The following is a 41,218-nucleotide window of genomic DNA, read 5'->3' as shown; positions in this document are numbered from 1 at the left end:
GGACGCCAAGAGCGCCCTGATCACACTGGTGGAACACGCCCTCATGGCCCGCCTGCGCTAGAGCCCCGCGCCCCGCGACCGGACCCGGCCCCCGCCTCTCCCGCCAGAGGTACGGGGGCCGTCCGCGTATCCGAGGGAGCGAAAGACGGCACGGCGCCGGGGGGCATGGGTGACAATGCCCAGATCGCAGCGCGTTCACGGAGGGGGTGGGCGATGAGCGGCGCCGAGGTGGCGGCGTTACGGCTGGGGACGACCGTGGCGAAGGCCGCGGCCCAGATGTGGCTCGGGGGCAAGCGGCGGGAGCAGGAACGCCGGCTGGACATGGCCGAGCTGATCCGGCTGCGGGTGTCGGGGCTGCGGTTCCAGCGGGGCGTCCAACGGCAGTTCGAGGAGATCGCGGACGCGGTGTACGACCGGCTGGCGCCCTTCCTGGACCGGGAGTTCCCCGGCCTGGAGAACAGCAGCCGGCAGGCCGTGATCGACGGGGTGTGCGACACGTTCGCGGCGGCGGACCTGTCGGACGGGGCGGTCCTGGCGGCGGACGTGAGCCCGGCGGAGATCGTGCGCCGGGTGACGGCAACGGCAGGGCCGCCGGCCGGTCTCGGCGAGGCGGAGGGCCGGCTGTTCGAGATGCTCCTCGGCGAGTGCGTCGAGTACTACGTACGCGTCGTGCAGGGGCTGCCGGTCTTCGAGGAACGGGCGCTGACCGAGCTGCTGGGCCGCACGACCTCCTTGGGCGCCGAGATCGCCCGGGTGCTTCGACGGCTGCCCGACCGCTCCCTGTTCGCGCCCGAGGGCACGGACCGGGACGGTGACTTCCGGCGCCGCTATCTGGAACTGGTCAGCACGAGCCTGGACGAGGTGGAACTGTTCCGGCGCACGTCCGACCGGGCGGGGGCGCAGGTGCGGCTCTCGGTGGCGTACGTGAGCCTGCGGGCGACGGGGGACGACGGAAGCCGGCGACGTCCGGCCCGCTCCCTGCCCGTGCTGCGCCCTGACATGAGCGACTGGGAGGACCCCGGGGGCGAGAGCGCCGGGATGCGGGTGGAAACGGCCCTGGGCGGAGCCACCCGGGTGCTGCTGCGCGGCGAGGCGGGCTCCGGCAAGACGACGCTGCTGCGCTGGCTGGCGATCACGGCGGCGCGAGGTGCCTTCACCGGCGAACTGGCGGGCTGGAACGGCCTGACGCCGGTGTTCGTGAAGCTGCGGGAGTACAGCGGCCGGGAGCTGCCGAGGCCCGAGGCGATGCTGGACTCGGTGGCCGGGCAGATCACCGGCGTCATGCCGAAGGCGTGGGTGGAGCGCCAACTCGTGGGCGGCAAGGCCCTGCTGCTCGTCGACGGCGTGGACGAGCTGCTGGACGGCGAGCGGCGGGGCGTACGGGAGTGGCTGCGCAGGCTGCTCACCGCCTACGGGGACGTGCGGGTGGTCGTCACCTCCCGGCCCGCGGCGGCACGCGCCGACTGGCTGCGCCGCGAGGAGTTCACGGCCCTGCACCTGGACCGCATGGCCCCGCCCGACCTCGCGGCCTTCGTACGGCAGTGGCACCGGGCGGTACGGGAGCTGGACGACGACCTGCCGTGCCCGGTGGAGGAACTTCCGCGCTGCGAACAGTCGTTGCTGACGAGCCTGAAGGACCGGCCGCACCTTCAGTCCCTGGCGGGTACTCCGCTGCTGGCGGCGATGCTGTGCGCGATGCACCTGAACCGGGGCAGCCAACTCCCCCGGGACCGGATGGAGCTGTACCGCAACGCCCTGCACGCCCTGGTCCACGAGCGGGACGCGGACCGGAACGTGCCCAGCGCGGTGGACAGCGCGCTGAGCCTGAACGACAAGCTGGTGCTGCTCCGGGACCTGGCGTGGCGGCTGTCGGACAACAACCGCAGCGAGATCGGGCTGGAGCAGGCGGCCGTGCACGTCGGCAGGAAGCTCACCGGGATGCGGCACGTGGAGGAGCAGGACGGCGGCCGGGTCCTGGAGCAGCTCCGGGACCGCTCGGGGATCCTCCGCTCCCCCGCCGAGGGCCGTCTGGACTTCGTGCACCGGACGTTCCAGGAGTACCTGGCCGCCGCGGAGGCGACGGAGGAGGACCGCGTCGGCAACCTGGTCGAGCGGGCCCATCTGGACCTGTGGCGCGAGACGGTCATCATGGCGGCGGGCCATGCGAACCGCCCGCAGCGGGAGGAACTGCTCGGCGGCATCCTGGACCGGGCTCGGGAGGAACCCCGGTACGGCAGGAAGCTGCGGCTGCTGGCGGCGGCCTGCCAGGAGACCGTGCCGGAGGTCTCCGACGGGCTCGCCGGGAGGCTGGAGGAGGCGGTGTCCGCTCTTCTCCCGGCGCGACGGCAGACCGACCCGCCCGCGTTGGCGGCGGTCGGGCCGAGTCTGCTGCGGAGGCTGCCGCGCTCGCTGGGGGAACTGACGACCAAGGCGGCGGTGCAGACGGTGCGGACCGTGGCGCTGATCGGCGGGGAGCAGGCACTGACGGTCCTGGAGGGCTACGCGCGGGACGGGCGTCGTGACGTGATCGCCGCGCTCATCGACGCCTGGGGGTACTTCGACGCGGATGCTTACGCCGATCGGGTGATGAGCGGGCTTCCGTTGGACAGCCACCGAGTGGAGGTGAAGCACGCGGCCCAGGTGCGAGCCACGGTACGGCTGCGATCGCTGACCTCGCTGTGGATCAGGTTCGGCCTGCCGGACCTGTCCCTGCTCGGCGAACTCGCTCCGCTTCGGGAACTGACGTGCACCGTGCGGGGCACGGCTGACCTGTCCCTGCTCAAGGGGCACGGCGAGCTCAGTGGCTTCCAGCTCCTCGGTGCCGCGGCGGTGCGCAATCCGCAGGACCTGGCGGACCTGCCCGCGCTGCGCCTCTTGCAGTTGCCGCTGGCCGGCGGTGCCGGCATCGCGGGCCTCCCGGTACTGCCGAAACTCGACACGCTGGTCTGTTCGCGTGTGACAGCGGCGACCGGGCTGGACTTCCTGAGCCCGCTCGGCGGCGTCGAGAATCTGTACCTCGTCAGTGATCACCGCAACGGGCTACCCGAACTGGCCGCCTTGTCCGTGCTGGACCGTCTGCGCAGCCTGAGGCTCTACTACTTCGACGCCCGGGATCTGCCGGGGCGACTCGCGCCGGTCCGCGACAGGCTCACCGGTCTCGGCCTGCACGGCTGTCTCCTGCCCGACGGACCGGACGGCCTGCGCCCGTGGGCACGGCTGAGGTGGCTGGAGCTGAGCGACTGCGAGACCGGCGCGGGACCCGTCACCGAACTGCGCGTCCCCGGGGTCCACGTCACTGTCGACTGAACACACCGCAGCCCCGCCGCCCAGGAGGGCGAGCGGGGCTGCGGTCACGCACTGAACCTCGGTCAGTGCCAGCTGTGCGGCGCGCGGAAACCGCCCTCGCGCTCCAGGCGGCGCCAGCCTGCCTTGGCGCGGCCTCGGTGGGTCTGGGCCGAGGGCTCGGGACGGGCGGCGGCGCGGGCCATGAGGACGGCCGTGATGGCGGCGACCTCCTCGGGGTCGGCGTGGCCCTTCTCGACGCGGATGTCAGGAGTGCTCATGGGTGTCAGTCTCCGTGGATGAGAGGTCCGCGGGGTTGCCGCGGAGGGTCCGCCGGGTTACTGCGGGGGGTTGCCGTGCTTGCGCGAGGGCAGGTCGGCGTGCTTGGTGTGCAGCATCGCCAGGGACTTGGCCAGCACCTCGCGGGTCTCCGCGGGGTCGATGACGTCGTCGACCAGGCCGCGTTCGGCCGCGTAGTAGGGGTGCATCAGCTCGGCCTTGTACTCCTTGACCATCTTCTGGCGCATGGCCTCGGGGTCCTCGGCGCCCGCGATCTGCCGGCGGAAGATGACGTTGGCGGCGCCTTCCGCGCCCATCACGGCGATCTCGTTCGTCGGCCACGCGTAGGTGAGGTCGGCGCCGATCGACTGGGAGTCCATGACGATGTAGGCACCTCCGTACGCCTTGCGCAGGATGAGCGAGATCCTCGGCACGGTCGCGTTGCAGTAGGCGTACAGCAGCTTCGCGCCGTGGCGGATGATTCCGCCGTGTTCCTGGTCGACACCGGGGAGGAACCCGGGCACGTCCAGGAAGGTGACGATCGGGATGTTGAAAGCGTCACACATCTGCACGAAGCGCGCAGCTTTTTCGCTCGCCTCGATGTCCAGGACGCCGGCGAGGACCTGGGGCTGGTTGGCGATGATGCCGACCACCTGGCCGTCCAGGCGGCCCAGCGCGCAGATGATGTTGCGCGCCCAGCGCTCGTGGACCTCCAGGTAGTCGCCGTCGTCGACGATCTCCTCGATGACCTTGGTCATGTCGTAGGGCCGGTTGCCGTCGGCCGGGACGAGGTCGAGGAGGACGTCGGAGCGGCGGTCCACCGGGTCCGTGGAGTCCACCCGGGGCGGGTTCTCGCGGTTGTTCTGCGGGAGCAGCGACAGGAGGTAGCGCACCTCGGCGATGCAGGTCTCCTCGTCGTCGTACGCGAAGTGGCAGACGCCGGAGGTCTCGGCGTGCACGTCGGCGCCGCCCAGGCCGTTCTGGGTGATCTCCTCGCCCGTCACCGCCTTGACCACGTCCGGGCCGGTGATGAACATCTGCGAGGTCTCGCGGACCATGAAGACGAAGTCCGTCAGGGCGGGGCTGTAGGCCGCGCCGCCCGCGCACGGACCGAGCATCACGGAGATCTGCGGGATGACACCGCTCGCCTTGGTGTTGCGCTGGAAGATGCCGCCGTAGCCGGCGAGCGCCGAGACGCCCTCCTGGATACGGGCACCGGCACCGTCGTTCAGGGAGACCAGCGGCGCACCGGCCGCGATGGCCATGTCCATGATCTTGTGGATCTTCGTGGCGTGGGCCTCGCCGAGCGCGCCGCCGAAGATCCGGAAGTCGTGCGCGTAGACGAAGACCGTACGGCCCTCCACCGTGCCCCAGCCGGTGATGACACCGTCGGTGTACGGCTTCTTCGCCTCCAGGCCGAAGCCGGTCGCGCGGTGCCGGCGCAGCTGCTCGACCTCCTGGAAGGACCCGGGGTCGAGGAGCAGCTCGATCCGCTCCCGTGCCGTCAGCTTGCCCTTGGCGTGCTGCGCCTCGGTCGCCTTCTCGCTCGGGCCCGCCACGGCCTGGGCACGGATCTCGTGCAGTTCGGCGACCCGTCCGCGCGCGTCCGTCGGCTCGCCGGTCGGCTCACCCGTCGTCTCTTCCAAAACGGTCATGTAGCGACCTTACGAAGGACACGAAGAAAAGCGAGCCGTCGACTCTGTACAGTCTCCGGCCCGTTTTCCTGGTACCAGTGAACAGAACCATCCCGGGATGCAGCCGTTCCGACTGCTCAGAAGGGCCCCGGCTTGTAGGGAGGCCACAAGTCCGTCAGCCGAGACCCACCTCACATTCGTGTGTGGAGCATGCCATCCCTGGAGTGACACGGAGCCTCAGACGGCGGTCCGCCGAGAGGACCTCGACGCTGTCGTCGGCCCGGGTGACCGCGCGCACCGGGTGGTCCCAGACCAGTTCCAGCGGGGCTCCGGTGCGGGGTGGCTCACTCACCAGGAGGGTGGCCGTGCGGCCCCGGCGCACGAGGAGCACGCTCGCGCCCGCCGAGAGGGTCAGGTCCCCCACCGTACCGGCTCGCCAGAAGTTCCCGGCCGTCAGACCCAGCCGGGGGACGGCCACGGCCTGGCAGGCCGGGTCGTTGGCGAGGACGGTCAGCCAGTGCCGGTCGGCGGCCCGGGCGGCCGTTTCCGCGCGGGTGGCGCCGGGGAGCAGGACATAGACGTAGCGGGCGTCCACCGGGTCGGTGCCGTGGTCGAGCCAGAGGGTCTGCCAGCGCCGGGTGCGCCGCTCGGTCTCGCTGGTGGTGTTGATGTCGGACCAGGCGCCGGTGCGGTCCTCGCGCAGGGCGCGCAGTGCGCCGCCGTACGGCAGGATCCAGCCGCCGTGTTCCGCGAGGTGGGCCCAGTGCGGGCCGCGGACGAAACGCTGGCCGCCGTTCTCGCCCAGGTTGCGGTTGTCCACGACCGTCTCGACCGGGACGCCGTCGGCACAGGTGATCCCGGCGCCGAGGCAGACCACGGCGTCGGCGAGGAAGAACCAGGACTTGCGGGCCTCCAGGGTGGAGCCGAGGCCCTTGAGGTGCTGGCCGACGGCCGCGTACGTGCCGTCGGTGGTGCCGCCGACCCAGCGCACGTCCGGTTTGGGGGCGCCCCACTCACCGCCGGCCCGGTCGGCGAGCCGTTTGGCCGACACCGTGGTGCCGGGCAGCCGGTACCAGTCGACGGTGGGCCAGTACCAGTCGGTGTACTGGTCGCTCCGGCCACGCGGCCACCAGGAGAGCAGACCGGAGCCGGTGTGCCAGCCGCGCGGGTTCTCGCCGTTGCCGCACTCGTAGTGGGCGATGCGGTCGCTGGCCATGGCGAGGGCGGCGGTGAACCGGGAAGTGCGGTGGACGGCGCGGTCCATGGCCGGGAAGAGGCGGTGGCCGAGCGGTTCGGGGGCCGCGGGTCCGGGCGAGCCGGCGATGGCGTGCAGCCGCGCCAGATCGGCCACGCCGAACTGACGTGACGTCAGCATCGGTACCACGGTGTCCCGTTCGATCCAGCCCTTGACACGACCGTGCCAGCGCTGTCGCTCCGCCTCGCCCGCGCCGGCCGCGAGCAGGGCGATGGCGGCGATCAGCGCCTGGCCGTGGTAGTGGTCGCTGCGCATGACGTGCAGGTCGTCGCCGCGCAGGTAACCCCGGCTGATGGCCCGGCCGTTGACGCAGTCCATCACCAGTCCGTCGTGGACGAGGGGCGCGTAGGCGCGCTCGACGCCGTCCAGGATGTTCTGCCGGGCGGGGTCGGTCACCTCCCACGCGGATCCCGCGAGCAGCGCGAACAGCCGCCCGAGGCCGTCGAGCAGGACCTGGCCGTAGGTACCCGAGTAGGCGACCCAGGTGTGCTGGACGAAAGAGCCGTCGGCATAGAGGCCGTCGCCCCGGGTGACGTGGGGGAAGACCGGTGAGAGGGCGTCCCGGGCCAGGGAGATCCGGCCGGGGTCCCGGCCGAGGATGCCGCGCAGCACCACCGAGCGGCACAGGTCGACACGGTTGGCGCCGGTGGAGGTGCCGGAGTAGTCGGTGAGCATCGCGTCCGGGATGAAGTGGTCGACGGCCGCGCAGGCCGCCGCGATCCGCTCCGGGCCGAGCTGCGCGTGCAGGACGGCCGTGATGTCCATGAGCAGACGGGGGCTGCCGATCTGCCACTCCCACCAGTTGCCGTAGCGGGTGATGGAGGGGTTGTAGACGGTGGCGGACAGGTGGTCGACACCGCGCAGGACGTCGGCGAGCAGCCCGGGGTCGCCGGTCACGCCGGTGCCGTCCTGCGCGTACGCCTGGGCCATGGTCCACAGGCGGCCGTAGCTGAAGGTGATGCCGGACGGCGGGTCGAAGGGGTGGCCCGGCCACAGGGAGGCCGGTCCGGGGGCCATGGCGGCCCGGAACTCCTGCGCCAGCTGCCCGAGTTGGGCGAGCCGGGAGGCGTACGGTTCGGCGCCCGGGTCGTAGCCGGTGCCGAGCGCGATGCCGAGCCAGCGCCGGCGCAGTGCGTCGTAGGGGTCGTCGCCGGCCGCCCGCGCGTTCCACCCGGGGGCGGCGGCGAGGGCGGTGGCCAGCAGGAGTGCGCGTCGGGTCATGCCCATGGGGCCGGTCACCGCCCTCTCCCGCCGGCTCAGCAGCCGCCGCAGTTGTAGTAGAGGACGTCCCAGTGGCTGCCCTCGTCGGCGTAGATGTTGCCGGAGCCCGACTGCCACTGCGGGTAGCCGTCGCCGCGCAGGCCGATGTAGGTGAAGGTGTTCTTGACGTACGACGTCAGGCACGTGTTCTTGCCGAAGTCGAGCTTGTAGCCGTTCCAGTGGGAGTAGGTGCCGGAGGCGTGTCCGGTCTCGGTGCCCCCGGTGATGTTGAGCGCGCAGCCACTGGCCCCCTTGAGGGTCTGGGCGCCCTGCGCGGTGGCCAGGTTCAGCTGCTCGAAGGACGTGCACGTCGGGTTGTTGCGGTCGGAGCAGTTGCCCGAGGACGACCAGGTGATGCCGGCCTGGCGGAACATCTGGGTGGCGGTCGCCTGGCTGATCTTGGTGGCGGCGGAGGCGTCGGTGGCGGTGCCGAGGACGGCGACGCCGGGCGCGGCGACGAGGGCCAGCGTGGTCAGCAGGGCGCGCATCTTGAGCGGCTTCATGGAGGGACCTTCCTGCGGTGGGCCGTGCTTCCGGTGGGATCGGCTGTGCAGGTGGTGCAGGCAGATGGTGCCCGAGCGTTCGGCGCGTGCGCCAGGGGGTGTGCGTGGTGACTGTGTGAAATCACGAGAACACGTACCGGATGATGTTGAAAACTGAACAGAATGGGTCTACCGTCGGAGACGCCAGATTCGTTTAACGTTCAACCAGGAGCATGTGATGGGTATCTTCGGCCGCAAGGACACCACCGTCGCCCCCGCCGCCCAGACCGCCGCGGGCCCCGACCTCACCGCGCTGACCGGCGACTACACGATCGACCCCGCCCACAGCACGATCGGCTTCGTGGCCCGGCACGCCATGGTCACCAACGTCAAGGGCGGCTTCCACGACTTCACCGGCACGCTCCACCTGGACGGCGCCGACCCCACCCGCTCCACCGCCACGCTCGACATCCAGATGGCGAGCATCGACACCGGCAACGCCGACCGCGACGGTCACCTGAAGTCGGCCGACTTCTTCAAGATCGACGAGTTCCCGGCCATGACGTTCCGCTCCACCAAGGCCGAGTCGCTGGGCGGCGACGACTACCGCGTCACCGGCGACCTCTCCCTGCTCGGCGTCACCAAGCCGATCTCCATCGACCTGGAGTTCAACGGCTCCGCCACGGACCCCTTCGGCAACGCCCGCGTCGGCTTCGAGGGCAAGGCCGAGATCCTGCGCTCCGAGTGGGGCCTGACCTGGAACGCGGCCCTGGAGACCGGCGGTGTCCTGATCTCCGACAAGATCAAGCTGGTCTTCGACATCTCGGCCATCCGCAACGCGTGAGGCGTCGGCGGGGGGCGGACATCCGAGGGGCGGGGTCCGTGTCCGCCGGCTTCAGGTGAACGCCGGTACGGCCGCCCCGCCACCCCGCACGGCGAACTCGCACCACACGATCTTGCCGGGGTTCCGCTCCCCCACGCCCCACTTGTCCGCGAGGGCCGCGACGAGGAGCAGACCCCGGCCGCGCTCCGACTCCGAGGACGTCTCCCGGGTGCGGACCTCACCCGGACCGCTGTCGTGCACCTCCACCCGGAGCACGCCGCCCCGGTACAGCACCAGACGGACCAGGTACCCCCTGCCGGGCGGCACCCCGTGCAGCAGCGCGTTGGTCGCCAGTTCGCTCACACACAGGAGCACGTCGTCGCGCCGCTCGGCCAGCGACCAGTCGTCCAGGGTCACGCCCGCGAACATGCGGGCCAGCTGCACCGACCTGCGCTCCCGGTGACAGAAGGTCGCACGCACCGCAAAGGGTCGAAGTTCCGCGTTCATGGAACGAGTGTCACTGTGCGTCACTACGCTGGGCCAACGAGTGAGGTCGTAGTTCCGTTCACTACGACCTCGGTACGACCGGTTCGTCCATGCACGGGGGTAGGCAACGCCCATGAACCCAACACCCAGGAGCCGGAAGGTCGGTACGTGGCAGGCGGTGGGATCGCTGGTCGCCCACTACCGCAAGCAGGCACGGCTGACCCAGGAGCAGTTCTCCGAACTGGCCCACATCCACGTCGACACGGTGCGCTCCATCGAACAGGGCCGGCTGGCCCTCCAGCCGGACCGCGCCGAGCAGTTCGACGAACTACTGGGTACGGGCGGGGCGTTGGCCGTCTTCGTGACCCGCTTACCGGTGCGGGAACGGATCGTGCAGTTCGCGCAGGGGCTGGTCGATCACGAGCAGGAGGCGGTGGGGATCCTGTCGTACGAGAGCCTGCTGGTACCGGGGCTGCTCCAGACCAAGGACTACTGCCGGGCCGTCTTCGACTACCGCTATCCGGCCATCGGCGACGAGACGGCCGAACAGTGGGTGAACGCCCGCATGGAGCGGCAGCTGATCTGGCGGCGCCGGCGACCGCCCGTCGGGCACTTCGTCCTCGAAGAGAGCATCCTGCGACGGCAAGTGGGCGGCCAGGAAGTGATGCGCGAGCAGTTCCGGCAGATCCTGGAGCTCACCGAACCGACCAACGTGAGCTTCCAGATCATGCCGGTGGAAAGCGTTCCGCACGCCTGCCTGGACGGCCCCCTGGTACTGCTGGAGACCCCCGAGCACGAACGCCTGGCCTACCTGGAGGTACAGCGGGCGAGTTTCCTCGTCGACGACCCGGAAGAGGTCAGCGACTATCACCACAAGTATGCGATGCTGCGGTCACAGGCGCTCTCGCCCGACAAGAGTGTGCGCCTCTTGCACGGACTGCTAGGAGAGTCATGACGACCGCGTGGTTCAAGTCCAGCTACAGCGGCAGCGAGGGCGGCAACTGCCTCGAAGTCACCTACGACTGGCGCAAGTCCAGCTACAGCAGCAACGAAGGCGGCGACTGCGTAGAGGTCGCCGCGCACCCCGCCGCCGTCCACGTACGGGACTCCAAGGCGGCCACGACCGGCCCCGTCCTCACCGTCTCCCCCGCCACCTGGAGCGGGTTCCTCGACGGCATCGCCCGCTGACCGCTCGGGCGACCGGGGATCAGAACCCCCCGCCGAAGTCCCCGCCCCCACCGCCGCCCCCGTCACCGAAGCCGCCCCCGTCGCCGAACCCGCCCCCGAAGTCCCCGGAGTCGAAGTCCGTGCCGGAGACGTCGCCGCCCTGGTAGCCGCCGGCGCCGTAGTCGCCGAAGTCGCCGTACCCGGTGCCGTAGTCGGCGGCGTAGGACGGGGTGGCCATCACGCTGCCCAGTACCGTGCCGAACAGCAGGCCCGGGAGCAGGCCGCCGCCGAAGTAGCCGCCCGCCCAGGGGCCGTAGGCCGGGCCGGCGTCCCAGTAGGGGCGGCGGCCGTAGTCGGTGTCGACCTCGCGGATCACGGGGTCGCGGCCGTCGGCCAGGCGGGTGGCGTCGGCCGCGCAGACCGGGACCTCGCGCGGGGCGCCGCCGGGCGGGGTCCAGGTGGCGTCGGTGACCGAGGGGCCGTGCCGGGGGTCGAAGAAGCAGGGCGGGCGGCGCTCGGGGAGCGCGCGGTGTTCGCGCCTCGCGGACAGCTGGGCGAGGGAGAAGCGGCCGTCCTCCAGGGCCTCGGTGACCGTGCGGACGTCCTCCGGCTTCGCCGCCGCGGCCATGCGTTGTTTCGCGGTCTCGTAGGCGTCGAGGGCGCGCTCGTAGTCGGCGCGCATGGCGTCGTCGGCGCCCGGTTCCGAGGGGTGGAAGTCGAGGCGGTCCAGTTCCTCGCCGAACGCGGTGATGTCCTCGTCCACGACCACCCGCAGCCGGTCCAGGGCGGCCCGCTGCTCCTGCTCGCGGCGCCGGCGGGTGCGGCGGGTCAGGGCGTACGCGCCCGCGCCGCCGGCCACCAGCACCGCGCCCACCGTGATCAGCGCGGTGGTCGAGGCGCCGCCGCCGTCGCCGGACGAGCCGCCCCAGCTCTTCGGGGCGTGGCCGCCCATGTTGGCCAGGGCCCGGTCGGTGAAGTCGGTCAGCTGGGCCTTGGCGTCCTCGCCCCGGACGCTGGAGACCAGGTTCTGCCGGGCCGTGGCCGACATGACGGAGGAGTCGGCGCGGGCGTCGAAGCGGTCGCCGAGGCGGATGCCGTAGAGGCCGGTGATCCCGGTGGCCGCGCGCAGGTCGGTGAAGAGGTTCGTGGTGCGGTAGCCGGCCGGGAGGACCGCGATGAACAGCGGTTTGTCCGCGTCCTTGATCCGGCCGGCGAGGGTGTCGGCGTCCGCCGCCGAGAGCTGGTCGCGGGCCGCCGGGTCGACGTAGACCGGGCTCGCTCGCAGGGCCCTGGCGATCGTGGAGACGCTGGTGTCCGCGCTCGCGGCGGGCGCCGCCAGGGTCGCCAGCATCAGCGCCAGGACGGCCAGCAGCAGGGCGGGGAGGCTTCGGGTCCGCAGCACGGCCTTCATACTTCGAAACTACCCGAAGCCTCCCCAATTCGGTCATCCACCTCGGCTGACGGAGGTCAGGCGGCGCGGTAGGCGTCCGTGAGCTTCTGCACCGCCTTCCCGTACCGGCCGGTCAGCAGCAGGTGGTCGGCGTCGGCGAAGGGCTTCGCCACCGCCGCCGTGAGACGGCCGCCCGTGTGCCGCTGGACCAGCAGCCGGGCCTTGGTGACCAGCGCCCGTCCGGTCCGGTCGTCCCCGTGGCGTTCGGCCGCCGCCGCCCGGGCCCCGAGGTCGCGCAGGGCGGCCGTACCGCCCCGCGGGACGTGAGTGAGGGTGGTCAGGCCCCAGCCGTAGGGGAACTGCGGGTCGTAGGCCGTGTCGCCGACGTTGATGGGCAGCTGTGCCTGCGACTTCGGCCAGGTGACGGGGAGCTGGCCGGTGAAGGGGCGCCTGCCGTAGAGGACGTCGGCGACGCCGTCGCCCTCGGTGCCGGGCAGCCAGGAGGCGACCAGGGCGTCGATCTCGCCGAGCCGGTCGCCGAGGAGCTGGGGACGGCCGGAGACGGTCAGCACCACGCACTTCATCGCGGCGCAGACCTTGTCCACGGCTGCCTGGTCGGCCGCGGACAGGGACAGGGAGTGACCGTTGCCGACGTCTCCGACGCCCTCGGCGTAGGGGGTCTCGCCGACGACGACCACACCGACGTCGTAGCCGCCGGCCGGGGCCGAGGCGTCCTTGGAGTAGGTGACGTCCCCGCCCGCCCTGCGCAGACCCTGGAGGATGGTCGTGCCGGGAACGGTGTCGCCGGAGGCGCCCTGCCAGGTGAGGGTCCAGCCGCCGGTCTGGTTGCCGATGTCGTCGGCGTTGGACCCGGCGACGTACACCTTCTGCCTCTTCTTCAGCGGCAGCAGTCCGCCCGTGTTCTTCAGCAGGACCTGGGACTCGGCTGCCGCCTGGCGGGCCACGGCCCGGTGCGCCGCGGAGCCGATGGCGGCGGCGCCCCTGGTGTCGGCGTACGGGTGCTCGAAGAGCCCCAGCTGGAACTTCTCGGTGAGGATGCGGGAGACGGCGTCGTCCACGCGGGCCTCGCTGATCCGGCCCGCCTTCACCTCGTCGACGAGCGTGGCGGTGAAGTCCTTGTAGCCGTACGGCACCATCATCATGTCCAGGCCCGCGTTGACGGACGTGCGGACGTGGGCGGCGTAGTCGCCGGGGAGCTGGTCGATGGCGTTCCAGTCGCTGATGACGAAGCCGTCGAAGCCCAGGCGGTCCTTGAGCACGCCGTTGATCATGTCGTCGCGGGCGTGCATCTTCACCGCGCCCTTGCCGTCGCCCACGATGTCCAGGGACGAGTACGACGGCATGACCGTGCCGATGCCCCGGTCGACGGCCTCCCGGAACGGCGCGAGGTGGATGTCCTCCAGCTGTTGGCGGGTGACCTTGGTGACGCCCTGGTCGAGGGTGTACGTCCCCGTGGTCGAGGAGCCGTACGCGGTGCCGCCGTCGCCGAGGAAGTGCTTGGCGGTGGCGAGCACTTTGTCGGCGCGGTCCAGGTCCTTGCCGTTCGCGCGGCCCTGGAGGCCCTGGATCACCGTCTCCATGGAGTCGACCAGGGCGGGGTCCTCGCCGAAGGACTCGTAGGCGCGGCCCCAGCGTTCGTCGCGGCTCACGCACAGGCAGGGCGCGAAGTCCCAGGGGACGCCGGTCGCGCGGACCTCGGCGGCGGTCACCGCGCCGGTCCGCTCGGCCAGCCGTGGGTCCCGGGTCGCGCCGATGCCGATGTTGTGCGGCATGACGGTGGCGCCGGAGAGGTTGTTGTGGCCGTGGACCGCGTCGACGCCGTAGATCAGCGGGATCTGGAAGCGGGTCGCCTGGGTGCGCAGCTGGAAGGCGTCGATCATCTTCGCCCACGCCCCGGGGGTGTTGGGCGTGGGTGTGGAGCCGCCGCCGGAGAGCAGGGAGCCGAGGTCGTAGGCGGCGATGTCGCCGGGCCGGGTCATCGCGCCGCGCTCGGCCTGGGTCATCTGGCCGGCCTTCTCCGCCAGGGACATGCGGCCGAGCAGGTCCGCGACCCGCTTGCGGATCGGCAACCTCTTGTCCAGGTAGGGCAGCCCGTTCGCGTCGACGACGATCTGCGGGGTCTCGGCGGGGGCCTTGGCGCCGGTGACGTCGAGCTTCAGCGGGATGGTCTCGGCGGGTTCGGCCGCGCGGTCCCGGCGGGTGGGCACGGCGATGGTCCGGGTGGCGCCGGACGCGGTGCCGGCGGGGAAGGTGAGGGTGCCGGAGACGGGGGTGTAGTCCTGGCCGGAGGTCGCGGTGCCGTCCGCCGTGGCGTAGGTGACGGTCACCGGGGCGGTGAGGGGCTGTGCGCCGGTCGTGGCCACGGTGACCTCGACCTTGGCGGTCGCGCCCTCCTTGACCGGGTGGACGGGGGCGTCGGTGGTGACGGAGGCGGTCAGCGCCTGGTCCGGCGTCCCGTACAGCTCGACGTCGTCCAGGGCGAAGTCGCCCTTGGTGCCGGCCGGGAGGGTGAGGGCGTAGCCCCACATCTCCTTGAGGCCGAGGACGTGGTCGATGCCGCCGACGGGCTGGTAGTCCGTGCGGTAGGTGAAGTCGGTGAAGGGGAGCTCGATCCGCTTCCAGCCGGTGAAGTCGTCGGTGAAGGAGGTGGTCCAGAGTTCGGACGCCTCGCCGTTCGCGCCGCCGTCCTTGATCTCGAAGGGGATCTTCCTGCCGTTGTTCCGGCCGTCCCACCAGAAGCGGATGCCCCGGTGGGCGGACCAGTCGTGGGCGGGCGCGGTGGCGGCGAAGTCGTGGGTGAAGCCGCCGTAGCCGCTGATGTCGTAGCTGCCGGCGAGCACCTTGCCGCCCTCGGGGGCGTCGGCGCGGTCGGCGAGGCGGAGGGTGGGCGGGTCGTCGGTGTCGCCGCCCCAGGTGAAGATGCCCTCGGCGGGCTGGGCGGCGAAGGGCACCTCGCCCTCGAAGCGGTCGACGGGTGCTGGCGCCGGGTCGTCCGCGGCTTGCGCGGTCGCCCAGGGGAGCAGACCGGCCAGCAGTGCGGCGGAGGCGAGCAGGGCGGTTCTTCGCATGGACCTTCCCTCGGCTCTCGTGGTTCACTCAGGGCTTAGCTCACGGCGTGAGTTAACTAAGGGCGCTTCAGCACGTCAAGACGCCCCGTCAGCCCTGTCGACCCGAGAGGAAGGGCGACGCACCATGAGGAGAACCCCCCGCACAGTCCGGCTGCTGCTCGCCGGGCTGCTCTCCGCCGCCGGTGTCAGCGTGGCCGTACCCCCCGCGCACGCGGCCGGTGAGCAGGTCACGGCCTATCTCACCACCACCGACGACTCCGCCGGCCGGCACGTCGTACGCGGCCTGCAGGCACAGACGCCGTTCGCCTTCCAGTCCGGGACGGGTGGCGGCGGCGAGAACATCACCGTGGACGAGAACACCCGCTACCAGACCTTCACCGGCGGCGGCGCGTCCTTCACGGACACCGCGGCCTGGCTGATGAACAGCAGCGGAGCGCTGTCGCAGAGCACCCGGGACGCGACCATGCGCAAGCTGTTCTCACCCACGGACGGCATCGGACTGTCCTTCCTGCGCAACCCGATGGGCGCCTCCGACCTGGCGCGCTACGGCTACACGTACGACGACGTGCCGGCCGGCCAGACCGACGCGTCGCTGTCGAAGTTCTCCATCGCGCACGACCTGGCGGACGTGGTGCCGCTGACGAAGCAGGCACTCCAGCTCGATCCCGCGCTCACGGTGATGGCCTCGCCGTGGACGGCGCCGGCCTGGATGAAGGACAGCGGCTCGCTCAACGGGGGCTGGCTGAAGTCCGAGGACTACGGGGCCTACGCCTCCTACTTCGTGAAGTACCTCCAGGCGTACCGGGACCAGGGCGTCAACGTCTCGTACGTGACCGCGCAGAACGAGCCGACCTGCTGTTCCGGCTACCCGTCGATGAGCTGGAACGCGAGCGGCCTCGCGTACTTCACCAAGAGCGAGCTGCTGCCCAGGCTCGCGTCCGCCGGCCTGACCACGAAGGTGCTGGCGCACGACTGGAACTGGGACGTCTACGACTCCTACGCCGCCCAGACGGTGGACGATCCGGCGGTGCGCAACCACCCGAACTTCGGCGGCATCGCCTGGCACGGCTACGGCGGTGACATCGCCAAGCAGACGAGCGTGCACAACCAGTACCCGGCGCTGGACGCCTTCGGCACCGAGCACTCCGGCGGCACCTGGATCGCCAACCAGCAGCGCGAGGACATGTCCAACATCATCGACTACACCCGCAACTGGGCGAAGTCGGTGACCAAGTGGTCGCTGGCCGTGGACCAGAACATGGGCCCGCACAACGGCGGCTGCGGCACCTGCACCGGCCTGATCACCGTGCACAACGGGGACGGCGCGAGCGGGACGGTCGACTACACGGTCGAGTACTACACCATGGGCCACCTGACGAAGTTCGTCCGGCCCGGCGCCCAGCGCATAGCCTCCACGGCGTCCGCCGCGGTGCCGAACGTGGCCTGGCGCAACCCGGACGGCAGCAAGGCGCTGATCGCGTACAACGACGGCTCCTCGGCGAAGACGGTCACCATCAACTGGGGCGGCCAGCACGCCACTTACTCGCTGCCCGGGAAGACCTCGGCGACCTTCACCTGGTCCGGCACGCAGTCCGGCGGTGGCGGCACGTCCGGCGCCTTCGTGGGGCTGGCCGGCAAGTGCCTCGACGTGGCGGGCGGTTCGAGCGCCAACGGTACGGCGGTGCAGCTCTACGACTGCAACGGCTCCGCCGCGCAGACGTGGACCGTCCAGGCCGACGGCTCGGTCCGGGCGCTCGGCAAGTGCCTGGACGTCACCTCCGCCTCCACGGCGGACGGGGCCAAGGTGCAGTTGTACGACTGCAACGGGAGCGGTGCCCAACGGTGGTCGTACAACGCGGCCACGGGCGATGTCGTGAACGCGACGGCGGACAAGTGCCTCGACGTCACGGACAACTCCTCGGCCAACGGGGCCCGGGCGCAGATCTGGACGTGCACGGGCGCCGCCAACCAGAAGTGGACCCTGCGCTAGGACGGACCGGCCCCCGGCCGCGGCACACGGAAGGAGGGGGTGCACGGCGCCGCCGGGTTCCCCCTCTTCTCCCCGCGCGTCCCCGCGCGTCCTCGAGCGGCTCGCCGGGGCCGCTGAGCGGCGGCCGCCCGGCGGCTGGGGGACGATGAGGGGGACCGGCCCCCGGCCGGACCCACCCACGCGCCGAGGAGCGGACGATGCGCGAGTTCCTGGTCGAGATCACCACCTCGGTGCCCGCGGGCACCACCGAGGAAGAGGTCGCCCGGCGCCGGGCCGCCGAGGCCGTCCGGGCCCGGGAACTGGCCGCCACCGGCCATCTGGCCCGCCTGTGGCGCCCGGTCGGCGAGCTGCGCAGCATCGGCGTCTGGCGCGCCGACGACGAGGCGCAGCTGCACGAGGAGGTGCTCGGTACGCTGCCGCTGCGGCCATGGATGAGTCTCACCGTCACCCCGCTGGAGTCCCACCCGAACGATCCGGGCCGTTCCTGACCCCTGGCGAGATCTGGAGCCCCCATGACCACACCGCAGGACCTGTTCCTCGTCAGCCTGGACATCCCCCGCGAGGAGCCCGTCGAGCAGGGGGACCTGTCCCTGGCGCTGGCCGGGGCCGAGCTGATCGACCTCCTCGGCGCCCGGGCGCTCACCCTGGCGGACGGGCGGATCGTGCCGGGGCCGGTGCTGACGACGGGTGACCGGCTGCTGGACGAGGCGGGGGCCGCGCTGGTCCGCACGGAGCCGTACGAGACGGTCGAGGACTGGCTGTGGCGGCGCGGGCAGGGGCTGGCCACGGCCTACCGGGACGTCCTGGAGGCCGAGGGGCAGCTCACCGGCAAGCGCCGGCACTGGCTGGCGTTGCGCGACCGGGACGACCCCAAGGCCGACACCCCCGCCCGCCGGCACGCCGCCGACCGCTGGTGGTCGCACGAGCCCGTGCTGGCGGCCCTCGCCTCCACCCTGGGCATCCCGGACGACCGGCCGGCCGCGCCCGAGCCGGGCGACGAAGAGGTCGTCACCGTGCTGGTGGCGGTCGGCGACGCCGTCACGGAGCTGGAGGCGGTACGCGAGCGGCGCCGCATCGAGAACATCGCCTTCGACAACATCTGGCGGGCGCCCTGAGCCTCACAGGATCAGCTCGCCGATCCCCAGCAGGTTCCCCTCGCTGTCCCGGAACCACGCGCCGTACTCGCCGCGCGCGCCCTTGCTCGGATAGTTGCCATCGATCTCGGCGATGCCGTCCCGGGTGCGGAAGCCGGGCGCGTCGACCTCCTCGAAGACCACGCCCCGGCGGCGCAGCTCGGTGACGGCCGCCTGGATGTCGTCCACCTCGAAGGCCATCTGGGTGAAGGTGCCGGGCGAGGCCCCCGTCGAGCGGAACACGACGAAGTCCACGCCCGCGCACCGGTACAGCAGCCCGCCGGGCCGCTCGTCCACCGGGTGCAGGCCGAGCTTCTCGGCGTAGAAGCGCCGGGCCCGGTCCAGGTCCCGCGCGGGCAGCCGGGTCGCCACGCGGGCCCTGGCCAGCACGTCACTCGCGTGTGAGGTCATGCCTCCACTGTGGCCTACTCGGCCGGCTGCACGCCCGCGCGGAGGAGGCCGTACGTGTACGCGTCCTCCAGGGCCTGCCAGGAGGCGGCGATGACGTTCTCCGCGACGCCGACCGTGGCCCACTCGCCCGAGCCGTCGGAGGTGGAGATCAGCACGCGGGTGGTGGACGACGTGCCGTGCTTGCCCTCCAGGATGCGGACCTTGTAGTCCACCAGCTCCAGCTTGGCGAGCTGCGGGTAGATCTTCTCCAGCGCCACGCGCAGGGCGCGGTCCAGCGCGTTGACCGGGCCGTTGCCCTCCGCGGTGGCCACGATCCGCTCACTCTTGGCCCACAGCTTCACCGTGGCCTCGTTGGCGTGGGTGCCGTCGGGCCGGTCCTCCACGATGGCCCGCCAGGACTCGACCTCGAAGTACTTCAGCGGCCTGCCCTCGACCTCGGCGCGCAGGAGCAGTTCGAAGGAGGCGTCGGCGGCCTCGTAGGTGTACCCCCGCAGTTCCCGCTCCTTCACGCGCTCGACCACCCGGCCGACCACCTCGCGGTCGCCGCCCAGGTCGATGCCCAGCTCCTTGCCCTTCAGCTCGACCGAGGCGCGGCCGGCCATGTCGGAGACGAGCATGCGCATGGTGTTGCCGACCAGCTCGGGGTCGATGTGCTGGTACAGGTCCGGGTCGACCTTGATGGCGGAGGCGTGCAGACCGGCCTTGTGCGCGAAGGCCGAGACGCCCACGTACGGCTGGTGCGTGGACGGCGTCAGGTTGACGACCTCGGCGATGGCGTGGGAGATGCGGGTGGTCTCGCGGAGCCTGCCCTCGGGCAGCACCTTCTTGCCGTACTTCAGCTCCAGGGCCGCGACCACCGGGAACAGGTTGGCGTTGCCGACGCGCTCGCCGTAGCCGTTGGCCGTGCACTGCACGTGGGTGGCGCCCGCGTCCACGGCGGCCAGGGTGTTGGCGACCGCGCAGCCGGTGTCGTCCTGGGCGTGGATGCCCAGCCGGGCGCCGGTGTCGGCGAGGACGGTCGAGACGACCGCGTGCACCTGGGCGGGGAGCATGCCGCCGTTGGTGTCGCAGAGGACGACGACGTCGGCGCCGGCCTCGGCGGCGGTACGGACGACCGCCTTGGCGTACTCGGGGTTGGCGCGGTAGCCGTCGAAGAAGTGCTCGCAGTCCATGAAGACCCGGCGGCCCTGGTCCTTCAGGTACGACACGGTGTCGCGGACCATCTCCAGGTTCTCGTCCAGGGTCGTGCGCAGCGCCAGCTCCACGTGCCGGTCGTGCGACTTGGCGACCAGGGTGATCACCGGTGCGCCGGACTCCAGCAGCGCTTTGACCTGGGGGTCCTCGGCGGCTTTGGCGCCGGGCCGGCGGGTGGCGCCGAAGGCGACCAGCTGGGCGTGCCGGAACTCGATCTCCGCCTGGGCGCGGGCGAAGAACTCGGTGTCGCGGGGGTTCGCTCCGGGCCAGCCGCCCTCGATGAAGCCGACGCCGAAGTCGTCCAGGTGCCGGGCGATGGCGAGCTTGTCCGCGACGGTGAGGTTGATGCCCTCGCGCTGCGCGCCGTCGCGCAGCGTGGTGTCGAAGACGTGGAACGAGTCGTCGAGCTCGCTGGTTGCCGTCTCGGTCATGGTCTCAAGGCTCCTGTTGTGAATCTTCGGTCTTACCGGAATGACCGGCTCCACCGTCCCCCCAATACTCCCTCGCGCTCCGCTCCCGGCTGAAGGTGGGCCGGAAAACGAAAAAACCCCTCGCGGGTGCGAGAGGTCTGCGCGCGGGTCGAGGACGACGGTGGCCACCCGCACCTGGTCGTACGAGGTGGTCACTGCGGACCGGCGCGCCTGCTGCCAATAATCATGGCGAACGAGAACACGGGGGCAGTCTGGCACAGTGCCGCCCCCGGCTCACCGCCCGTCTCAGGATGCGGTCGTCAGACTGGACTCCCCGTCCTCCTCGGTGGCCCGCACCCGGGCCAGATCCAGGTCCTTCGTCTCGCGCATGGTGACGTACACCACCAGGGACACGGCGGCGCAGGCGGCCACGTACCAGTAGAAGCCGGACTCGATGCCGCCCTTCTTGAACCACAGGGCGACGTACTCCGCGGTGCCGCCGAAGAGCGCGTTGGCGACGGCGTACGGCAGGGCCACACCGAGCGCGCGCACGCCGGTCGGGAACAGCTCGGCCTTCACACAGGCGTTGATGGAGGTGTAGCCGGTGACCACGACGAGCGCGAGCAGCGCGAGGCCGAGGGCGGGCCAGTAGCCGTCGACGTGCCGGAGCAGGGTCATGACCGGGACGGTGAGGACGGTGCAGCCGACCGCGAAGGTGATGAGCAGCGGGCGCCGGCCGATCCGGTCGGACAGGGCGCCCGCGAGCGGCTGGAGCGCGGCGAAGACGATCAGCGCGGTGAAGGAGACGAGGGTGGCGGTCTCCTTGGACAGTCCCGCGGAGTTGGAGAGGTACTTGGTCAGGTAGGTGGTGTACGTGTAGTAGGCCACCGTGCCGCCCATGGTGAGGGCGACGACCAGGAACGCCTCCCGCCTGTGCCGCCACAGGGCGCGCAGTGTGCCCCGCTCCTCGGCGTGCGAGGTGTCCTCCGCGTACACCTCGGTCTCCAGCATGCTGCGGCGCAGGTAGAAGACGACCGCCGCGCCGAGGGCTCCGACGACGAAGGGGATGCGCCAGCCGTAGCTGTGCAGGGCGTCGTCGGACATGGTGCGCTGCAGGACGATCTGGAGGCCCAGGCCGACGATCTGGCCGGCCGTCATCGACACGTACTGGAAGCTGGAGGCGAAGCCGCGCCGGGCCGGGTCCGACGCCTCGGTCAGATAGGTGGCGCTGGCCGCGTACTCGCCGCCCACCGACAGTCCCTGGAGCAGGCGTGCGACGAGCAGGACGAGCGCGCCGCCGTAGCCGGCCACCGCGTAGGTCGGGGCCACGGCGATCAGGACCGCCGACGCCGACATCAGCGAGACGGTCAGGGTCAGCGCCGCCTTGCGGCCCTTGCGGTCACCGACCCTGCCCAGCAGCCAGCCGCCCACGGGCCGCATGAAGAAGCCCACGGCGAAGATGCCGGCGGTGTTCATCAGCTGGGCGGTGGGGTTGCCGCTCGGGAAGAACGCTCCCGCGAAGTAGGTGGCGAAGCTGGCGTACACGAACCAGTCGAACCACTCCACCATGTTGCCGGCGGAGCCGACCCAGATCTTCTTCCAGTGTTGTCGTCCCATGGGCCGTTACCTGCCCGGAGGCGGAGTGAACGATTCCTTCACCGGGTGACAGGTGCTCCTACGGCGACGGGGCGTCGGACGTCAGAAGGCCGTCGGTGATGAACTCCCGTACATGCGCCAGGATTCGCTCCCGGTCGGTACCGCGCAGCCCGATGGCGACGTGGATGGAGAACCCGTCCAGCAGCGCACGCAGCTTCGTCGCGAAGCGGTCCGCGTCCACCGCCCGGAACTCCCCCCGCGAGACGCCCTCGGCGACCAGGGCGACCAGGTCGCGGTGCCAGGCGCCCTCGATGGCCGCCTGCCGGGCCCGCGCGTCGTCGTCGGCGTTCTGCGAGCGGTTCCAGACCTCCAGCCAGAGCGTCCAGTGCGGGTCGCGGTGGCCGTCGGGCACGTACAGGTCGACGTAGGCGGCGAGGCGCTCGCGGGCGGTTCCGGGCGCGGTGAGCAGGCGGCCCCGTTCGGCGCCGAGCCGGCCCTCGCTCCACTCCAGGGTCCGCAGCAGCAGTTCGTCCTTGGAGTGGAAGTAGTACAGCAGGTGCCCGCTGCTCATCCCGACCTCGCGGCCCAGCCCCGCCATGGTGAGCTTCTCCAGACCGCGCTCGGCGATCATGTCCATGGCGGTTGCGAGGACGTCCTCGCGGGGCGGGGCGGGGGTGCGGCGGCGCGGCGGCGGAGCGTCGGTCATGCCGGCACCACCCGTACGGCGCGGGTGTCCCGCGGCCCGGCGGACAGCGCGTGCCGCGACCCGTCGGCGTTCGCCGTCCCGTGACAGGCGGGGCGTTCGGGCAGCTCGGGGGGCAGCGGGCGCGGCGGCTCGCTGAGACGGCGGCCGGGGGCCGCGCACACCAGGACGTTCACCCGTATGTTCTACCTGAACGTCCGCGTCACCGGACCTTCGGCTGCTGCTGCGTGATGCAGTGGATGCCGCCGCCGCCCGCGAAGATCGTGCGGGCGTCCACCAGGGTCACCGTGCGCTCGGGGAAGAGACGGCGGAAGATCCCGGCGGCGATCTCGTCGCGCGGGTCGTCGAAGCCGCACAGCACGACGCCGCCGTTGCAGATGTAGTGGTTGATGTAGGAGTAGTCGGCCCAGTGGCCGTCGGCCTCCAGGACGGTCGGGGCGGGCACCTCGACGACCTCCAGCCTGCGGCCCCGGGCGTCGGTGGCCGACTTCAGCAGGCCGATGACCTCCTTGGTGACCTCGTGGTCGGGGTGGGCCGGGTCCGGCTGGTGGTGCGCGACCACGACGCCGGGGCGGGCGAAGGCGGCGACGATGTCGACGTGACCGAGGGTGCCGAAGCCGTAGGGCGGGTAGTCGCCGGTCAGACCGCGGGGCAGCCAGATCGCCTTGCTGGTGCCGAGGTGGGCGTGGATCTCGGCCTCGACCTCCTCCCTGGACCAGTGCGGGTTGCGCTCGGGGCCGAGCTGCACGGTCTCGGTGAGCAGGACGGTCCCCTCGCCGTCGACGTGGATCGCGCCGCCCTCGTTGACCAGCTGGGAGGTGTACGTCTTCGCGCCCGCGAGGTCGGAGACGTACGCGCCGATCTTCGAGTCGTGCTCCCAGCGTGCCCAGTCCTGGGCGCCCCAGCCGTTGAACGTCCAGTCGACGGCGCCGAGTTCGCCCTTGTCACTGGTCAGGAAGGTGGGACCGATGTCCCGCATCCAGGCGTCGTCCAGCTCGCGCTCGACGGTGTCCACGCCCGGTCCGAGCAGTGCCTGGGCGTCGGCCGACTGACCGGGGCCGCAGACGACCGTCACCGGCTCGAAGCGGTGGACGGCGCGGGCCACCGAGGCCCAGGCGAGGCGGGAGAGGCGGAGGTCCTCCGGGTCGTCGAAGGTGGGATTGGGGCTGGGCCAGGCCATCCAGGTGCGCTCGTGCGGAGTCCACTCGGCGGGCATCCGGAAGCCGTCGGCGGCGGGCGTGGTCATGTGCATTCCCGGGTTCTCAGAGGAAGTAGAGGCGGTTGAGGGAGACGGAGTCGGCGGGCTCGGAGCTGAGCGGGTCGCCGTCGAGGGTGACGAGGCCGGTGCGCTGGTCGACGTCGACCGCTCCGATGCGGGCGTTCAGCCGCAGGTCGGCGGGGCCGATCCCGCGGGTGCCGCGCACGGCGACCCGGCGCCGGCGGGTGGGCATCGTGTCGTTGCCCTGGTCGACGGCGGCCCGGGCGACGAACGCGACGGAGATGTCCGCGGCCGTGGCGCCGTACGAGCCGAACTGGGGGCCGAGGACGAGCGGTTCGCAGGTGTCGGTGGCCGCGTTGGGGTCACCGACCACGCCGTACGCCGGGAAGCCGGACTTGAGGACGAGCTGCGGCTTGGCGCCGAAGTACTCGGGGCGCCACAGCACGATGTCGGCGAGCTTGCCGACCTCGATCGAGCCGACCTCGTGGGCGAGGCCGTGCGCGAGGGCCGGGTTGATGGTCAGCTTGGCCATGTAGCGCAGGACACGGGCGTTGTCGTCGCCCTCGCCGTCGCCCTCCATGGGGCCCAGCTCCGCCTTCATCTTGCCGGCCATGGCGAACGTACGGCGGACCGTCTCACCGGCGCGGCCCATGCCCTGGGCGTCGGAAGAGGTGATGCCGATCGCGCCCAGGTCGTGCAGCACGTCCTCGGCGCCCATCGTGCCGGCCCGGATCCGGTCGCGGGCCATGGCCGCGTCACCGGGCAGGTCGGTCTTGAGGTCGTGGACGGAGACGATCATGCCGTAGTGCTCGGCGACCGCGTCCCGCCCGAAGGGCAGGGTGGGGTTGGTGGAGGAGCCGATGACGTTCGGCACGCCGGCCATCTTCAGCACGTTGGGCACGTGTCCGCCGCCGCAGCCCTCGATGTGGAAGGCGTGGATCGTGCGGCCCTCCAGCACCCTGAGGGTGTCCTCGACCGACAGGCACTCGTTCAGGCCGTCGCTGTGCAGGGCCACCTGGACGTCGTGCTCCTCGGCGACGCGCAGCGCGGTGTCCAGGGCACGGGTGTGGGCGCCCATGTCCTCGTGCACCTTGAAGCCGCTCGCCCCGCCCTCGGCCAGGGCCTCGATCAGGGGCGCCTCGTGGGACGACGAACCCCGGCCCAGGAAGCCGATGTTGACGGGCCAGGCGTCGAAGGCGTTGAAGGCGTGGCGCAGCGCCCAGGGCGAGTTGACGCCGACGCCCCACACGGGGCCGAACTCCTGCCCGATGATCGTGGTCACGCCGGAGGCGAGGGACGCCTCCATGATGCGCGGGGACAGCAGGTGGACGTGGGTGTCGACGGCGCCCGCGGTGGCGATCAGGCCCTCTCCGGAGACGATCGAGGTGCCGGTGCCGACGACGACGTCCACCCCGTCCAGGGTGTCCGGGTTGCCGGCCCGCCCGATGGAGCAGATGCGCCCCTCGCGGATGCCGAGGGACACCTTCCTGATGCCCTGCGCCGCGTCGATCACGACGACGTTGCTGATCACGACGTCGCAGGTCTCGCGGACGGCGGCGGCCTTCAGGTGCAGTCCGTCGCGGGCGGTCTTGCCGAAGCCGGCCAGGAACTCGTCGCCGTACTTCTGGGCGTCGGACTCGACGCGGACGGTCAGACCGGAGTCGCCGAGACGGATGCGGTCGCCGGCGCGGGGGCCGTGGGTGGCCGCGTAGGCGTGGGGGTCGACATGGATCGACCGGCTCACCTCGCGTCCCTTCGAGCGGCTCATCGCCGGTCTCCTTCCGTCGTGACACCGAGATATCCGCAGGCGGCGGCCCGGCGCAGGGCTTCCTCGCGGGCTCCGGGCGCGTCCAGCGGCCCGTCCACGAGTCCGGCGAAGCCGATCGCGATCCGCTCGCCGCCCACGGGTACGAGCCCGACCTCCTCGCTCTCGCCCGGCCCGAACCGGACCGAGGAGCCCGCGGGCACGGCGAGGCGCATGCCGTAGGCGCTGCGGCGGTCGAAGTCGAGGCGCGGGTTGGCCTCGAAGAAGTGGAAGTGGGAGGTGACGGAGACCGGCACGGTCGCGGTGTTGGTGACGCGGAGCCGGACGACCGGTTCGGGGTCGGCGTGCCCGGGGCCGGGCAGCAGCGCGCCCGGCGCCCGCTCGCCCAGGCCTCCCCCTGCTTCGCGGGGGGACCCCCAGCCGATGGGGTCGGAGACGACCGCGAGGCGGGAGCCGTCGTCGAAGACGGCCTCGACCATCACCTCGGTGACGACGTCGGCGACGCCCGGGAGCACGTCCTCGGGGCCGAGCACCGAGCGGGCCGCCTCGATGGCCTCGGCGAGCCGCCTGCCGTCCCGGGCGGCCTCGCAGACGGTGTCCGCGATCAGCGCGGTGGCCTCCGGCACGTTGAGCCGGAGGCCGCGCGCCCGGCGGGCCCGGGCCAGCTCGGCGGCTCCGAAGAGCAGCAGCCGGTCACGTTCCGTTGGGGTCAGTCTCACGACGCGGCACCTCCTTGTCTTCCCAAAGTTAGAACATCACTCTAAACAGAGAATTCATGAAACAGAAGCATTGACCGGAACCGGGGGTTCACGTCACATTGAACGTCGCTCTAACCCCGAGGCGGCCGTCGAAGGAGACCAGCCATGCCGATAGAACAGCACGGAGTCGACACCATCCCGGAGCCGGAGCGGACCAGTGGTCCGCGTGACCTCGTGTCGATCCTGCTCGGCTCCAACCTCTGCCTCGGGGTGATCATCTTCGGCTGGCTGCCGCCGTCCTTCGGGCTCGGCTGGTGGGCGTCGGTGAGCGCCATCGCGGCGGGCACGGTGATCGGCACCCTGTTCACGGCCCCGCTCGCGCTGGTCTCCCTGCGCACCGCGACCAACCTCTCCACCTCCTCGGGCGCGCAGTTCGGCGTGCGCGGCCGGCTGGTCGGCTCGGTCGTCGGACTGCTGCTAGCCCTCGGCTACACCGCGCTGACGGTGTGGATCGGCGGGGACGTGATGCTGGGCGTTCTCGGCCGGCTCTTCGGGGTGCCGGCCGACGGTGTGTCGTACGCCCTCGTCTACGCGGTGCTCGCCGCGGCGACCGTCGCGGGCGCGGTCTACGGCTACCGCGTGCTGCTCGCCATGTCCCGGGTGCTGGCCGTCGGCATGACGGCCCTGCTGCTCCTGGGCGTCCTCGCCTACGCCCCGCACTTCGGCACCGGCGCGCTGCCGGAAGCGGGCGGCTACCTGCTGGGGTCGTTCTGGCCCACCTGGTTCCTGGCGGCGGTGGCGGCGGGACTGTCCGGGCCCGTCGCCTTCATCACCCTGCTCGGCGACTACACGCGCTACATCTCCCCCACCCGCCACTCCAGCCGCAAGGTTCTGCACGCCACCTGGCTCGGACTGGTCCTCGGCCTGCTGGTGCCCCAGCTGTTCGGCACGTTCACCGCGTACGCCGCCCGTGCGGCCACCGACTACGCGGGCCCGCTGGTCTCCGCCTCCCCCGGCTGGTACCTGGTGCCGCTGCTGCTGTCCGCCTCGGCCGGCTCGGTCGGCAACGCGGGCCTGATGCTGTACTCCATGGGCCTGGACCTGGACGCGATCCTGCCCCGCGCCTCCCGCGCCCGCGCCACCTACACGGTCGCCGTCGTGGCCACCGCCTGCGTCTTCGCCGGCCACTACGCCTGGAACGCGCAGTCGGCGATGACCTCCTTCGTGCTCCTGCTCACCGCCGTCGGCACCCCGTGGGCGGTGATCACCCTCATCGGCTTCGTCCGCTGCCGCGGGGTGTACGACGCCGACGCCCTCCAGGTCTTCAACCGCCGCTCGCGGGGCGGGATCTACTGGTACCGGGCGGGCTGGAACGTACAGGCCGCCACCGCCTGGGCGGCCGGCGCGGTGGTCGGCCTGCTGGCCGTGTCGCTGCCGTCGTACGAGGGTCCGCTGCTGCACCTGACCGGCGGGGTGGACTGCAGCTTCCTGCTGTCGGGGCTGGTCGGCGGGGTCGTCTATCTCCTGCTGAGCGCACGCGGCGCCGGCCCCACGGTCACGGCGCGGGAGCCCGCCGAGCCGGCCACCACGGTGGCCGCCGGGGGCTGACCCCGGGACACCCACAGTCGGCCCGGGCCGGCCGGGGACGGCCGGCCGGCCCGGGCTCCTTCATGGCGCGGCGCCTAGCCGACGCGGTGCATCCAGCCGTGCTTGTCCTCGGTCATGCCGCGCTGGATGCTGAGCAGGGCCTCCCGCAGCCGCTGGGTGACCGGGCCGGGCGTGCCGTCACCGTGGGTCCACTGGTCCGTCTTGGTCTTGACGTGACCGATCGGGGTGACCACGGCGGCGGTGCCGCACGCGAAGACCTCGGTGAGGGCACCGGAGGCGGCGTCCGCCCGCCACTGCTCCAGGGTGACCGTGCCCTCCTCGGCGGTGTAGCCGAGGTCGCGGGCGACCTGGAGGAGGGAGTCGCGGGTGATGCCCTCCAGGATGGAGCCGGTGAGCGACGGGGTGACGATCCGGTCGCCGTAGACGAAGGCGACGTTCATGCTGCCGCTCTCCTCGACCTTGGTGCGGGTGACCGCGTCGAGGTAGACGACCTGGTCGCAGCCGTGCGCGGCGGCCTCGGCCTGCGGGAGCAGGGAGGCGGCGTAGTTGCCGCCGGTCTTGGCGTCGCCGGTGCCGCCCGGGACGGCGCGGACGTGGTCCTCGGAGACCCAGATGGTGACCGGCTTCACGCCGCCGGCGAAGTAGGCGCCGGACGGGGAGGCGATCAGCATGAACAGGTACTCGTTGGCCGGGTGGACGCCGAGCGCGGCCTCCGTGGCGAACATGAACGGCCGCAGGTACAGCGACTCCTCACCGCCGTGCGGCGGGACCCAGTCGGCGTCCTGGCTGAGCAGCGCGTCCAGAGCGGCGATGAACAGCTCCTCGGGCAGCTCGGCCATGGCCATGCGGCGGGCGGAGGTGCGGAAGCGGCGGGCGTTGGCCTCGGGGCGGAACAGCGCGATCGAGCCGTCGGGCTGGCGGTAGGCCTTCAGCCCCTCGAAGATCTCCTGGCCGTAGTGCAGGACGTGGGTGGAGGGGTCCAGGGAGATCGGGCCGTACGGGACGAGCTGGGCGTCGTGCCAGCCACGGCCCTCGGTCCACCTGATCGTCACCATGTGGTCGGTGAAGTGGCGGCCGAACCCCGGGTTGGCCAGGATCGCCTCGCGCTCGGAGGCGGCGAGCGGGCTGGCGGACGGCTTGAGCTCGATCGTGGGCGTCGTCATCAGTGGTGTCCTTCACCGGTTGTAGTGACGGGCCGCGCTCACGCCTGTACTGCCGGTCGTCGGTGCTAGGACGTCCGAGCATTCCCTCATGTCGCGGCCCCGCGTTCGATTATCGCGCGGGCGCCGGCGACGGACGGATCCAGGGTGATGCGGCCCAGGGTTGATGGTGGCACCCGGCGAGGCACAGGAAAAGCCGCCGGGTGCGGTAGCGACCCGGCGGCTTGGAGGCAGAGCGGCGGGTCAGCCGGCTACGCGTACGGCGAGCGCGTCGCCGATCTCGGAGGTGGAGCGGGCCGGCTTGCCGACGCGCTCGGTCAGGTCGGCGGCGACCGCCGCGTCGATGCGGTCGGCCTCCGCGTCGTAGCCGAGGTGGCGCAGCAGCAGGGCGACGGACAGGACGGTGGCGGTGGGGTCGGCCTTGCCCTGGCCCGCGATGTCCGGGGCCGAGCCGTGGACCGGCTCGAACATGGACGGGAACTCCCGGCCGGGGTTGATGTTCCCGGAGGCGGCCACGCCGATGCCGCCGGAGACGGCCGCGGCGAGGTCGGTGATGATGTCGCCGAAGAGGTTGTCGGTGACGATGACGTCGAAGCGGCCGGGGTCGGTGACGAGGTAGATCGTCGCCGCGTCGACGTGGATGTAGTCGGTGGTGACCTCGGGGAACTCCTCGGCCACCCGGTTGAAGACGTTCGTCCACAGGTGCCCGGCGAAGGTCAGCACGTTGTTCTTGTGGACCAGCGTGAGCTTCTTGCGCGGGCGGGCCTGGGCACGGGCGAAGGCGTCGCGGACCACGCGCTCGACACCGAAGGCCGTGTTCACGGACACCTCGGTGGCGACCTCGTGCTCGGTGCCCTTGCGGATCGTGCCGCCGTTGCCCGTGTACGGGCCCTCGGTGCCCTCGCGGACGACGACGAAGTCGATCTCCGGCTGGCCGGCGAGCGGGGTGGCGACACCCGGGAGCAGCTTGGACGGGCGCAGGTTGACGTGGTGGTCGAAGGCGAAGCGGAGCTTGAGCAGGAAACCGCGCTCCAGGACGCCGGACGGCACCGACGGGTCGCCGATCGCGCCGAGCAGGATGACGTCGTGCCGCCTGAGCTGCTCCAGGTCGCCGTCGGTGAGGGTCTCACCGGTGGCGTGGTAGCGGCGGGCGCCGAAGTCGTACTCCTTGGTCTCCAGCTTCACATCCTGCGGCAGGACGGCGGAGAGGACCTTGAGACCCTCGGCCACGACCTCCTGGCCGATGCCGTCACCGGGGATCACTGCGAGATTGATGCTGCGAGACATGCCCGGCACCCTACTCCTCGTCCCATGGGATGACACACCTAGTCCGCCATGCGGACACCCGGACGGGTGCCGGCGTCAGCCTGTCGGTTCCTGTTCACCCGTATGTGGCAAGGGTGTTGTGCTCCGGTGGAAGATTCCCTGTCATGGAGACCCCTGACGTCGGCATCCCGCACCCGCTCGCCGAGCGGCTGAGCATGGCCGAGCAGTACGAGTACCTGCGCACCCGTGTGCTCCCGCGCCGCACCCTGGTGACCGCGGGCGCGGTGGCGGGCGGCCTGCTGGCCGGCTGCGGCACCGCGTCCGCCGGCAGGCCGGACCCGGCCACCTCACGGGCGCCGGGTTCGGCGGTCCTGCCGTTCGGCCGCCATCTCGCCTTCGGCTCCGATCCCAGGACCGGGATGCGGATCTCCTGGCAGGTGCCGTCCGCGGTGAAGCGGCCGTACGTGCGCGTCGGTCTGCGCCCGGACGACCTCGGACACCGCGTCGCGGCCGAACTGCGCCCGCTGCACACGCCCGCGGCGCAGGGGGTGCGGCCCGCACTGGAGCAGTACTACGTGCACGCGGCCGTGGCCGGCCTCACGCCCGGCACGACCTACTACTACGGCGTCGGCCACGACGGCTGGGACCCCACCGCCTCCGCCCATCGCGCGGCCATCACCTCCTTCCGCACGGCGCCCGCCCGTCCCGGGCGGTTCGTCTTCACCGCCTTCGGCGACCAGGGCGTGAGCCGGGCCGCACACGCCAACGACGACGTGCTGCTGCGTCAGAAGCCGGCCTTCCACCTGCACGCCGGCGACATCTGCTACGCCGACGCCAACGGCACCGGCCGGAAGTCGGACGGCTACGATCCCGCCTTCTGGGACCTGTTCCTGAAGCAGAACGAGCCGGTCGCGCGGTCCGTGCCCTGGATGGTGACGACCGGCAACCACGACATGGAGGCCTGGTACTCGCCGGACGGCTACGGCGGCCAGCTGGCCCGCTTCTCCCTCCCGGAGACGGGCTTCGACCCGCACGGCACGCCGGGCGCGTACGCGTTCACCTACGGCAACGCCGCCTTCGTCGCACTGGACGCCAACGACGTGTCCTACGAGATCCCCGCCAACCTCGGGCACACCGGCGGCCGGCAGACGGCCTGGCTCGACCGGACACTGCGGCGGCTGCGCGCCACCCACGGCATCGACTTCCTGGTCGTCTTCTTCCACCACTGCGCCTACTCCACCTCGCAGCACGCCTCGGACGGGGGCGTACGGCGGGAGTGGCTGCCGCTGTTCGCGAAGCACCAGGTGGATCTGGTGATCAACGGCCACAACCACGTGTACGAGCGCACGGACGCGATCAGGGCCGGACGGATCGGCCGGGCGGTGCCCGTCGGCGGCTCCACCGACCCCACCCGGGACGGCACGGTGTACGTCACGGCGGGCGGCGGCGGCCGTGACCTGTACTCCTTCCCCTCGGGCGTCAAGGACAGCTACGAGGGGCACGTGACCCGGCACGGGGCCGTGCCGACCTTCGTCTGGGGGAAGGGCGGGGGCCGCGCGTCGGAGACGGTGGAGTGGTCCCGGGTCCGCTACACCGGCTTCTCGCTGCTCTCGGTGGAGGTCCGGGCGGGCACCTCACCTCGGCTCGCGGTGTCGGCACTGGCCCAGAACGGGCGTCGGATCGACCACTTCGAGGTGCGGCGGGGCAGGTGACCGGCCGCCGGGGAGCACGGCGCGCCGGATGACCGGCCGCCGGCGTCGCGGCGCGGCGGGGGGCCGTGCCGCACCCCGTGCGGGTGCGGCTCGCGGCCGGCGGTCCGGCTCAGTGGCCGGTCTCGCCGCCGTTGTCCCGGCGGTCCAGGGCGCGCTGGAGGGCGGCGGCGGCGTTCTTGCGCTCGGACTCGCTCGAGCGGGTGATGTGGCGGACTCGGGGGCGGACGGTCGTCTCGGCCATGGGAATCGACTCCTTCGGCAGAACGCGGAGCACGGCAGTGAGGGATACGAGACGCCGGAAGGGGCGGGGAGCGTCGGCCGCAGGGGTTGCCTGCACAGGGCCCGGCTCACGACCGCCATTCGCTGGATCGAGCGAGACGTTCGGCTCCTCCCAAACTAAGGGAACGGCCCGCGTCTGTCTGCCCAATTACTCGGACTTCCTACTATCTGAGACGGCGCACTGCGCCACACCGCCCTGAGCTGGGCCTTCGCGCGTTCGGAGGTCCTCCCGCCGAGGGAGCGCATGCGCCGCGACGGCCGTACGGCGGCCGTCGCGGCGCATGGGAACGGCCCGGGAGGCCCGCTCGGATGTCGGGTTTCCCGGGCCGTGCTCGCGGGGCCGGTCAGCCCATGTGCGGGTAGCCGTAGTCGGTCGGCGCGACCAGGGTCTCCTTGATGGCGCGGGTCAGCGTCCAGCGCTGGAGGTTCTGGGGGGCACCGGCCTTGTCGTTGGTGCCGGAGGCGCGGCCGCCGCCGAACGGCTGCTGGCCGACCACGGCGCCGGTCGACTTGTCGTTGATGTAGAAGTTGCCCGCGGCGAAGCGGAGCTTCTCCATCGTGTACGCCGCCGCGGCGCGGTCGTTGGAGATGACCGAACCCGTGAGGGCGTAGTCCGACACCGACTCCATCTGGGTCAGCATCTCGTCGTACGCGTCGTCCTCGTAGACGTGCACGGCGAGGATCGGGCCGAAGTACTCGGTCGTGAAGACCTCGTTCTCCGGGTCGGTGCACTCGATGACGGTCGGGCGGACGAAGTAGCCGACCGAGTCGTCGTAGGTGCCGCCCGCGACGATCGTGCAGGCCGGGTCCGCCTTGGCGCGGTCGATCGCGGCCTTGTTCTTGGCGAAGGAACGGTCGTCGATCACGGCGCCGAGGAAGTTCGACAGGTCCGTGACGTCACCCATGGTCAGGTAGTCGACCTCGGCCGCGAACTCCTCCTTGAAGCCCGAGTTCCAGATGGAGGCCGGGATGTAGGCGCGGGAGGTGGCGCTGCACTTCTGGCCCTGGTACTCGAAGGCACCGCGGGTCAGGGCCGTCTTGAGGACGGCGCGGTCGGCGGACGGGTGCGCGACGAGGAAGTCCTTGCCGCCGGTCTCGCCGACCAGACGCGGGTAGGAGCGGTACTTCTCGATGTTGCTGCCGACCGTCTTCCACAGGTGCTGGAAGGTCTTGGTCGAGCCGGTGAAGTGGATGCCGGCCAGGTCGCGGTGGTTCAGGGCGACCTCGGAGACGGCGATGCCGTCGCCGGTGACCAGGTTGATGACGCCCTTCGGCAGGCCCGCCTCCTCCAGCAGCTCCATGAGCAGCACGGCGGCGTGGGTCTGGGTCGGGGACGGCTTCCAGACCACCACGTTGCCCATCAGGGCCGGGGCGGTGGGCAGGTTCGCCGCGATCGCCGAGAAGTTGAACGGCGTGATCGCGTAGACGAAGCCCTCCAGCGGGCGGTGGTCCAGGCGGTTCCACACGCCCGGGGAGTTCGCCGGAGGCTGCTCGGCCAGGATCTGGCGGGCGTAGTGGACGTTGAAGCGCCAGAAGTCGACCAGCTCACAGGGGCTGTCGATCTCGGCCTGCTGGGCGGTCTTGGACTGGCCCAGCATGGTGGAGGCGGCGATGGTCTCGCGCCACGGGCCGGCCAGCAGCTCGGCGGCGCGCAGGATGATCGCCGCGCGGTCGTCGAAGGACATCGCGCGCCAGGCCGGCGCGGCGGCCAGGGCCGCGTCGACGGCGTCCTGGGCGTCCTGCCGGGTGGCGTGGCGCAGGGTGCCGAGGACGGCCTTGTGGTTGTGCGGCTGGACGACCTGGAACGGCTCGCCGCCGCCCATCCGCTTCTCGCCGCCGATGGTCATCGGCAGGTCGATGGGGTTCTCGGCCAGCTCCTTGAGCTTGACCTCCAGCCGGGCGCGCTCGGGCGAGCCGGGGGCGTAGCCGTGCACCGGCTCGTTGACGGGGGTGGGGACCTGGGTCACAGCGTCCATGAGATCCTTGACTCCTTGTACGTGAGCGGGTGTTCGGGCTCAGCCCTTGGTGATCATGCTGCGGACGAAGAAGCGCAGGTTGGCCGGCTTCTCCGCGAGGCGGCGCATGAAGTAGCCGTACCAGTCGGTGCCGTAGGCGGTGTAGACGCGCATGCGGTGGCCCTCGGCGGCCAGCCGCAGGTGCTCCTCGCCACGGATGCCGTACAGCATCTGGAACTCGTACTCGTCGAGCTTACGGCCGGCCTTGTGGGCCAGTTCCTGGGCGATGGCTATCAGGCGCGGGTCGTGGGACCCGATCATCGGGTAGCCCTCGCCCTCCATCAGCGTCTTCAGGATGCGCACGTAGGCCTTGTCGATCTCGTGCTTCTGCTGGTAGGCGACCTCGGCGGGCTCCTTGTAGGCGCCCTTGACCAGGCGGACGCGGCTGCCGGACTCCGCCAGGCGGCGGGCGTCGGCCTCGGTGCGGAACAGGTAGGCCTGGATGACGCAGCCGGTCTGCGGGAAGTCCTTCCGCAGCTCCTCGTGGATGGCGAACATCGAGTCCAGGGTGGTGTGGTCCTCGGCGTCCAGGGTGACCGTGGTGCCGATGGCGGCGGCGGCCTCGACGACCGGGCGGACGTTGGCGAGGGCCAGCTCGTGGCCGCCGTCCAGCGCCTGGCCGAACATCGACAGCTTCACGGACATCTCGACCCGCTCGCCGAGCTCCAGCTCCTTGAGGTGGTCGATCAGCGCCAGGTAGGCGTCGCGGGCGGCTGCCGCCTGCTCGGGGGTGGTGATGTCCTCGCCGACGACGTCCATCGTCAGCTCCAGACCCTTGGCCGTCAGGTCCCTGATGATCGGGACGATGTCGGCCACGGTCTCGCCGGGGATGAAGCGGTCGACGACCTGCTTGGTGACCGGGGCCGCCGAGATCAGGCGTCGCATCCGGTCGCTGCGCGACGCGGCGAGAATCACGGGACCCAGCACGGGGCACCTCCACAACAAAGCCAGAAAGAGGCCGTAACCCGACCATTCGGGTACAGCACGGAGAACCACCGTGAAACCTATGGAACGCTCCGATCGTCGGCCATCGACAGCTGTCACGCATCCCTGCCCGGGATCTCAGACAGATGTATGAAGGGCGCCGGGGAATGGGGGAGAATGCCCGAGTGGCGGCGGAATACAAGGCGGACCACCAGGAGCTGGTGGACGAGATCTCGGAGCTGCTGGGCGCCCCCGCGACCCTGGAGAACCGCGACTTCGAACTGATCGCCTTCGGTGCGTACGACAGCGACGACGAGCTGGACGCCTCGGCGCTGGACCCGGTGCGCACCCGCTCGATCCTGACCCGGCGCTCCACGGCGACGGTCCGCGCCTGGTTCGAGGGCTTCGGCATCACCCGCGCGACCGCTCCGGTGCGGATCCCGCCGAGCCCGGAGGCCGGGGTCTACCGCGGCCGGATCTGTCTGCCGGTACGCCATCGGGGTGTGGTCCTCGGCTACGTCTGGCTCCTGGACGGCGATCCCGGGCCGACGGACGCGCAGCTGGCCGCCGCGATGGAGGTGGCGGACCGGATCGGCGCGCTCCTCGCCGACGAGGCGGAGGCCGGGGCGGGGCTGAGCCGGGAGCTGCGGGCGGTGCTCACCACGGAGCGGGGCTGGCAGCGGGACATGGCGGTGGCCGACCTGCGCACCGCCCTCGGGCCCCGCGCCGACGGCCCCCTCACCCTGGTGTGTGTCGCCCCCTGGCCCTCGGCCGACCCGGACGACGCCCCCGCCGCCCGGACGATCCCGCACGCGACGGCGCTGTGCACGCTGCCGTGGGGGGCGACCGGGCAGAGCCTCGCGCTGCTGGTGCGGCTGCGGACCACGCAGACCAGCACGCCCGCGCTGGCGGCGGCCGCCCGGCTGCTGAAGGAGGCCGAGGGGGCCCGTGGGTCCGGGGGCGGCGCGGCGCGCGGCGCCGGGGCCCGGGTGGCGGCGGCGGTGGCCGCGGGAGCCGGCGCGCCGGCCCGGGCCGGCGGCTGCGCCGCGGGGATCGGCGAGCCCCGCACCGGACTCGCCGAGCTGGACACGGTGTGGCAGGAGGCGTCGGCCGCCGCGCGGGCCGCGCTGGCCGAGCCGCGGTTCGGACCGGTCGCCCAGTGGGCGGAGATCGGGGCGTACCGGCTGCTGACCGCGCTGCCGCCGGAGGCCGCCCAGGACCGTGTGGTCGGCCCGCTCCTCGCGCCCGTCCACCGGGAGCTGGCCCGCACTGCCGAGGTCTACCTGGACTGCGCGGGCCAGGCCGGGCGCGCGGCCTCCGAGCTGGGCATCCACCGCCAGACGCTGTACTACCGCCTGTCCCGGGTGGAGCGGCTGACCGGCCTGGACCTGGACGACGGGGAGGACCGGCTGCTGCTGCACATGGCGCTGAAGCGGGCGCGGTTGTGACCGGCGCGCGGTTGTGACCGGTGCGCGGGTCGCCGTCCAGCGGGCGGGTCGCCGTCCGCCGGGCGGGTCGCCGTCCGCCGGGCGCCGGAGACCGCGGTGGGGGCGCGACGGAAGCCGTGGCCGCCGGCCGGGAGGCGCGCGGCCGCACGGTCAGGCCGCCGCCCGCACCGGCCTCAACTCCCCGCCTGCGCCGCCTCCATGACCTGCCGCAGGCCCGCCGCGAGCGCCGCCCCGTCCGGTGCCGTCTTCGGGTCGAACGTCCACTGCGAGATGAGACCCGTCATCAGGGTCAGATAGAACTGGCCGAGGGTGTCGACGGTCTCGTCCGACACCTCCTCCTCCGGCACGCCCATCAGCAGCGCCACCATGCCCCGGCCGGCCTCGCGCTGCGCGCGCGACAACTGGTCGCGCACCTCGGGCAGTTGGTCGCCCATCGCGATGATCTCCACGCTGAGCCGCCAGACCGAGCCCGGCTCCCGCATGCTGTCGACGACGTTCGACCACACCTCCCGGAACCGCTCCAGCGAACCGGGGGCGCCGCTGATCCCGGCGCCGATCTCGAAGGACATGCCCTCGACCAGCTCGATGTAGGCCTGCGCCAGCAGCGAGTCCTTCGAGCCGTAGTGGTACCCGATCGAGGCCAGATTGGTCCCCGAGGCCTTCACGATGTCCCGCGCCGTCGTGCGCGCGAAGCCCTTCTCCAGCAGGCAGCGCTTGGCGCCTTCGAGCAGATCCTCACGGTGTCCCATGGGGCCACCCTACCCGGGATCCATACAACCGTCCTAGACAACTGACTTATACGCGCGTCCTAGACAAGCGTTTAAAACATCCCTAGAGTCCTCGGCATGACGAACTCGCCGAGCACCACCACCCCCGTCGGCGCCGACGGCGCCACCCCCGCCCGTGCCGGGCGCCGCGAGTGGACCGCCATGGGCGTACTGATGCTGCCGCTGCTGCTGGTCTCGATGGATGTCTCCGTCCTGTACTTCGCGACCCCCGCCATCAGCGCGGACCTGCACCCGAGCGGCACCCAGCAGCTGTGGATCTTCGACGTCTACGGATTCGTCCTGGCCGGCCTGTTGATGACGATGGGTTCGCTCGGCGACCGCATCGGCCGCCGCAGGCTCCTGCTCATGGGCGCCGCCGCCTTCGGCACCGCCTCGCTCCTCGCGGCCTACGCCGACAGCGCCGGGACCCTGATCGCGGCCCGCGCGGTCCTCGGCATCGGCGGCGCGACCCTGATGCCGTCCACGATGGCGCTGATGCGCACGATGTTCACCGACCCCGCCCAGCGGGCGAAGGCGGTCGGCCTGTGGTCCGGCGTGATGACCGGCGGCATCGCCCTCGGCTCGGTGATGAGCGGCATCATGGTCGAGCACTTCTGGTGGGGCTCGGTCTTCCTGGTCAACCTGCCCGCCATGGTGCTCCTGCTGCTCCTCGGCCCGGTGCTGCTGCCCGAGTCGAAGGACCCCCGGCCCGGCCGCTTCGACTGGGTGAGCGTGCCGTTGTCGATGGCCGCCGTGCTCCCGGTGATCTACGGCGTGAAGGAGATCCCCTCGGAGGGCTGGCACCCGCAGTACGTCGTCTCGCTCGTCGTCGGCCTGCTCTTCGCGGCCCTGTTCGTCCACCGGCAGCGCACCGGCGCCTCACCGCTGATCGAGCCGGCCCTGCTCAAGGCCCACGGCTTCACCCCGGCGCTGGTGCTGAACCTGGTCGCCGCGCTCGCCATGATGGGCTCGGCCATCTTCACCACGCAGTACCTGCAGTCGGTCCTCGGCAAGAGCCCGCTGGCGGCGGCCCTGTGGAGCCTGCTGCCCTCGGTGTTCATCGGCCTCGCCGGTCCGCTCACCGCACAGCTCGTCCAGCGGGGTGTCAACCGGGGCCACGTCGTCGCCGGCGGCTTCGCGGCCATGACGGCGGGTTTCTCGATGCTCGCCTGCGTCGGCACCGACTCGCTGTGGCTGGTGCTGGCCGGGGCCGGCGTGCTGGCCTGCGGGATGGTCACGGTCTCGGCCCAGCTGGTCGACCTGGCCATCGGCAGCGCCCCGGTGGAGCGGGCGGGCACGGCCTCCTCCCTGCTGGAGACCGGCACCGAGTTCGGCGGCGCGCTCGGCATGGCGGTCCTCGGCTCCATCGGTACGGCGGTCTACCGCCACGAGATGCCGTCCACCGCTCCGGCCGGGGCCCGCGAGACGCTGGGCGACGCCCTCGTCACGGCGGCGCACCTGCCCGGCCGGGCCGGTGAGTCCCTGCTGGCCACCGCCCGGGAGGCGTTCACCAGCGGCTTCCAGAGCGCGGCGATCGCCGGGGCGGTGCTGACGGCGCTCGCGGCGGTGGGTGCGGCGGTGACGCTGCGCAGGACCGGGACCGGGACCGGGCAGGGCGAGAAGTAGGACGACGACGAAACGCCGGACAGGCCGAGCTTCCTCGGCCTGTCCGGCGTTCGTGCACCAGGCCCCTGTCAGGGGCGCTGCGGGGTCCGGGGGCCGCGACCCCCGGACGCGGTCTCAGACCAGGTTCACCGAGCGGGCGGACGTGGCACCGATCTCGGCGGCGACCTCGGCCAGCACCCCGGGGGCCACCGTGTCGTCGACGGTCAGCACCGCGAGCGCCTCGCCGCCCGCGGCCGCACGGGCGACCTGCATGCCGGCGATGTTGAGGCCCGCCTCGCCGAGGATGCGGCCGACGGTGCCGACGACACCCGGACGGTCCTCGTAGCGCAGCACCAGCATGTGGTCGGCGAGCGCGAGGTCGACGTCGTAGTCGCCGACCGCGACGATCTTCTGCACGTGCTTGGGGCCGGCCAGGGTGCCGGAGACCGACACCTCCTCGCCGGTGCCCAGCGTGCCGCGCACGGTCACCACGTTGCGGTGTTCGGCCGACTCCGAACTGGTGGTCAGCCGGACCTCGACACCGCGCTCCTGCGCGAACAGCGGCGCGTTGACGTACGACACCGTCTCGTCGACGACGTCCTCGAAGACGCCCTTGAGCGCGGACAGCTCCAGCACCTTCACGTCGTGCTGGGTGATCTCGCCGTAGACCTCGACGTCGAGGCGGACGGCGACCTCACCGGCGAGCGCGGTGAAGATCCGGCCGAGGCGCTCGGCGAGCGGCAGACCCGGCTTGACGTCCTCGGCGATGACACCGCCCTGGACGTTGACGGCGTCCGGCACGAGTTCACCGGCGAGGGCGAGGCGCACGGACCTGGCGACGGCGATACCGGCCTTCTCCTGGGCCTCGTCCGTCGACGCGCCCAGGTGCGGGGTGCACACGACCTGGTCCAGCTCGAAGAGCGGGGAGTCGGTGCACGGCTCCTTGGCGTACACGTCGAGGCCGGCGCCGGCGACCCGGCCTTCCTTGAGCGCCGCGTACAGCGCCGCCTCGTCGACGATGCCGCCACGGGCGGCGTTGACGATGCGCACGCTGGGCTTGACCTTGCGCAGCGCCTCGTCGCCGATCAGGCCGAGGGTCTCGGGGGTCTTGGGCAGGTGGACGGTGATGAAGTCGGAGACCTCGAGCAGCTCGTCCAGGGAGAGCACCTTGACGCCCATCTGCGCGGCCCGCGCGGGCTGCACGTAGGGGTCGTAGGCGACGACCTTCATGCCGAAGGCGGACATGCGCTGCGCGACCAAGGCGCCGATGCGGCCGAGGCCCACGACGCCGAGGGTCTTCTCGGCCAGCTCCACACCCGTGTACTTGCTGCGCTTCCACTCGCCGTTCTTCAGCGCGGCGTTGGCCTGCGGGATGTTGCGGGCGGTGGAGAGGAGGAGACCGCAGGCCAGCTCGGCGGCGGTCACGATGTTGGAGGTCGGGGCGTTGACGACCATGACGCCGGCCTTGGTGGCGGCGGCGACGTCGACGTTGTCCAGGCCGACGCCGGCTCGCGCGACGACCTTGAGCTTCTTCGCGGCGGCGACGGCCTCGGCGTCGACCTTGGTGGCCGAGCGGATGAGGATCGCGTCGACTTCGGCGATGGCCGGGATCAGCTCGGAGCGGTCGGCTCCGTTGCAGTGCCGGATCTCGAAGTCCGGACCGAGCGCGTCGACGGTCGCGGGCGAAAGCTCTTCAGCGATGAGTACGACGGGTTTCGAGCTCACGTGAGTCCTCACAAGTCCAATGCGGACGGCCGTCCCGACGGCCGCAGGCGGTGGAGGGGCTAGCCGCGGAAGACGCACGACGCTGTGGGCCTGACGCGTGTTGTCCAGCAGTCTAGTGGCGTGGCGGTGGCCGTAATGCGCCGCCGCGGAAGGATCACCCGTCCGGGGCTGGACGGGGTGGACAACAGGGGCCGGAGCAGTACGCCCCGGCCCCCGCCACGAGGCTTACGCCTCCTCGTCGACCCAGCTCATCAGCTTGCGCAGCTGCTTGCCGGTGGTCTCCAGCAGGTGCTCGGAGTCCTGCTGCTTGTACTCGTTGTACTTCTTCAGACCGCCGTGGTACTCGTCCATCCAGTTCCTGGCGAAGGTGCCGTCCTGGATCTCGGCCAGGACCTGCTTCATCTCGGCCTTGGTGGCGTCGGTGATGATCCGCGGACCGGTGA

The 41,218-nt window shown here is 71.7% G+C and carries 33 protein-coding genes and 1 pseudogene; 11 read left to right on the top strand and 23 right to left on the bottom strand.

Translation table 11 applies throughout. The annotated features are described in order from the left end of the window. Nucleotides 1–213: 213 nt before the first annotated feature. Complete coding sequence (locus AB0B40_RS33305) at nt 214–3,306, top strand: NACHT domain-containing protein (RefSeq protein WP_362267231.1); 3,093 nt, start codon at nt 214–216, stop codon at nt 3,304–3,306. A gap of 62 nt (nt 3,307–3,368) precedes the next feature. Here the strand turns inward: AB0B40_RS33305 and AB0B40_RS33300 are convergent, their stop codons facing one another. The 4 genes from AB0B40_RS33300 to AB0B40_RS33285 form a co-directional block, all read right to left on the bottom strand. Further along, nucleotides 3,369–3,563, bottom strand: a complete 195-nt coding sequence (locus tag AB0B40_RS33300) for an acyl-CoA carboxylase subunit epsilon (RefSeq protein WP_161288056.1) — start codon at nt 3,561–3,563, stop codon at nt 3,369–3,371. Nucleotides 3,564–3,620: 57 nt separating this feature from the next. After that, entirely contained in the window at nt 3,621–5,216 is a 1,596-nt protein-coding gene (locus AB0B40_RS33295; RefSeq protein WP_345053601.1) for an acyl-CoA carboxylase subunit beta, read from the bottom strand. Between the two features lie 154 nt (nt 5,217–5,370). Continuing rightward, complete coding sequence (locus tag AB0B40_RS33290; protein ID WP_362267233.1) at nt 5,371–7,677, bottom strand: polysaccharide lyase 8 family protein; 2,307 nt, start codon at nt 7,675–7,677, stop codon at nt 5,371–5,373. Between the two features lie 29 nt (nt 7,678–7,706). Further along, nucleotides 7,707–8,213, bottom strand: coding sequence for a hypothetical protein (locus tag AB0B40_RS33285; RefSeq protein WP_345053603.1), 507 nt, complete (start codon nt 8,211–8,213; stop codon nt 7,707–7,709). A 217-nt stretch (nt 8,214–8,430) separates the two neighbouring features. Here AB0B40_RS33285 and AB0B40_RS33280 point away from each other — a divergent pair, with 217 nt between their 5' ends. Next, nucleotides 8,431–9,036, top strand: a complete 606-nt coding sequence (locus AB0B40_RS33280) for a YceI family protein (RefSeq protein ID WP_345053606.1) — start codon at nt 8,431–8,433, stop codon at nt 9,034–9,036. Between the two features lie 51 nt (nt 9,037–9,087). On the opposite strand, the gene AB0B40_RS33275 is transcribed toward AB0B40_RS33280, so the two are convergent. Further along, nucleotides 9,088–9,522 carry an ATP-binding protein gene (locus AB0B40_RS33275; protein ID WP_345053608.1) on the bottom strand — a complete coding sequence of 145 codons (435 nt, stop codon included), beginning with the start codon at nt 9,520–9,522 and terminating at the stop codon, nt 9,088–9,090. A 112-nt stretch (nt 9,523–9,634) separates the two neighbouring features. On the opposite strand from AB0B40_RS33275, the gene AB0B40_RS33270 reads away from it, so the two are divergent. Both AB0B40_RS33270 and AB0B40_RS33265 read left to right on the top strand, forming a co-directional pair. After that, complete coding sequence (locus AB0B40_RS33270; RefSeq protein WP_345053610.1) at nt 9,635–10,456, top strand: helix-turn-helix transcriptional regulator; 822 nt, start codon at nt 9,635–9,637, stop codon at nt 10,454–10,456. After that, entirely contained in the window at nt 10,453–10,689 is a 237-nt protein-coding gene (locus tag AB0B40_RS33265; RefSeq protein WP_345053612.1) for a DUF397 domain-containing protein, read from the top strand. The genes AB0B40_RS33270 and AB0B40_RS33265 overlap by 4 nt, the downstream gene beginning before the upstream one ends. Nucleotides 10,690–10,708: 19 nt before the next feature. On the opposite strand, the gene AB0B40_RS33260 is transcribed toward AB0B40_RS33265, so the two are convergent. Both AB0B40_RS33260 and AB0B40_RS33255 read right to left on the bottom strand, forming a co-directional pair. Further along, nucleotides 10,709–12,079, bottom strand: a complete 1,371-nt coding sequence (locus tag AB0B40_RS33260; RefSeq protein WP_362267228.1) for a hypothetical protein — start codon at nt 12,077–12,079, stop codon at nt 10,709–10,711. 56 nt (nt 12,080–12,135) lie between these two features. Further along, entirely contained in the window at nt 12,136–15,147 is a 3,012-nt protein-coding gene (locus AB0B40_RS33255) for a glycoside hydrolase family 3 N-terminal domain-containing protein (protein ID WP_362267226.1), read from the bottom strand. A gap of 124 nt (nt 15,148–15,271) precedes the next feature. Here AB0B40_RS33255 and AB0B40_RS33250 point away from each other — a divergent pair, with 124 nt between their 5' ends. From AB0B40_RS33250 to AB0B40_RS33240, 3 genes are all read left to right on the top strand, one after another. Then, nucleotides 15,272–17,137 (top strand): ricin-type beta-trefoil lectin domain protein, encoded by a 1,866-nt coding sequence (locus AB0B40_RS33250; protein WP_362267223.1) that lies wholly within the window; start codon nt 15,272–15,274, stop codon nt 17,135–17,137. Nucleotides 17,138–17,334: 197 nt separating this feature from the next. After that, entirely contained in the window at nt 17,335–17,625 is a 291-nt protein-coding gene (locus AB0B40_RS33245) for a muconolactone Delta-isomerase family protein (RefSeq protein WP_345053622.1), read from the top strand. Between the two features lie 24 nt (nt 17,626–17,649). After that, complete coding sequence (locus AB0B40_RS33240; protein WP_345053624.1) at nt 17,650–18,252, top strand: GPP34 family phosphoprotein; 603 nt, start codon at nt 17,650–17,652, stop codon at nt 18,250–18,252. Nucleotides 18,253–18,255: 3 nt separating this feature from the next. Here the strand turns inward: AB0B40_RS33240 and AB0B40_RS33235 are convergent, their stop codons facing one another. The 8 genes from AB0B40_RS33235 to ureA form a co-directional block, all read right to left on the bottom strand. Continuing rightward, nucleotides 18,256–18,681: a VOC family protein gene (locus tag AB0B40_RS33235; RefSeq protein WP_345053626.1), complete on the bottom strand. Its 426-nt coding sequence runs from the start codon at nt 18,679–18,681 to the stop codon at nt 18,256–18,258. 14 nt (nt 18,682–18,695) lie between these two features. Next, nucleotides 18,696–20,306 (bottom strand): citramalate synthase, encoded by a 1,611-nt coding sequence (gene cimA / locus AB0B40_RS33230; RefSeq protein WP_345053629.1) that lies wholly within the window; start codon nt 20,304–20,306, stop codon nt 18,696–18,698. 285 nt (nt 20,307–20,591) lie between these two features. Further along, nucleotides 20,592–21,902: an MFS transporter gene (locus tag AB0B40_RS33225; RefSeq protein ID WP_362267221.1), complete on the bottom strand. Its 1,311-nt coding sequence runs from the start codon at nt 21,900–21,902 to the stop codon at nt 20,592–20,594. Nucleotides 21,903–21,960: 58 nt separating this feature from the next. Beyond that, nucleotides 21,961–22,587: a TetR/AcrR family transcriptional regulator gene (locus tag AB0B40_RS33220; protein ID WP_345053633.1), complete on the bottom strand. Its 627-nt coding sequence runs from the start codon at nt 22,585–22,587 to the stop codon at nt 21,961–21,963. Continuing rightward, a complete protein-coding gene (locus AB0B40_RS33215) occupies nt 22,584–22,760 on the bottom strand; it encodes a hypothetical protein (protein ID WP_345053635.1) in 177 nt (58 codons plus the stop codon). Before AB0B40_RS33215 ends, AB0B40_RS33220 begins: the two co-directional genes overlap by 4 nt. Nucleotides 22,761–22,786: 26 nt before the next feature. Then, nucleotides 22,787–23,830 carry an agmatine deiminase family protein gene (locus AB0B40_RS33210; RefSeq protein ID WP_345053638.1) on the bottom strand — a complete coding sequence of 348 codons (1,044 nt, stop codon included), beginning with the start codon at nt 23,828–23,830 and terminating at the stop codon, nt 22,787–22,789. Between the two features lie 16 nt (nt 23,831–23,846). Next, nucleotides 23,847–25,571: an urease subunit alpha gene (locus tag AB0B40_RS33205; protein ID WP_345053639.1), complete on the bottom strand. Its 1,725-nt coding sequence runs from the start codon at nt 25,569–25,571 to the stop codon at nt 23,847–23,849. Then, on the bottom strand, nt 25,568–26,287 hold the full coding sequence (gene ureA / locus AB0B40_RS33200) for an urease subunit gamma (protein WP_362267220.1): 720 nt from the start codon (nt 26,285–26,287) through the stop codon (nt 25,568–25,570). The genes AB0B40_RS33205 and ureA overlap by 4 nt, the downstream gene beginning before the upstream one ends. 144 nt (nt 26,288–26,431) lie before the next feature. On the opposite strand from ureA, the gene AB0B40_RS33195 reads away from it, so the two are divergent. Continuing rightward, entirely contained in the window at nt 26,432–27,874 is a 1,443-nt protein-coding gene (locus AB0B40_RS33195; RefSeq protein WP_362267218.1) for a cytosine permease, read from the top strand. Nucleotides 27,875–27,948: 74 nt separating this feature from the next. Here the strand turns inward: AB0B40_RS33195 and AB0B40_RS33190 are convergent, their stop codons facing one another. Then, on the bottom strand, nt 27,949–29,037 hold the full coding sequence (locus AB0B40_RS33190) for a branched-chain amino acid aminotransferase (RefSeq protein WP_345053646.1): 1,089 nt from the start codon (nt 29,035–29,037) through the stop codon (nt 27,949–27,951). Between the two features lie 240 nt (nt 29,038–29,277). Then, nucleotides 29,278–30,321, bottom strand: coding sequence for a 3-isopropylmalate dehydrogenase (locus AB0B40_RS33185; protein WP_345053648.1), 1,044 nt, complete (start codon nt 30,319–30,321; stop codon nt 29,278–29,280). A 143-nt stretch (nt 30,322–30,464) separates the two neighbouring features. On the opposite strand from AB0B40_RS33185, the gene AB0B40_RS33180 reads away from it, so the two are divergent. Next, complete coding sequence (locus AB0B40_RS33180) at nt 30,465–32,012, top strand: metallophosphoesterase family protein (protein WP_362267216.1); 1,548 nt, start codon at nt 30,465–30,467, stop codon at nt 32,010–32,012. A 109-nt stretch (nt 32,013–32,121) separates the two neighbouring features. Here AB0B40_RS33180 and AB0B40_RS33175 read toward each other — a convergent pair whose 3' ends face one another. The 3 genes from AB0B40_RS33175 to AB0B40_RS33165 all read right to left on the bottom strand — a co-directional run bounded on the left by AB0B40_RS33175 (nt 32,122) and on the right by AB0B40_RS33165 (nt 35,233). Further along, entirely contained in the window at nt 32,122–32,253 is a 132-nt protein-coding gene (locus AB0B40_RS33175; RefSeq protein WP_345053653.1) for a hypothetical protein, read from the bottom strand. A gap of 382 nt (nt 32,254–32,635) precedes the next feature. Then, nucleotides 32,636–34,267 (bottom strand): L-glutamate gamma-semialdehyde dehydrogenase, encoded by a 1,632-nt coding sequence (pruA, locus tag AB0B40_RS33170; protein ID WP_345053656.1) that lies wholly within the window; start codon nt 34,265–34,267, stop codon nt 32,636–32,638. Between the two features lie 39 nt (nt 34,268–34,306). Beyond that, on the bottom strand, nt 34,307–35,233 hold the full coding sequence (locus AB0B40_RS33165; protein ID WP_345053658.1) for a proline dehydrogenase family protein: 927 nt from the start codon (nt 35,231–35,233) through the stop codon (nt 34,307–34,309). A gap of 164 nt (nt 35,234–35,397) precedes the next feature. On the opposite strand from AB0B40_RS33165, the gene AB0B40_RS33160 reads away from it, so the two are divergent. Further along, nucleotides 35,398–36,678 (top strand): helix-turn-helix domain-containing protein, encoded by a 1,281-nt coding sequence (locus AB0B40_RS33160; protein WP_362267213.1) that lies wholly within the window; start codon nt 35,398–35,400, stop codon nt 36,676–36,678. A 173-nt stretch (nt 36,679–36,851) separates the two neighbouring features. Here the strand turns inward: AB0B40_RS33160 and AB0B40_RS33155 are convergent, their stop codons facing one another. Then, entirely contained in the window at nt 36,852–37,427 is a 576-nt protein-coding gene (locus tag AB0B40_RS33155; protein ID WP_345051121.1) for a TetR/AcrR family transcriptional regulator, read from the bottom strand. A 96-nt stretch (nt 37,428–37,523) separates the two neighbouring features. Between AB0B40_RS33155 and AB0B40_RS33150 the strand changes: the two genes are divergently transcribed. Then, nucleotides 37,524–39,071 (top strand): MFS transporter, encoded by a 1,548-nt coding sequence (locus tag AB0B40_RS33150; protein WP_345051124.1) that lies wholly within the window; start codon nt 37,524–37,526, stop codon nt 39,069–39,071. 114 nt (nt 39,072–39,185) lie between these two features. Here the strand turns inward: AB0B40_RS33150 and serA are convergent, their stop codons facing one another. Continuing rightward, the gene (gene serA / locus AB0B40_RS33145) at nt 39,186–40,775 is read right to left on the bottom strand and encodes a phosphoglycerate dehydrogenase (RefSeq protein WP_345051126.1); all 1,590 of its coding nucleotides are present in this window, start codon (nt 40,773–40,775) and stop codon (nt 39,186–39,188) included. A gap of 225 nt (nt 40,776–41,000) precedes the next feature. Continuing rightward, nucleotides 41,001–41,218: pseudogene (locus AB0B40_RS33140) on the bottom strand (ketol-acid reductoisomerase); the annotation flags it as partial.

The organism is Streptomyces sp. NPDC042638, from assembly GCF_040647235.1.
Lineage (GTDB): Bacteria > Actinomycetota > Actinomycetes > Streptomycetales > Streptomycetaceae > Streptomyces > Streptomyces rameus.
This window is presented reverse-complemented; position numbering and strand designations above follow the sequence as displayed.

Coding starts and splice junctions, on each gene's coding strand:
- AB0B40_RS33305 (WP_362267231.1), top strand. CDS start 214: ATGAGCGGCGCCGAGGTGGCGGCGTTACGGCTGGGGACGACCGTGGCG.
- AB0B40_RS33300 (WP_161288056.1), bottom strand. CDS start 3,563: ATGAGCACTCCTGACATCCGCGTCGAGAAGGGCCACGCCGACCCCGAG.
- AB0B40_RS33295 (WP_345053601.1), bottom strand. CDS start 5,216: ATGACCGTTTTGGAAGAGACGACGGGTGAGCCGACCGGCGAGCCGACG.
- AB0B40_RS33290 (WP_362267233.1), bottom strand. CDS start 7,677: ATGGGCATGACCCGACGCGCACTCCTGCTGGCCACCGCCCTCGCCGCC.
- AB0B40_RS33285 (WP_345053603.1), bottom strand. CDS start 8,213: ATGAAGCCGCTCAAGATGCGCGCCCTGCTGACCACGCTGGCCCTCGTC.
- AB0B40_RS33280 (WP_345053606.1), top strand. CDS start 8,431: ATGGGTATCTTCGGCCGCAAGGACACCACCGTCGCCCCCGCCGCCCAG.
- AB0B40_RS33275 (WP_345053608.1), bottom strand. CDS start 9,522: ATGAACGCGGAACTTCGACCCTTTGCGGTGCGTGCGACCTTCTGTCAC.
- AB0B40_RS33270 (WP_345053610.1), top strand. CDS start 9,635: ATGAACCCAACACCCAGGAGCCGGAAGGTCGGTACGTGGCAGGCGGTG.
- AB0B40_RS33265 (WP_345053612.1), top strand. CDS start 10,453: ATGACGACCGCGTGGTTCAAGTCCAGCTACAGCGGCAGCGAGGGCGGC.
- AB0B40_RS33260 (WP_362267228.1), bottom strand. CDS start 12,079: ATGAAGGCCGTGCTGCGGACCCGAAGCCTCCCCGCCCTGCTGCTGGCC.
- AB0B40_RS33255 (WP_362267226.1), bottom strand. CDS start 15,147: ATGCGAAGAACCGCCCTGCTCGCCTCCGCCGCACTGCTGGCCGGTCTG.
- AB0B40_RS33250 (WP_362267223.1), top strand. CDS start 15,272: ATGAGGAGAACCCCCCGCACAGTCCGGCTGCTGCTCGCCGGGCTGCTC.
- AB0B40_RS33245 (WP_345053622.1), top strand. CDS start 17,335: ATGCGCGAGTTCCTGGTCGAGATCACCACCTCGGTGCCCGCGGGCACC.
- AB0B40_RS33240 (WP_345053624.1), top strand. CDS start 17,650: ATGACCACACCGCAGGACCTGTTCCTCGTCAGCCTGGACATCCCCCGC.
- AB0B40_RS33235 (WP_345053626.1), bottom strand. CDS start 18,681: ATGACCTCACACGCGAGTGACGTGCTGGCCAGGGCCCGCGTGGCGACC.
- cimA (WP_345053629.1), bottom strand. CDS start 20,306: ATGACCGAGACGGCAACCAGCGAGCTCGACGACTCGTTCCACGTCTTC.
- AB0B40_RS33225 (WP_362267221.1), bottom strand. CDS start 21,902: ATGGGACGACAACACTGGAAGAAGATCTGGGTCGGCTCCGCCGGCAAC.
- AB0B40_RS33220 (WP_345053633.1), bottom strand. CDS start 22,587: ATGACCGACGCTCCGCCGCCGCGCCGCCGCACCCCCGCCCCGCCCCGC.
- AB0B40_RS33210 (WP_345053638.1), bottom strand. CDS start 23,830: ATGACCACGCCCGCCGCCGACGGCTTCCGGATGCCCGCCGAGTGGACT.
- AB0B40_RS33205 (WP_345053639.1), bottom strand. CDS start 25,571: ATGAGCCGCTCGAAGGGACGCGAGGTGAGCCGGTCGATCCATGTCGAC.
- AB0B40_RS33195 (WP_362267218.1), top strand. CDS start 26,432: ATGCCGATAGAACAGCACGGAGTCGACACCATCCCGGAGCCGGAGCGG.
- AB0B40_RS33190 (WP_345053646.1), bottom strand. CDS start 29,037: ATGACGACGCCCACGATCGAGCTCAAGCCGTCCGCCAGCCCGCTCGCC.
- AB0B40_RS33185 (WP_345053648.1), bottom strand. CDS start 30,321: ATGTCTCGCAGCATCAATCTCGCAGTGATCCCCGGTGACGGCATCGGC.
- AB0B40_RS33180 (WP_362267216.1), top strand. CDS start 30,465: ATGGAGACCCCTGACGTCGGCATCCCGCACCCGCTCGCCGAGCGGCTG.
- AB0B40_RS33175 (WP_345053653.1), bottom strand. CDS start 32,253: ATGGCCGAGACGACCGTCCGCCCCCGAGTCCGCCACATCACCCGCTCG.
- pruA (WP_345053656.1), bottom strand. CDS start 34,267: ATGGACGCTGTGACCCAGGTCCCCACCCCCGTCAACGAGCCGGTGCAC.
- AB0B40_RS33160 (WP_362267213.1), top strand. CDS start 35,398: ATGGGGGAGAATGCCCGAGTGGCGGCGGAATACAAGGCGGACCACCAG.
- AB0B40_RS33155 (WP_345051121.1), bottom strand. CDS start 37,427: ATGGGACACCGTGAGGATCTGCTCGAAGGCGCCAAGCGCTGCCTGCTG.
- AB0B40_RS33150 (WP_345051124.1), top strand. CDS start 37,524: ATGACGAACTCGCCGAGCACCACCACCCCCGTCGGCGCCGACGGCGCC.